The organism is Actinacidiphila oryziradicis (genome assembly GCF_005047355.1).
GTDB lineage: Bacteria > Actinomycetota > Actinomycetes > Streptomycetales > Streptomycetaceae > Actinacidiphila > Actinacidiphila oryziradicis.
The window spans coordinates 227,313-282,796 of record NZ_SUMC01000006.1 but is presented as its reverse complement, the minus strand read 5'-3'; the positions used below and the strand labels follow the sequence as shown (position 1 = coordinate 282,796).

Genomic DNA, 55,484 nt, shown 5'->3' with positions numbered 1-55,484 from the left:
GGCGCCGCTGACCGCGAGGCCGTACTTGGCGGCAAGTTCGGCGGCCGACAGGCCTTCGTCGGCCGAGGGGATGGCTGCCGGTGGGAGGCTCACGGCAACCGCACCGTCGTGCGTTGTCTCGCTCACAGTTGACACTTTCGTCCGATGCTCTTTGTTCGAGCTTGTCAGATGATCGGGGGTCGGCCCAGTCGGGTCAGCCGCCACACCGTACGCCACTTCATTGTGCGGCGTGGACCGCAGGGCGTGGTCCAGCCCTCCCGGAAGCCGCCGAACCAGGCCTTGAGAGCCGGGCGGGAGGGGCGGCGGAGCAGCGTGAGCGCCATCCAGGTGCCGAGGTAGGCAGGAACCAGGGGCCAGGGGAGGTTCCGGCGGGCGAGCCAGACGCGGTTGCGGGCGACCATGCGGTGGTAAACGGCGTGGCGGCTGGGAGCCGTCGCAGGGTGGTGAAGGACCATGTCGGACCGGTAGTCGATCATCCAGCCGCCGTCGAGTGCCCGCCAGGCGAGGTCGGTCTCCTCGTGGGCGTAGAAGAACTCGTCCGGGAGGAGGCCGACCTGCTGGAAGACCGCGGTCCGTACGGCATTGGCACCGCCGAGGAAGGTGGTGACGCGCGAGGAGCGCAGCGGGTCGGAGGCCCGGAGCCGCGGCACATGACGCCGCTGGGTGGTGCCGGTCTCCGGGTCGGCGATCCGGAAGCTGACGATGCCGAGCCGCGGATCGGCGGCGAACGCCTCGCGGAGGAGCTCCCCGGTGTCCTCGTTGGGGAGCAGGCCGTCGTCGTCGAGGAAGAGCAGGACATCCACGTCGGAGCCACCGGGGCCGAAGGCCTCGATGCCGATGTTCCGGCCGCCGGGGATGCCCAGATTCTCGGGCAACTCGACGGTGCGGACGCCGTCGGCGAGCTCGGGCAGCGGGGAGCCGTTGCCAACCACGGCGACCTCGATCCGGGGGCCGCGCTGCTTGGCGACCGAGTCGAGCAGGTCGCGGAGCTCCTCGGGACGGTTGCCCATGGTGATGATCACCGCCCCGAGCCGCAGGCCCTCGGGTCTCTGCCCGGACCCGGCGTTCACCGCAACCTGCTCGATGCCAGGATGCTGACCAGGTGCAGCAGCGTCTGGAGGATCGCGATACCGGCCAGCACCGCGACGCCGAGCCGCGAGAAGAACAGGTCTCCCCTGATCATGTCCACGATCGCGAGGACCAGGACCAGCAGGGAGGCCTCGATCCCGAGGACCAGCCGGTGGAACTTCAGTGCCCCGGCGGCCCTGCGGGCCAGCGCCAGACCGGACGAACGCGGCTCGGACGCCGCCTCCTTGACCGGCGGCAGCCCGGTCTGGTGACGGGCGACGCCGACGAGGTCGGTCTCGGCCTTGATCAGAATGGCGCCGAGGGCGGCGAGGGTTCCGAGGAAGGCCCACAGCCAGTCGATCCGCCCGGGGCCCCACAGGTCGGCGGCGCGCAGGCCGAAGCCGACCAGGACCGCGGCGTCGCACAGGTACGCGCCGACCCGGTCCAGGTACACCCCGCCGAGCGAGAACTGCTTCTTCCAGCGGGCGATCTCGCCGTCGACACAGTCCAGGAGCAGGTAGAGCTGGACCATCAGCACACCGAGCACCGCGCCCGGTATTCCCGGCACCAGCAGGGCCGGGGCGGCGAGGACGCCGAAGACGGTCATCAGGTAGGTCAGCTGGTTGGGCGTGACCCTGGTGTTCACCAGGTGCCGGTCGATGCGCAGCGACAGCTCGCGCATGTAGAGCCGGCCGCCCCAGTGCTCGCCGCTCCGCCGGTCCTTCACGCCGGGGGGGTGAACGACCGGACGCAGTTCAGCTACTGATGGTTTTGGCATAGTCGGCGTAAGCGTCCCTGATCTCGTCGGTGGAGAGTTCCAGATGTTCCAGGATGGTGTAGCGCCCGGGGCGGGTTTGAGGGGCGTACTTGACCGCCTCGATGAACTCGAATTCGGTGAAGCCGATCTCCTCGGGGATGACCGGCAGTCCATGGCGGCGCAGCACCTCGGCGAAGAGTCCGGCGTCCTCGCGCGCGCCGCGCAGGAACATCGCGAAGGCGGCACCGATGCCGACCTGCTCGCCGTGGGCGGCCGCGCGTTTGGGGTGGAGCAGGTCGATGGCGTGGCTGATCTCGTGGCAGGCGCCGGATGCGGGCCGGGTGTCGCCGCTGACGGACATGGCGATACCGGTGAGCACCAGGGCTTCGGAGAGTGTGGTGAGGAAGGCGTCGTCGCCGGTGCCGCCGGGGTGGCGCAGCACGGACTCGCCCGCGGTGCGGGCCATGGCGGCGGCGAGGCCGTCGATCGGCTCGCCGGTCTCGCGGTGGGACAGCTCCCAGTCGGCGATCGCCGAGATGTTGGAGATCGCGTCGCCGATGCCGGACCGTACGAAGCGGACCGGGGCCTCGCGGATCACATTGAGGTCGATGACCAGGCCGATCGGGCCCGGCACACCGTAGGAGCCGCGGCCGTTGTCGTTGTCCAGGGTGGACACCGGCGAGCAGAGGCCGTCGTGCGAGAGGTTGGTCGCGACGGCGACCAACGGCAGCCCGACGCGGGCGGCGGCGTACTTGGCGGCGTCGATGATCTTGCCGCCGCCCAGGCCGACCACGGCGTCGTAGCGCCTGCCCCGTATGGCGTCGGCGAGCTTGACCGCGCCGTCGATGGTGCCGCCGGAGACCTCGTACCAGTCGGCGCCGGGCAGGGCCGGGGTGAGCCGCTCGCGCAGCACCGCGCCGGAGCCGGCGCTGATGGCGATGGCCAGCTTGCCGGAGCTGGAGATCCGCTGGTCGGCCAGCAGGCCTGCCAGGTCGTCCAGCGCTCCCGCACGGATGTCCACGACAACCGGCGAGGGGATGAGCCTCGTCAGTACTGGCACGCGATCTCCCTGGCCCGGTTGAGGTCGTCGTGATTGTCGATCTCTACCCAGTACAGCTCGCCGATGGGGGCGGTGTCGATCCGGAAGCCGCGGTTGACGAGTTCCTGGTAGCCGTCCTCGTAGTAGAGCTGCGGGTCGCGCTCGAAGGTGGTCTTGAGCGCGTCGGCGAGTTCGGCGGCGGCGTCGGCCTCGATCAGGGTCAAACCGATGTACTCGCCACTCGCGGCGGCGGGTTCCATCAATTTGGTGATCCGCCGAACGCCCCTTGACGGCACGGACGGGTCGGTGACGACCTTCATCTCCTCGTCGCCGAGCGTCTTCACCGTGTCCAGAGCGAGGATGATCTTCTGGCCCTGGCCTCGGGCGCCGAGCAGGGTCTTCTCCACGGAGACGGGGTGCACGGTGTCGCCGTTGGCGAGGATCACGCCCTCCTTGAGGACGTCACGGGCGGTCCAGAGGGAGTAGGCGTTGTTCCACTCCTCGGCCTTGTCGTTCTCGACCAGGTGCAGCTTGACGCCGTACTTGCTCTCCAGGGCGGCCTGGCGCTCGTAGACGGCCTCCTTGCGGTAGCCCACGACGATGGCCACGTCGGTCAGGCCTACCTCGGCGAAGTTGCCGAGGGTCAGGTCGAGGACGGTCGTTGTCCCCTCCCCCGCCGGGTCCACCGGCACCAGGGCCTTGGGCAGCGTGTCGGTGTAGGGGCGCAGACGCCTTCCGGCACCGGCTGCCAGCACTAGGCCGATCATGCGGGTTCTCCTGTTTCGTCGTGTACTGCGGGTGCCTGCGAGGACACCCAGAAGCGGATGCTCTCGGAGAGCACCAGCACGGCGAGTGCCACTGCGAGGGCCGTCAGCACGACTGTGAAGCCGGTGCTGCCGACGAACGCGGCCGCGACGGCGGTCACTGCCAGCGCCCTGCCCTCCTGGCCGCCGAGCACACGCACCAGGGTCCGTGGAGGCGCCCCCGTACCGCCACGGATGCGGTACACCGTGTCGTAGTGATGGTAGGCGACAGCGGCCACCAGGCCGAAAGCGGCGGGCAACGCGCCGTTAACTTCGCAGACGGCCGCGAGTGCCAGCACAGTTCCGTATTCCGCTGCCCGGAAGAACGGCGGCACCAGCCAGTCCAGGGCGCCCTTGAGGGGGCTCGCGACGGCGAAGCCGGACGTGACCACATACACGGCGGCGGCCAGGACCGGCCACCAGCTGCCGGCCGGGGCCAGCGCCGAGGTGATGACGAGGGCGGCGGCGCCGAGCAGTGCCACGGCCGGGGCCGCGGCGGCCAGCAGCCGGCGGGACAGGGGGGCCAGCACCCTCGCGACGGCCTCGGCGAGCAGGCCGCTGTCGGTCAGCTCGGCGAGGGCCCCGGCGGAGCGGTCGGTGCGGGTCGCCTTGCGGGTGAGCGTGCGCAGCAGCCGTCCGGCGGTGGTGTAGCAGGCGGCGAGGGCGCAGCCGGTAAGCAGGACGCAGAGGGTGATACGGGGGGTGGTGGCCGCGGTGAACAGGGCCATCAGCGCCCAGCGTTCACCGATCGGCAGCACTATCATCCGCCGCAGCCATATGGTCCAGCCGAGGCGGTCGAGCCTGTCGGAGAGGGCGGCGGCGGGGCTGGTGTTGCCGGTGACGCCCTGCGCGTCCTGAATGGACTCGTTGAAGGAGAAGTCCACGACGTGGCGGCAGATCTGCAGCACCATCGCGCCGAGCGCGAGAGTCCAGACGTCATCGCTGCCGCCCCGGGAGGCGCCGAGGGCCAGGCCCGCGTAGTAGGCGTACTCCTTGGCCCGGTCGAAGGTCGCGTCGAGCCAGGCGCCGAGCGTCGAGTACTGCAGGGAGTACCGGGCGAGCTGGCCGTCGGTGCAGTCGAGGACGAACGAGGCCAGCAGCAGCCCGCCCGCGGCGACGAAGCCGGGCCGGGTGCCGGTGGCCGCGCTCGCGGCGGCGAGCAGCGCGACGAGCAGGGACGCGGTGGTCACCTGATTCGGCGTCAGCCCCCGGCGGGCGCACCAACGGGCGATGTACCGCGAGTAGGGGCTGACGAAGTGGGTGGTGAAGAAGCCGTCCCGGGACTTCACGGCGCTGCAAAGCCGTACGGCTTCGTCGTCGACCGACGCCACGGCGGACTGAGCGGTTGCGCGTTCGGCCTCGTCGGCGGGCACGGTGGCGATCAGCACGCCCAGTTCGGGCCGGTGTACGACGACGCCTTCGGCTTCGAGCAGCGAGGCGAGGGCGTCGGGCAGCGGGGCACCGCCTACGGCGACCGGCCCGGCGGCCGCGGGCACTGTCGGGGCGGTCAGCGCCCTCGCCAGGACGGGCCGCGCCTGGGCCTGGACCGACAGCGCGCCCGCAACCGCGGCGGCGGGGAAGCGGGGGTCGGTCAGCGCCAGCCTCAGGGCGTGGACATGGCCGGTGAAGCGCCGGTCGACGACAGCCACCCGCTCGCCGGCCGGGACGGCGGCGAGCCGGGCGGCGAGGGCGCCGGTGTCAGCGACTGCGGCCGCGGTGTCAGCGGGGTCACCGGCTGTTACCAGGGCGAAGCCGAGGTCACGCAGGTCGCCCTCGATCGGCGACGCCGCGACCGGCGGGCCGGTGAGGATGGCGGTCGACAGACGGACTCACTCCCTGAAAAGCGTGGGGCTGGGGCCGGGGCGCGGCAGGGCAACTGCGTACGGTCGGCACACGGGAGGCACAGGTGCCTGTGGGTTGAACGCAGAGGCTATCCGATACCCGGCGGCATACGTTCACCGCCCGTTTACTTCGTCTTCAGCCCCGCGGTCCCGGCAGAACGTCCGTGCGGCGCGATCATCATGGTCGATTCCGGGTCGCCCGGACAACTGGCGGCCCCCCGCCGATAGGTAGGGTGGCCGCATGACGTGGCTGATCACAGGTGGTACTGGTTTCATCGGGGCGCACGTCGTACGGGCGATGACCCGGGCCGGGGAACGTGTCGTGGTGTACGACGACGGCTCGACCGGTGTCGCCTCACGGATCCCCGGCGCGGTGCCCGTTGTGAGCGGCTCCACTCTCGACCGCGGGACGCTGGACCGTACCCTCGCGGAGCACGGCATCACCGGAGTCGTCCATCTCGCGGCGAGGAAGCAGGTCGGCGAGTCGGTCGAACAGCCGCTGCGGTACTACCGGGAGAACGTCGGCGGTCTGGGGACACTGCTGGAGGCGGTGGCGGCGGCGGGGATCACCCGCTTTGTCTTCTCGTCGTCCGCGGCCGTCTACGGCCTGCCCGACGTGGACCTCGTGACGGAGGACACACCGTGCGCGCCGGTGAGCCCGTACGGGGAGACCAAGCTGGCCGGTGAGTGGCTGGTGCGGGCCACCGGGCAGGCGCACGGCATCGCCACCGCCTGCCTGCGCTATTTCAACGTGGCGGGCGCGGCCGGCCCGGAGCTGTCGGACATCGGGGTCTTCAATATCGTCCCGATGGTCTTCGACCGGCTGACCAGGGGAGAAGCCCCGGCGATCTTCGGCGACGACTATCCGACGCCGGACGGCACCTGCCTCCGCGACTACATCCACGTCGAGGACATCGCCGACGCCCATCTCGCCGTCGCGCGCAAGCTCGCGGACCACGACGGCGCCGGCGATCTGACGGTGAACATCGGCCGCGGCGAGGGGGTCTCGGTGCGCGAGCTGATGCGGCTGATCATCGAGGTCACCGGGTACGGGGACGTGGTTCCCGTCGTCGCGCCGCGCCGCCCGGGCGACCCGGCGCGGGTCGTGGCGGCGGCCGGGCTGATCCGCAAGGAGCTGGGCTGGTCCGCGAACCACTCGGTACGCGACATGGTCGAGTCGGCCTGGGAGGGCTGGCTGCTGCACCACCCCGAGGCCCGCCGGGACAAGGCTGTGTCCGGCCGGTCATGAACGGCCCCTTTCCCGACCGTGCCCGCCACGGAGCCGCCCCGAGCCGTGTCCGGCGGATCGCCGCAGGTCACCCCGCATGACAACGGTCACCGGTACAGGGTTGCCCACAGTGCGTGACCAAGGTTCACTGAGGTCCGGGCCGGCGTCCGTCGGCCTCGATCCGGAAGGGGCCGCGTTCCATGGGGGCAGGGCACTCGCACTCGCACAGCCACGGGCCAGCCCCGCGTGAAGTGACCGGAACGGCCGCGGCCGCGTACCGCGGGCGGCTGCGGACCGCGCTGGGCATCACGCTGCTGGTTCTGGCGACGGAGATCGTCGGCAGCGTCGTCACCGGCTCGCTCGCGCTGCTCGCGGACGCGGGCCACATGGCGACCGACGCGGCCGGTATCGTCATGTCGCTGGTGGCCGTCCACTTCGCCAACCGCCCCCCGAGCGAGCGCCGGACCTTCGGCCTGGCGCGGGCCGAGATCCTCTCCGCCGTCCTGAACGCGGCGCTGCTCTTCGGCGTGGGCGCGTACATCTTCTACGAGGCCGTGCACCGGCTGATCAGCCCGGCCGATGTGGCCGGCGGGACGACGATCGTCTTCGGCCTGATCGGCCTGGCCGCCAACACCGTCTCCCTCACGCTGCTGATGCGGGGGCAGGGGGAGAGCCTGACTGTCCGGGGCGCGTTCCTGGAGGTCATGGCGGACGCCCTGGGCTCACTGGCGGTGGTCGTGGCGGCCCTGGTGATTCTCACCACAGGCTGGCGGCAGGCCGACCCGACGGCGTCCCTGCTGATCGGGCTGATGATCGTCCCGCGTACGTGGAAGCTGCTGCGCGAAGCCGTCGACGTACTGCTCGAGGCCGCGCCGAGGGACGTGGACATGGCCGAGGTCCGGGCGCACATCCTGGCCCTGCCGGAGGTGGAGGGGCTGCACGACCTGCATGTCTGGACGATCACTTCCGGTATGCCGGTATTGTCCGCACATGTAGTGGTAAGTCAGGACGCACTGAATTCGGTCGGACACGAGAAGTTGCTGCACGATCTGCAAGGCTGTCTCGGCGACCACTTCGACGTAGCGCACTGCACCTTCCAGTTGGAGCCCCGCGGGCATGCCGAACACGAGGCCAAGCTCTGCCATTGATTGCCGTTAATGCCACTAATCAAGCCGTGCAGCCGCAGGTCGCGACGGCACGTGAGGCAAACTGAGGGCTTGACTTCGTTGCAGAACACAAAGGATGGCTATGCCAACCAGTCCCGCCTCCGGCCGCCCCGGTACCCCCACGGCGGACCCCTCCTCCAACGGTGCCGCGGCACCGATCATGCTTGAGCTCGTCGACGAGAACGGGGTGACGATCGGCACCGCCGAGAAGCTGTCAGCGCATCTGGCACCGGGACGGCTGCACCGGGCTTTCTCGGTCTTCCTCTTCGACGAGGACGGCAGGCTGCTGCTCCAGCGCCGGGCACTGGGCAAGTACCACTCCCCCGGGGTCTGGTCGAACACCTGCTGCGGCCACCCGTACCCGGCCGAGCCGCCGTTCGTCGCGGCAGCCCGTCGCACCGCTGAGGAACTGGGGGCCCCGCCCGCGGTACTGCAGGAGGGTGGCACGGTCCGCTACAACCATCCCGATCCCGCGTCCGGGCTGGTCGAGCAGGAATACAACCACCTCTTCGTCGGGCTGATCCGGGCCGAGCTGCGTCCGGACCCGGACGAGATCGGCGAGACCGCCTTCGTCACGCCCGTGGATCTTGAGGAGCTGCAGGAGTCCGGCCCGTTCTCGGCCTGGTTCCCGACCGTTCTGGAGGCGGCACTGCCGGCCATCCGCGAATTCAACGGTGACGCCGGCTGGTAACGCTGCTCCGGGGCCTGTCCGGCCGGTCTCCTTGGCGGCACTGGCGGAGACCGGCCGGACAGGCCGGCCCTACCGGGCCGCGGCGCCCGGCAGGGGAAGCGCGGCCCAGATCACCTTGCCGCCGGATTCGGTCTGCTCCACATCGCACACCCCGCCGGCCTGCGCGGTGATCGCCTTCACCAGCAGCAGACCGCGTCCGCCGATCTGCCCGAGATCGGCTTCCAGCGCTTTAGGGCGGTACGGATGGTTGTCCTCGACGGCCACCCGCACCCAGTTGGCGCCGACCGCGACCTCGACGGAGATCTCCGGGGAGAGCAGCGCCGCGTGCCGGACCGAGTTGGTGACCAACTCGGAGACGATCAGCAACAGGCCCTGCACCAGTTCGTCGTCGGCAGGCACCTTGCGGCTGGCCAGCAGTTCCCGTACCGCGTGCCGGGCCTGCGGCACCGAGACGTCCAGCGCGGGGGTGGTGAACCTCCATGCCCCCTCGTACGGGAGCGGGCCGGCCGGAGCCGGAGTCTCAGCGGGCACCGGATCGGACGGGACGCTCCCGCAGACCTCCATGGCGGCATTCACCCTCGTATTTCGTGCGCGATGCTCCCCGCAGCCCCCGCCCGCGCCCGCACCGGGCGAGAGCGGGATCCGCCTCACAGACCGAGTCTCGGTAACCGGGGGACACAGTCGGGCTGCTGACCGTAAGTCCATATATTTCGACAGCTTCTGCTGATTTACGCGCGCTGCAGGCGCTCCGGTGATCGCTTCTGGCCCGGATAAGATCCGGCATATGCCCGCACCGCATAAGCCCGGCCTGCTCCTGGACACGGCCGACGGCACCGCCACGGTCACGATCAACAACCCCGCCAAGCGCAACGCCATGACCGACGGCATGTGGCGGGCGCTGCCCTCGATGCTCGACGGCCTCGCCGCCGACCCCGCGGTGCGGGTGCTGGTGCTCACCGGCGCCGGCGACACCTTCTGCGCCGGCGCCGACATCTCGGCCCTGCGGGACGGCGACCCCCAGGGCGCCGCCGGCACAGCCGAGGAGGCCCTCGCCACCTTCCCCAAGCCCACCCTCGCCGCCATCCGCGGCTTCTGCGTGGGCGGCGGCTGCCAACTCGCCGCCGCCTGTGACCTGCGCTTCACCGCCGAGGGCGCACGCTTCGGGATCACCCCGGCGAAGCTCGGCATCGTCTACCCCGCCTCCTCCACCCGGCGGCTGGTCGGCCTGGTCGGACCCTCGGCCGCCAAATTCCTGCTGTTCTCCGCCGAGTTGATCGGCCACGAGCGAGCGCTCCGGACCGGGCTCGTGGACGAGGTACTGCCTGACGGCGACGCGCTCGACAAACGCGTCGCCGAGTTCGCGGGCGTGCTCGCCTCGCGCTCCCGGCTCACCCAGGCGGCGGCCAAGGAGTTCGCCGCGCCCGACCTCGACCCGGCCCGGGTGGAACACTGGGCGCGGCAGAGCCGCGAGAGCGGCGACCTGGCGGAGGGCGTCGCCGCGTTCCTGGAACGGCGTCAACCCCGGTTCACCTGGATGGGCTGATTCTTCCCGCCGAGTGCGCACCTCTTCTGTTCCATGCTGACCGGTCGGTAACATGTCTGCCATGACGACCTCCGCCCTGGACCCGCGCGCGGCCCGCCACTGCCACAACGTCATCAACCCGCTGCACTCCTCGCTCTACTTCGCGCCGGAGTACGACACCGGGCTCACCGGGCTCGGGCTCGAGCGGGGCTCCATGGTCTACTTCGCCGGGCGGGCGGCGCCGCTCGGTACGGTCGGCGCGGGCACCGTCACCGCGACCTTCTACAACTTCAACCACGAGCTGGTGGCCCGAGCCATCCCCCGCGCCTGGACCATCGCCGCACCGGCCGCCGTCCTCGACGCGCGGCTGAGCGCCGCGGGCGCCGTCCTCACCAGGCTGCTCGGCTCCGACGCCATCGCCTCGAAGGAGCTCGCCGAGACCGCCGAACTCGCCCTGCGGGCCGCCGAAGCCTGCCACCGCGAAGCCCGGCCTCTCTACGCCGCCAACGCCGGCCTGCCCGTCCCCGAGGAGCCCCACCTCGCCTTGTGGCATGCCGCCACACTGCTGCGCGAGCACCGCGGTGACGGCCACCTCGCCGCCCTCGCCGCCGCCGAGCTCAGCGGCCTGGAGGCCCTGGTCACCCACACCGCCACCGGCAAGGCCATGACCGCTCGCGCTTTCCAGCGCACCCGCGGCTGGTCCCCCGACCAGTGGTCCGCCGCCCAGGCCAGGCTCCGCGACCGCGGCCTGCTCGACGCCGACGGCGAACTGACCGCCGCGGGCACCGAACTGCGCCGCGAAATCGAGACCGTCACCGACCGCCTCGACCTGGCCCCGTACGAGCACCTGGGCGCGGCCGGCGTGAAACGTCTCACCGAGCTCGCCACGACCTTCACCCAGGCCGCCCTGGCGGCCGGGGCCTTCCCCGCCCAGGTCTTCGGCAAGGGCTGACCGGCCGGTAAAAGCAACCTTTCGGCCGGCATCGGCGAAGTCCGCCGACTTCGACCTGGAGGCGGGCAGCAAGCTCTTCACCGGGAAGGCTCGGCTGGACACGACGGCGTACTCGACGAACGTCGGGTGACCTCGCGGCTGCCGCCCGGAGCGCGGCGCTCGGCGCGGGCGGCACCGATGCCGGCGACGACGACGAGGGCGGTGCCGGCTGCCTGGACGGCGGTGGGGATCTGGGAGATCAGCACCATGCCGGCCAGCAGGCTGACCGCGGGCTCCATGCCGACGAGGGTGCCGTAGGCGGTGCTGCCGATGCGCTGCAGCGCCTTCATCTCCAGGAGGTAGGGGACGAGCGGCATGAGTACGGCGATCCCGGCGACCGCCGCGATCACGCCCCAACGCGGAGCGGCGACCACCTGCGGTGCCCCGAAAGGGGCGGTGAAGAGGGCGGCAGCGGTCAGCGAGACCGCGAGGCCGTGCTGGGCGGAGAAGCGGCTGCCGATGTGCTGCGTACCGATGACGTACAGCGCCCAGCAGACGCCTGCCGCGAGCCCGAACAGCACTCCGGCAAGGCCGACACCGCCGGTCCAGGGCGAGGTGAGCAGCAGGACCCCGGCCGCGGCGAGGGCCAGCCAGGCCAGTTCGCGGGGCCGCCGGGAGGCGGCGACCGCCACGGCGAGCGGGCCGAGGAACTCCAGCGCGGTGGCGGTGCCGAGCGGGATGCGGGCGGCGGATTCGGAGAAGAGCAGCATCATCCCGCCGCTGGCGGCTCCCAGGAGCAGTGCGGCGGACAGGTCGGCACGCGGGGTGCTCCGCAGGACCGGCCAGAGGGAGCGGCCGGTGAGGGCGAGCAGCAGGAGCGCGGCGAAGCTCACCCGCAGCCAGGTGGTCCCGGCGGCGCCGACGTCGTCGAAGAACCTGGTCGCCAGGGCGCTGCCGGTGTGCAGCACGGTCATCGCGGCGAGGATCAGCACAGCCCCGGGGAGGCGGCGGGAGATGGCATCGGTCGGGGTCACGTGGATCATTGGACCGGGCATCGTCCGTTTCTGTCCACGGGCCATTGGCGGACACATTGTTTACGATCAGTGGATGGACGCACTTCCTGATCTGGGGCGGCTGCGGCTGCTCGTCGAGCTCAGCCGTCTCGGCACGATGGCCGCCGTCGCCGAGCGCACCGGCTACGGCACCTCAGCGGTCTCCAAGCACCTCGCCGTGCTGGAGCAGGAGATCGGCGCACCGCTGCTCGCCCCCGTCGGCCGCCGGGTGCGGCTCACCCCCGCGGGTGAGCGGCTGGTGGAACACGCGGTCGGCATCCTGGCGGCGGTGGAGGAGGCCCGCGCCGAACTGTGCGGCGAGGCCGGGCCGGCCGGGCGGATGCGGCTCGCCGGCTACGCCAGCGCCACTGAGCAGGTCGTCGTACCGGCACTCGTACGACTGCGGACCGAGCACCCGGGCGTCGAGGCGCAGCTGTACGAGCACGAGCCCGAGCAGACACTGCAGCTGCTGCTCGCCGGGGACATCGATCTCGGGGTCATCTACGACTACAGCCTCGTGCCGCGCGAGGTGCCGAGCGGCCTCAGCGTCCGGCACCTTGCCGCTGAGCCGCTCCATCTGGCCCTCCCCGCCGCGTACGGTGCCGGGCAGGGCCCGGCCGCCCTGCCGGACCTGCGGCAGCTGGCGGGGGCGGGTTGGATCACCAACTCCCGGGGCACCGATGACGACGAGCTGGTGCAGCGGGTCTGTGCGCTGGCCGGCTTCACGCCCCGTATCGCCCACCGGGTCGACAGCCTGCACCTGATCAACATGCTGGCCGGTGCCGGCCTCGGAGTCGCGCTGCTGGCCGATTCGGGGGTCGAGCGGCACCGTACGGATGTGGTCTTCCGGCCGCTGGACCCGCTGCTCGGGACGCGGCGCAGTTTCCTGGTGGCCCGGCGCGGCCAGTGGTCATGGCCCCCCATCGCCTGCGCGGCCCGCGCGCTGGCCGAGGCCGCGCAGAACTAGGGCCTGTCCGGCCGATCTCCGTGGGAGAAGGAGCGGCCCGCCGCGCCAGCGGCTGACGTCCGCAGCGGCGCCTGTGATCGCAAGGCGCCGGACTGCCCTCGATGGGGGTCCCCCCTGCTCGAGCGAAGCCGAGAGCTTGGGGTTGGGGGTACCTCCCGGCCGAAGGCTGGGGGAGAGCTACTGGGGCAGTCCGGCAACGCCGCGAGCTCCCCCAGCTACCGCTGGGAGGTGCCCCCAGTGCCAGGGCACGCGACGCCGCGGAGATCGGCCGGACAGGCCCTGGCGGGCGGACGGTCAGCGGAGCGCCCTCGGCGGTTCCCCGGCCCCGGTCAGGGGTTCGGCGGCCCGATTGGACGGCTCCAAAGGCTGGATCGCCGGGTGCCGGCCGAGCAGCACGACACCGATGGTGATCGCCGCCAGCCCCGCCGCCTCCCATGCCAGCGCGCCCGGCGTCACCCGCACCCGGTCGCCGAGGAAGCCCACTCCGCACGCTATGCCGGCCAGCGGCTGGGCGGCGGTCAGCGCCGGCAGCGACATCCGCAGCGGCGCCGTTTCGAACGCGCTCTGTACGAGGACCAGGCCGGTGAGACCGATCCCCAGCACCGCGTACGGCTGCCAGTGCATCGCGAGTGCCGCGATTCCCTCCTCCCCCGCGAGCTGTCCCGAGATACGGGTGAGGGCGTCCTGCAACCCGTACAACAGCCCCGCCGCGAGCGCCAGCAGCGTGGCCTCCCGCGACGGGCTCAGCCGCTTCGCACACCCCACCAGCAGCACCGCGATCCCGGCGACGATGCCCACCACCACCCAGTGCCGCAGCGCCCCGGCTTGGGGGCCGCCACCGGACGGCTGCCCCGCGACGATGAACGTGGTGACCCCTAGAGCCAGCAGCCCGACCCCCGACCACCCCTTCCAGCCGAGTCGCTGGCCGGTGAAGCGGCGCGACAGCGCCATCGCGAAGAGCAGATTCGTCGCGGTGAGCGGCTCGACCAGCGATACCTCGCCCTTGGTCAGCGCCAGCGCGCTGAGCACCATCCCGCTGACCATCAGCGCGATGCCCAGCAGCCATTCCGGCATCCGCATCAGGTCGAGCAGCAACCGGAATGACAGGAAATCCGACAGCGGCGCCCGCTGTGCGGCCCGCTGCTGCAGCACAAAACCGAGTCCCAGGCAGCACGCGGCGCTGATCCCGAGCAGAAACACGACCACGTCGTCATCCTCCCGACCCGACCACCAACCGCAAGCTGCTTTGAGCCGACGATAGCGCGCCCGGACGCAAGACGGCGATCGCCTTGCGCCGACCGGGACCCGGCGCTAGGGCCTGCGGCGTGGCCTGGAGGAAGGAGCGGTATCTGGTGCCTGCGATCGCAGGGCGGAGGAAGGAAGGGCATCCCAGCCGAAGGGGAGGTAGCTGGAGCGACCCGGACAGGCCCTACGCCCTCCGCCCGGCCCGGGTCAGGCGGCTGCCGCCCGGATGCGGCGGAGTTCGGCCACTACGTCGGCGAGGGTCTCGCATTCGGGGGCGGTGATGAACTCCTGCACCGTTGGGCCACCCGTGCCGTCCAAGGTGGCGGCCAGGGCGGTGAGGACGCCGGTGACCTCCCGGGCCTCGCGTTCGCTGGGCCGGGGGGCGCCGTGTTCGATGCGTACGGCGCAGGCGGTGGCGGCGTCGACGATGCGTTCGGCGGCAGCGACGACGGGTACCCAGTCGACGGTGCGGCCGAGTTCGGCGGCTGCGGTATCGGCGGTCGCACGGGCCTCGGCGAGGGCACGGTAGGCGGCGCGGCGCAGGGCCATGCGCTCCCCGCTCCGCTCGCTGGCGGAGACGGTGAGGATGTGGTCGAGGTACCGCTCGGTGCAACGCAGGGCGGTGCCGACCCGCAGGCCGGCCCGGGCGGCCGGGTCGACGAGACGGGGCAGGTGTCCTATGAGGAGGACGATGCCGCAGGCGATGACCGTGTCGGCGAGGCGGTTCCCGGCGGCCTGGGTGTCACCGCCGACGGAGACGAAGGAGAGCACCAGCACGGTGACGACGGCAGTCTGCAGGGCGAAGTGCCGGGTCGCGACGGGCACCAGCGCCCCGCCGGCCGCGGCGGCGACGGCGGGCCACCAGCCGCCGCCGAACGCGGCAGCGAGCCCGGCGAAGACGAGCACGCCGACCGCCGTACCGACGAAACGATTCACCACCCGGGAGAAGAGCGGCCCCATGTCGGGCTTGACGAGGAAGGCGGCGGTCGCCGGCAGCCAGTACCAGTGGTTGGCCCGGAGGGCGAGCGCCACGGACGCGCTGGCAGCGACGCAGAGGGCGACCCGGAGGGCGTATTCGCGCCCGGCGGCGCCGAGGACGCGCCAGCGGACCCGGGAGCGTGCGGGAGCGGATGGCAGGTCGGCCGCGGAGTGCTCCGGCGTGGTGCGGGCGAAGACCACGGCGGCGTCCAAGAGGGCGCGGTCGAAGGCGGCGCGGGCCGCCGTGCTGGCCCCGGGCGCGGGGAGGGGCCCGGCGGGGGAATGAGTGCGGATGGCCGTGGCCAGGCGGCGGGGGCCGTCGGAAACGCGGGGCGGGAGCGGGCGGGCCTCCCAGAGGAGGGCTACGGCGGCTTCGCACAGGGCGGTGGCGGCGGCGTACCGTTCGATGAGGAGGCGGTCACCGGGGGTGAGGAGGCGCCGGAAGAGGCGGTGCAGCCGCATGGCCTCTTCCGCGCGGTCGAGGGCGGCGGTGAGACGGCGGCGGGCGGGTACGGCGCCGGGGGTGCCTACGGCGGCCAAGGCATCGGCCAGGGCGTCGAAGACGGTGGCGAGGGTTGCACGGCCGCCGTCGAGCGTCCCCGGCGGGCGCAGAACGAGTCGGAGCAACAGCAGCCAGCCGGCGCCGCCGAGAAAGCAGAGGGCCTTGAACCAGGCCGGCCCCGGCAGCGGCATACCCATGCCGATGATGACGGCGACCAGCAACTGCATCCCGGCGGTGGAGCACACCGGCCCCACGACACTCACCGCGCCGGACACCAGCCCCACCACGAAGATCACCGGTATCGCCCACCACCCGGCGGCGACCGTGGCGGCCGTGCCGCCGAGGAGTACACCGGCGGTCCCGGCGAGCGCCGGCAGGCCGATGTGCACGATGCCGTTACGACGCGTCCCCGGCCGGTCGTTGACCCCGGCCAGCATCGCGCCGAGCGCGGCCAGCACACCGGCCGCCGGGTGCCCGGTACCGATCCCCACGCCGAGCAGCGGGCCCGCGGCGAGCGCACCGCGCGCCACCGCCGCCCAGGGCACCGGCAGTCGCTGCCAACGCAGCGGGTGCGCGAGCCAGGCGGGCAGCGGACGGCGGCGGAAGTCGCGGGGCATGGGCCTCTCCGTGTCGCGGGTGCGGAGCGGACGGGGCCTACGGGGCGACATCGGCCAGAGGCACGCCTTCAATGGTACGGGGCACGCGTTGCCGCCCGGTGACGATCTCCGTACGGCACTGCCATGCTGGGCCCATGACTGACCGGAGCGTCATCGGACCACCGCCAACCACGCCCACAGGAGTGCGGCTCGAGACGCTCGCACTCGGCCAGTACGCACGTGGCGGCACCCGCGAGGTGCTGCGTGAGGTGTCGCTCCACATCGCCCCGGGCCAGGTCACCGCGATCGCCGGCAGCAGCGGCGCGGGCAAGACCACGCTCCTCGAAACCCTGGCCGGGATCCGCCGCCCCGCCTCGGGCCGGGTCCTGCACGAGGGGGCGGACCCGGCCGCGCTGCGTTCGGCACTGGGCTTCGTCCCGCAGGACGACATCATCCACCGCGAACTGGCGCTCGCCCGCACCCTGGAGTACGCGGCCCGGCTGCGGCTGCCCGCCAACACGTCCTCCGGCGAGATCACGGCAACCGTAACGCGGGCACTGGAGACCCTGGGCCTCACCGAGCGCGCCCGGCAACGGTCGGCTCGCTCAGCGGCGGCGAACGCAAACGCGCCAGCATCGCCGTGGAACTCCTCACCCGCCCCCGGGTCCTGTTCCTCGACGAACCGACCTCCGGTCTGGACCCGGCAACCGGCGCCGGACTCATGGCGGCCCTGCGGCAGTTGGCCGAACGGGGCACGACCATCGTCCTCCACGGGCGGCGCAGCCGGGCCAGCGCTTCCCGGCGGGCGATGAGGCAGCCGATGCCGGTGGGGTAGCCGAAGACTTTGTACCAGCTGATGGCGGTGAAGTCGGGGCGCACCCGGCTGAGATCGAGCCGGTTGGCGGGGGCGTAGGCCGCGGCGTCGAGCAGCACATCGTAGCCGTGTGCGTGGGCGGCGGCGATCCACTCCAACGGGTGCTGCACGCCAGTGAAATTGCTCTGCGCGGGGAAGGCAAGCAGGCCCCGGTGGCGTCCGCCGAGAACGCCGCGCCCGCCGAGCGCCGCGTAAAGCGCGCTGTCGGCCACCCGCAGTCCGGGGCCTTCCAAGGGTACGTAAACGGCGCGGGCGCCGCGCGAGCGGGCGTATTCCCGGAGGCCGTTGACCGAGTTGTGGTTGTCGATGGGCAGTACGAGGCGGGTGCGGCGGCTGAACGGGTAGGCCTCGCCGACCAGGCGTAAGGCGCCGGTGGCGTTCGCCGTGAAGATGGCGGCGTACTCGGCCGGGTCCGCGTTGAAGTGCCGCAGTACGGCGGCGCGGGCGCGGGCGACCAGGGCCTCGGAGGCGGCCGAAGTCGGGTTCTCCGAATGCGGGTTGCCGTAGCAGTCGGCGGTTATCCGGTGCGCCTGGGCGTGCACCTGGGACCGGGCGGGCAGCCCGGCGCCGGTGTGGTCGAGGTAGATGTGATGGTTCTCGTCGAGGTAGCCGTACTCGGTGGCGCGAAGTTCCGCGAAGGACCGCAAGTCGAACATGTAGTCACAATAAGGCCATCGGAATGCTCAGTAGCGAGTAATCCGGGTCGCCCCCGAGGTCGTACCGATGGCGATGTACGGAGCCGAGTCGGGGTCGGCCCACTGCAGGATCCGGCGCATCGCCGACGCGGGGACGGAGACACAACCGGCGGTCGCGTCTTGGCCGTTGACGTGCAGGAAGATCCCGGCACCACGCTTCTTGACCGGTTTGTTATAGTTGAAGCCGATCACAAGTGCCCAGCGATACTGCTCGGGGTAGCCGATCAGGTGCTCGGACTCCTTGGCCGCGCAGTCCTTCGGGAGGCTGTTGACCCAGCGGTTGTACGAGGTGGAGGCGTTGTCCTCACACCACCAGGACTTCTCGGTGACCTCCCGGTACGCGACCCCGGTCCCGGCCGGCGCCCGGTCGGCGCCGAAGGCGAACGGCAGGTCGTACAGCCCGGTGGGCGTGGTCGAGGTGCTCTGCTTGCGGGTGCGGCCCTCGGTCAGGCCGTTGGCGCCGAAGCGGGCCTCGGCGGAGCCGATCCGGGACCAGGTGCCGCCCGCGTTCTCCCACCAGATGACCTCGCCGGTGGTCGAATCCTTGCCGGGCGCCTCGGCGGTGATCAGCTGGTCGCCGCCGCCGGTGTCGGCCATCCGGGCCGGGAGCGGCTCGCTCACGGCCGGGGCCGCGCCGGCCGTACTGGCGGTCACGGCCAGTACGGCGGCGCAGACAACGGCGGGGCGGATGCCGCTCAACGCGGAAGGTTCGCCTCGATGGCGGCGACGACCTCGTCCGCCTCAGGCTCGGTACGCGGACGGAAGCGGCCCACGACCTGCCCGGATCCGTCAAGCAAGAACTTCTCGAAGTTCCACTGGACGTCGCCGGCTTCCCCCGCCGCGTCGGTGGTCGCGGTCAGCTCGGCGTAGAGCGGGTGCCGGTCCTCGCCGTTGACGTCGGTCTTCTCGAAGAGCGGGAAGCTCACCCCGTACGTCGCGGAGCAGAAGGTGGCGATCTCCTCGGCCGTGCCCGGCTCCTGGCCCGCGAACTGGTTGCTCGGGAAGCCCAGCACGCTGAAACCACGGTCGGCGTAACGCTTCTGCAGGCGCTCAAGGCCCTCGTACTGCGGGGTAAGACCGCATTTGGAGGCAACGTTCACAATGAGCAGGGCGCTGTCGCGGTAGTCGGCGAGGGAGGCGGGCTCGCCGGTCAGGGTGCGCAGCGGAATGTCGTAGAGACTCACGGGCAAACTCCTCGGTACCAGGACGCGGACGGACCGCATGTCGTCCGTCTCAACCCTGCGGACAGGCCCGATCTTCCCACGGCCGACCCCGGATCCAGGTGTCCGGCGCGGCGTCAGCCTTCCAGCGGGCGCGTCACCGTTCCGTGACCTGCCCGGAGTCGAGTTCGATCCGCCGCGTGGTGTGCACCGCGTCCAGCATCCGGCGGTCGTGGGTGACCAGCAGCAGCGTGCCGTTGTAGGAGCCGAGGGCGGACTCCAACTGCTCGATGGCGGGCAGGTCGAGATGGTTGGTCGGCTCGTCGAGTACGAGGAGGTTCACCCCGCGTGCCTGGAGCAGCGCCAGCGCGGCGCGGGTCCGCTCGCCCGGTGAGAGGGTGGCGGCGGGGCGCAGCACATGGGCGGCCTTGAGCCCGAATTTCGCGAGCATGGTTCGAACCTCCGCGGGCGGGAGCTCCGGTACTTCGGCGCCGAAGGCGTCGAGGAGTGCCTCACCGCCGTAGAAGAGCAGGCGCGCCTGGTCGACTTCCCCCACCACGACTCCGGGGCCCAGGGCGGCGCCTCCCGCGTCCAGTGGGGTGCGGCCGAGGAGGGCGCCCAGGAGTGTCGTCTTGCCGGAGCCGTTGGCGCCGGTGATGGCGACCCGGTCGGCCCAGTCGATCTGGAGGTCCACGGGGCCGAGGGTGAAGCCGTCGCGGCGGACCTCGGCGGCGCGCAGGGTGGCCACGACGGCGCCGGAGCGGGGTGCGGCGGCGATCTCCATCCGCAGCTCCCACTCCTTGCGGGGCTCGTCGACGACGTCGAGGCGCTCGATCATCCGCTCGGTCTGGCGGGCCTTGGCGGCCTGCTTCTCGCTGGACTCGGCGCGGAGCTTGCGGCCGATCTTGTCGTTGTCGGTGGCTTTGCGGCGGGCGTTCCTGACGCCCTTCTCCATCCAGCTGCGCTGGGTGCGGCCGCGGGCTTCGAGGGCGGCCTTGGTGTCGGCGTACTCGTCGTACTCCTCACGGGCGTGCCGGCGGGCGGTCTCGCGTTCCTCCAGATAGCCCGCGTATCCGCCGCCGTAGGTGTTGACCTGCTGCTGGGAGAGGTCGAGCTCGACGACGCGGGTGACGGTGCGGGCGAGGAACTCGCGGTCGTGGCTGACGACGACGGTGCCGGCCCGCAGCCCGGCGACGAAGGCCTCCAGCCGCTCCAGGCCGTCGAGGTCGAGGTCATTGGTCGGTTCGTCCAGCAGGAAGATGTCGTAGCGGCTGAGCAGCAGGGACGCGAGTCCGGCGCGGGCGGCCTGGCCGCCGGAGAGCGAGGTCATCGGCTGGTCGAGGCCGATGCTGAGGCCCAGCGAGGCGGCGACCTCCTCGGCCCGTTCCTCCAGGTCGGCGCCGCCGAGCGCGAGCCAGTGCTCCAGGCCCTCGGCGTAGGCGTCGTCGGCGCCCGGGGTCTCGTCCATCAGCGCCTGAGTCGCGGCGTCGAGCGCGCTCTGCGCGGCCTCCACGCCGGTTCGCCGGGCGAGGAAGGCCCGTACGGTCTCGCCCTCGCGGCGCTCCGGCTCCTGTGGCAGATGGCCCACGGAGGCGGTGGGCGGGCTCAGCCGCAGGGTGCCCTCCTCGGGTGCGTCGAGGCCCGCGAGCATCCGCAGCAGGGTCGACTTGCCGGCGCCGTTGGCGCCCACGAGCCCGATGACATCCCCCGGGGCGACGACGAGGTCAAGGCCGGAGAAGAGAACACGGTCCCCGTGACCTGCGGCAAGATTTTTGGCAACAAGAGTGGCACTCATCAGGGAGCCGATCATATCGGCCCACGTACGGCCCCCGACATCCCCCGACCTGAGGAGAGGTTCACCATGGCCAGCAGGAAAGCCCTGGTCCGACGCCCCAGCCCGCGCCTCGCGGAGGGCCTGGTCACGCACATCGACCGCAGGCCGGTCGACGCCGCTCTGGCCCTCGGGCAGTGGGAGGCCTACGTCGGCGCTCTGCGCGCCCACGGGTGGGAGACGATCGAGGTGGCCCCCGCCGAGGACTGTCCGGACGGCGTCTTCATCGAGGACACCATGGTCGTTTACCGCAATGTCGCCCTCATCGCCCGTCCCGGTGCCGGTTCCCGCAGGCCGGAGATCCCGGCCGCCGAGGAGGCCGTCGCCGCTCTGTGCCTCTCCGTCAACCGGGTCCGCGAGCCCGGCACTCTGGAGGGCGGCGACGTCCTGAAGATCGGCGACACCCTCTATGTCGGCCGCGGCGGCCGCACCAACACGGCGGGTATCCGCCAGCTGCGGGCCGCCTTCGAGCCGCTCGGCGCCCGTGTCGTCGCCGCCCCGGTGACCAAGGTCCTGCATCTCAAGAGCGCTGTCACCGCCCTCCCCAACGGCACCGTCATCGGCTGTACGCCGCTCGTCGACGATGTGTCGCTCTTCCCGCACTTCCTGCCCGTGCCGGAGGAGTCCGGGGCGCATGTGGTGCTGCTGGGCGGCGGCAAACTGCTGATGGCCGCGAGCGCGCCCAGGAGCGCCGAGCTCATCGCCTCTTTGGGCTACGAGCTGGTCCTGGTCGACATCAGTGAGTTCGAGAAGCTGGAGGGGTGCGTCACCTGCCTGTCGGTGCGGCTGCGCGACCTGTACGTCTGACAGTCTGTGGGAGCGTCCTCGACGAGGACAGTTGCCATTCCGACACCTATTAACTTACGGTGGCGTAAGTTACGTGCCCGTAGGTGGCGTCTATCTCTATCCCCCCAGGAGCCCAGCGTGACCGTTGCCCCCCCGTCCCAGTCCCAGCGCACCGGATCGGACGCATGGAGCGACACAAAGCTGCTGTATGCCCTGGAAGAGGTCGTCGAGCGCGAGCTCAACAGGCATCTGAAGGCCGCGAAGGAGTGGATGCCGCACGAGTACGTGCCGTGGAGCGACGGCCGTAACTTCGACGGCATCATGGGCGGCGAGGCATGGTCGCCGGAGCAGTCGAAGGTCAGCGACATCGGCCGGATAGCTCTGGTCGTCAATCTGCTGACCGAGGACAATCTGCCGAGCTACCACCACGAGATCGCGACGCTCTTCGGCCGCGACGGCGCCTGGGGCACCTGGGTGCACCGCTGGACCGCCGAGGAGGGCCGGCACGCCATCGCCATGCGGGACTATCTGCTGACCACCCGCGCCGTGGACCCGGTGGAGCTGGAGCGGTTCCGTATGCAGCACATGTCGGAGGGCTTCGAGTCCGACAACGCGCACAGCATGCTGCACACCGTGGCCTACGTCGCCTTCCAGGAGCTGGCCACCCGCGTCTCGCACCGCAACACGGGCCACGAGTCCGGCGACCCGGCCTGCGACCGCATGCTGGCCCGGATCGCCACCGACGAGAACCTGCACATGGTCTTCTACCGCAACCTGCTGGGGGCGGCGCTGGAGCTCGCACCCAACCAGGCCATGGGGGCTGTCCGCGATGTCGTGGTCGGCTTCCGGATGCCTGGGCACGGCATGCCCGGCTTCGAGCGAGCGGCGGCCCGGATCGCGATCGGCGGCATCTACAATCTGCGGATCCACCACGACGACGTGCTGCTGCCGGTGCTGCGGCACCTGAAGGTGCTCGAGGTCTCCGGCCTCGGCCCCGACGGGCTGAAGGCGCAGGAGGAGCTCGGCTTCTTCATGGGCGAGCTCGACGCGCAGGCGTGCAAGTTCGACGAGCGGCGTGCGGCCCTGCTGGCCCGGCGGGCAGCGCGGGCCTGACCCGCTGCGGTACGCACCTTCGAGATGTCCCCGGGGGCGAGCGGCTCATCGGGCTTCTACCCGCCCGACGAGGTGATCGCGGCCCAGACCAGCCGCAACCGGGAGGCGGTGCTGCGGCTCCTGGAGACGGCGGACTGCATGGACCGGGTCATCGGCAAGGAGCAGACGTACTGCTGACGCCATGACGGCATGACGGCATGACGGCATGACGGCATTACGGCATGACGCTGCGGCGGCCCCGGTGGCCGCCGCAGCACCGCCCGTGGTGGCCTAGCCGGCCGCCCCGAGATCGCGGATGTACCGCCGCTCCGTCGCGCACGGCTGATAGCCGCAGCCGGCCAGACTCCCGCCCTTGTCCGCCACCAGGAACCGGTACCGCCGCGCGGCGGGCGCGCCCGCGACCTGCCAGGCCACGCCTTCGGGCGTCGTCACCATGTACGGCACCGCCGCGCGTACGATCCCGGCGACGGCCGCGGCATCCTCGGGACGGAAATCACGCACGTTGAATGTCATGGGCGCGGACATTACGCGGCGGCCGGCCGGGCCGCCTCTCAATTAGGGCCGGACAGGCCCTAAGGTCGCAGCGTGGACAGCACTACCGCCCTGCGGCACCATCTGGCGGGCCTGAGCGCCGAGCAGTTGGCGCGCGTCCTGGAACAGCGGCCGGCCATGGGGCGCTGAGAAGGCCGCGTTCGCTGATGGAGCTGGCGACGTCCCTGGTCAACGAGTTGACCGCCGTGGAGGCCCTGCTGCGGGTGACTCAGCCGGAACTGCAGCTCCTGCGCGCCGCCGTCTTGCTGTCCGAGCGGCAGGAAGGGCTGACCCAGGCCGAAGGGGAACGCCTTGCCCCAGCAGCGCACCGCCGCCAACCACGCCGCCGGCCAACGCCCCGCCGCCGGTTCGGACGACGCCGTCACGCTGGCCCGGAAGCTGCTCGGGTCCCCTGAGGCGGGCCGGCGGCCAGGTCCGTACTTCGCAGGTCGCTGATTCCGATGCCCTCCGGCCCCGATCGCCGCCCATCCCTGACCGCCAACGATCAGATATGAGACCGCGAGCGGCTGAGTTCGCTCGATGTCAACCGATAGCGATCAGTCGAGCTTCACGAACGAGTGACCTGCGAAGTGCGGGGCCAGGTTCCGTGCGCCCCGAGCCGGAGGCGGAGGCGGAGGCGGAGTCGGAGGCGGAGAGTCAGCCGAGTTTCGCCGGGACGGCGCCCTCGTGGGCGAGCAGGATCTCCTTACGGTCAAGGCCGCCCGCGTAGCCGGTCAGCGAGCCGTTGGCGCCGATGACCCGGTGGCAGGGGCGGAGCAGCAACAGCGGGTTGGCGCCGATGGCCGTGCCCAGTGCACGGACTGCGGCCCGGGGGACGCCGATCTGCTCGGCGAGCTTGCCGTAGGTGGTCGTGGTGCCGTACGGAATGGTGTCCAGGGCGGCCCAGACGCGTTCCTGGAAGTCCGTGCCGCGGGTGGTGTACTCCAGATCGAAGTCGCGCCGTTCACCGGCGAAGTACGCCCGGATCTGCGCGATGATCTCGGTGAACGCCACCGGGTCGTGCCGCCAGCCGGGCGCGACGATGGCGGCGCCTTTCTGGCCGGGCATGGAGAGCGAGGCCAGGGCCACGCCGCCCTTCGCGGTGGCGGACTCCTCGCCCACGAGCAGAAGCTCGCCGAGCGGGCTGTCGATCGTCGTGTGGACCATCATCGGTCGTCATTCCTTTCCTTGATACTGCTGCTGATACCGCTCGTGCTCTTGGCGTTCCACAGGTGGTGCGTCGCGTAGGTGCGCCAGGGCCGCCAGCCCCCGGCGTCCGCCGTCGAGGCCCCGATCCTCTCCAGACCGGCCCGGACCGCGGCGTCGCCGGTGAGGAGAACGTCGGGGTCGCCCAGGGCGCGCATCCGGATGTAGCCGGCGGTCCAGGGCCCGATTCCGCGCAGGCTCAGCAGATCCTCCTCGGCCTGGTCGCGGTCGGCGCCCGGGTCGAGCCGGACCGTGCCGTCGGCGAGCGCCGCGCTGATCGTACGGAGCGCGACGCGGCGCGAGTCCGGCATCCGCAGGTCCGCCAGCGGGGCCTCGGCCAGCTCGCCGGTCTGCGGGAACACATGGGTCAGTCCGCCGCTGGGCGCGGGCAGCTGTTCGCCGTACGCGGCCACCAGCGCGTTGCCCAGTTTCTGCCCCGCCGCCACCGAGACCTGCTGCCCGAGCACCGCCCGTACGGCCAGCTCGTGCTCGTCGGCCGCGCCGGGCGCCCGCAACCCCGGGCGCCGCTCGACCAGGGCGCTGAGCAGGGGATCCGCGCCGAGTCGCTCGGCGACGGCGTAGGGGTCGGCGTCCAGGTCGAACAGGCGCCGCACGCGCTGGGTGGCGGTGGTCAGGTCCCGCAGCTCGCTCAGATGCAGCCGGCACTCCAGCCAGCCGCCCTCGCCGGTCCGCTCGCGGATCTCCGCGATGCCGGTGCCGTGCGGCAGCCGCAGCGTGCGGCGGTAGGTGCGGCCACCGGGCTCGCCGGTGAGCTCCTCGATGCCCGCGATGGCGCGCCGCCCGAGGTAGTCGAAGAGCTCGGTGCTCGCGTACGGGCCCCGGTAGGCGAGCCGCAACGGCACCCCGCCCGGCCCGCCGTCACGGGCTGTGCGGCCCTGGCGGGCGGCGCGCAGTTCACTGGGCGTGCCGGCGTAGATGGTTCGGATGGTGTCATTGAACTGCCTTACGCTCGCGAACCCGGCCGCGAAGGCGATTTCCGCCGACTGCAATTGCGTGGTCCGCAAGAGCACTCGCGCCGTATGCGCCCGCTGCGCCCGGGCCAGCGCCACCGGTCCCGCGCCCAGCTCCGCGTTGAGTTGCCGCTGCACCTGCCGGGCGCTGTATCCCAGCCGTGCGGCGAGCCCCGCCACCCCCTCGCGGTCCACGACACCGTCGCCGATCAGCCGCATCGCGCGGCCGACCACATCGGCCCGGGCGTTCCACTCCGCCGAGCCCGGCACCGCGTCCGGCCGGCAGCGGCGGCAGGCGCGGAACCCCGAGCCCTGGGCGGCCGCCGCCGTCGGGTAGAAGCGGACGTTCTTACGTTTGGGGGTGACCGCGGGACAGCTCGGCCGGCAGTAGATCCCGGTCGTGGCGACGGCGAAGAAGAACTCGCCGTCGAACCGCCCGTCCCTGCTGCACACCGCCTCGTATCTGCTCTCCTCGTTCATCACGTCACCCAGCGTGCGGCATCCGGCGGCCTGGCGCTGGCGGAAATCGGACGTGACGTTTTCGGCCGGACAGGGCCTAAGGGCGGCGCCCGAGCAGGGCCACCAGCCGGTCCTGGGGGGAGGCGGAGTCCGGCACCGGTACCGGCGGGGCGAAGACACCGAACCCCTGCCAGCTGCCGACGGCGGGCGCGACGTTCTCGTGGACCGCCATGACCAGTTCCTCGTCCAGCGGCTGGTCGTCGCCGGTGCCGCGCCCGAGGTCCCAGGCGTGCACCGTGAGGTCGGTGATCATCTGCCAGGCGTAGTCGGCGGCCGGTGTGAGCCCGCTGCTGGTGTGCACATCGCTCTCCAGCGCGCCGGGCCGGTGGAACGCGGGGCGGGACCCGGCGGCGGCCCGCTCCCAGGCCCGTACGGGATGGTCGCCGAGCACATCCCCGTCGTAACGGTCGCCGACCTCGGCGAGGGTCGCACCGCGCAGCAGCCAGGGCGCCCAGAGGTGCTCACTGGTGAGGTGGTTGACGAGGTCGCGCACCGTCCAGCCGGTGCAGGGGGTTGGCGCCGTCCACTGGTTGTGCGCCACGTGGTGTACGCGCCGGTCGAACTCGCCGAGTGCTTTGTCGAACGCGTCGAGCAATTCCATGGGCCCAGTAGATCACTGTCCGTCGTCCGCGGAACCGCCGCGCCGGTGGGTGAACGCGAAACTGCTCATCAATCCGATCGTACGATCGTGCACTCACGTATTCATACCTATGTGCGCGGGAAAGGCTTTTCGCTGCCTATCCGGTTCACGACGCTCTTGCGGGCGCTCAACAGGAAATCCCCACCTGCCGCGGTCGATCCCCCGTACGGGGCGCGGAACAGGGCGCGCACGAGCTCCCGTGCGACCTGTCGCGAGGTGTGAAACCCCCGCCACCATGAACAGTCGGCCTTCACACCGCCACATCCGCGTCCCACTCCTCACCCGTACGGGGGCACCATGAGAATCGGCATCCGCCGCCGCTCCGAGCAGAAGCCGGAGCCGGCCTCGGAGAGCGAGGAACTGCTCTTCGGCGGCCGGCTCCGCTACGACACCGGCTGGTCCCAGCACGAGAAGGCGTTTCTCGACCTCTCGCTCGTCGGCATGGCCCGCAAGCTGCCCAGCCTGGTCGGCGGCACCATCCGGCTCGCCTGGCGGGCTGACCGCGGGGCCCTCATCACGGTAGGGGTCTGCGAGATCGGCCAGGGCATCGCCCAGGCCGTCGGCCTGGTGGTGACCAACCGCATCCTGCAGGCGCTCTTCGCCGCCGGCAGCACCGAGGAGCGACTGCGCGCGGCCCTGCCGTCACTGGTCGTCGCCGCCACCGTGGCGGTCCTCAACGCCGTCCTCGCCTCGGGCTCCACCGCCGGAACCGGCCGGCTGGAGCCCAAGGTGGAACGCGTGGCGACCGAGCAGTATCTCGACCGCGCGGCCCGGGTCGAGCTCTCCGCGATCGAGGACGCGCAGTTCCACCGGCTGCTCGATTCCGCCCAGTTCGGGTCGCAGTCCGCGCGCCGGATGATCGGCGCCTGTGTGGCGGCCCTCAATGGCATCTTCGCCTTCGCCGCCGCCGCCGGCGTACTCACCGTCCTCCACCCGGTGCTCCTCCCCCTCCTCGCCCTGATCGCCCTTCCCCGCAGCTGGGGCGCCCTACGGGTCTCCCGGCGCCGCTACGCCTCGCTCCAGATGTGGATCGAGCACGCCCGCGCCGGACGGCTGATCGGGTCGCTCCTCACCGAGAACTCCGCCGCCCAGGAGGTACGGGTCCATGGCGTCGGTCCGTTCCTCCTCGGACACTTCCGCACCATGTCGGAGGCCTCCGAGGCCGAACAGACCCGCCTCGCCGACGACAAGGCCGGCACCGAACTCTTCGCCGCCGCCCTCACCGGCGCCGCGTCCCTGGCCACGTACGCGGCGCTCGCCGGGCTGCTGCTCACCGGCCGTATGCAGTTCGCCGTCGCCGGCACCGCCGTGTTCGCCATCCGCACCGGATCGGCCAGCCTCGCCGCTCTGGTGATGCACGTGAACCAGCTCTACGAGGAAGCCCTGTTCGTCGCCGACCTGGAGAAGCTCATCGCAGAGGCCGACCGGCGCGCCATACCCACCGGAGGTCTCGACCTCCCCTCCCAGCCCAAGGAGATCCGCTTCGAGAACGTCACCTTCACCTACCCCGGCCGCGACATCCCCGCCCTGGACGACGTGACGCTGTCGATTCCAGCCGGCGCGGTCGTCGCCCTCGTCGGCGAGAACGGCAGCGGCAAATCCACCCTCGCCAAGCTCCTCGCCGGGCTGTACCACCCCGACTCCGGCCGCATCGCCTGGGACGGCATCGACTCCGCCGCCGCCGACCGGGACCAGCTCTTCTCCCGGATCGCCCTCGTCACCCAGGACTTCCAACGCTGGCCCTTCACCGCCCGCACCAACATCACCGTCGGCCAGCCCGGCGCCCCCACCACCAACGGCCGTCTCCAGCAGGCCGCCGACTACTCCGGGGCCGACTCCGTCATCGACGCCCTCCCGAACGGCCTGCGCACCCTCCTGGCCCGCCAGTTCCAGGGCGGCGTCGAGCTCTCCGGCGGTCAGTGGCAGCGCTTCGGCATCGCCCGGGCCCGCTACCGCGCCGCCCCCGTCCTCATCTGCGACGAACCCACCAGCGCTCTCGACCCGCGCGCCGAGCTGGAGACCTTCGACAAGATCCGCGGCCTGGCCGCCCACGGCCAGACCGTCATCCTCGTCACCCACCGACTCAGCAGCGTCCGCGACGCCGACGTCATCTACGTCCTCCACCACGGCCGCCTCGTCGAACACGGCTCCCACGAGGAGCTCCTCGCCCGCCCCGGGGGCCGCTACCAGGAGCTTTTCCAGATGCAGGCCGCCCGCTACCAGGCCTCGCCGGTGTCGTACGAGCCGCAGTAGCGGGTGTCAGCCCGGCAGCCCGCTCCTGGGGGCCCGCTTCAGCTTGCCGAGACCCTCCGACAGCCTCCCCACCGACCGGCGCAACGACTTCGCTTCCTTGTCCCCCGGCTCACCCGCCGGCAGATTCTCCGCCAGCGCCCCCAACTGCCCGGCCAGCCGCTCCACACTCCGGGCGAACTGCTCCCATGTCGCCTCCCGTTGACCGCCGGGTGAACCGCCCGGGCCTGGCCGCTTGTCGGCGGGCCCGGACGCGGGGGCGGGGGCAGGAGTGCGGGCGGGTACGGCCCGGGATGCGTTGGGTGCCATGAACGTCGCGTGCGGCACGCTTTTACGAGAAGTAGCCACGACCGCATTCTCTACAGCACCGACCGCTCCCGTAGCCCAAAACCCGCCGAATCCATCCGTACGGGGCATGCTCCGTACGAATCGTGCCCGAAGAGCGGCTGACCGGGCCTTCCGGGCAGGCAGCCGCTACCCGGTGACCTCACGCGCCCACGGCGGCGGCAGCCGCGCGCCGCCGAGGACGGGCAGGCCGGCCGCCGCCAGCCGCGTACGCCACCTCACGGCCCGTCAGCCGTCCTGCCTGAGGCCGATGGTTGAGTAGGTGAGGGGATTGCGGACCACCAGCCGCGGGTCGGCGGCCAGCAGCGCCAGCTCGTCCAGCTGGGCGGCGCTCATCCCGGCGGCGAGGAAGTCGCCCCGGGCCTGGGCGATATTCACAGCTATCAGCAGCGCCCCCGCGGTGCCGCCCGGCCAGGATCGCGCGTACACGACGGTGTCGACCCCGGCCAGGCCTTCGGCGAGCATGACGGAGTGCACCCGGCCGGCCCAGGTGGGGTCATTGCCGTGGGCCGGCAGCACCCGCTCCACCAGCGCGTTGTGGTAGGTGTCGACCAGCGCCGCCGCCTCGGGCGTGGGCGCCGCCAGCACGCTCTTGCGGAATGTGGTCTCGAAGTCCTCGACGACCAGCGCTCCGCCGGGAGTAAGAGCGGCGGCGAGGCGGCGTAGGATCTCACGGCGCTGCGGGAGGTGCAGGAGCACCAGGCGGGCGTGGATGACGTCCCAGGGCCCCTCGGGGACCGGTTCGGAGGCGAGATCGTGCCGGAGTACCTCGAAGCCCGCACCGGGCTTGAGGTAGCGGGTGTTGATGTCGGCCGCCAGCACCCGGCCGTACGGGCCGGTGGCGCCGGCGAGCCAGCGGGCGATGCTGCCGCCGCCGGCGCCGATCTCCAGGCAGGCCCGGCCGGTGAGGTCGCCGAGCCCGGACAGCCGGGAGACGGTCAGCTCGTCGAGGACCTCGGCGAGGTGATCGTGCCGGGCGGCGGCCTCCGGGTCGTTGTTGTCGAAGGCGTACGACGGTTCCTCGGCCGAAGCGGTCACCGGGTCTCCTCAGGTTGCGGAACTTGTGGGCATGAGCCCGAAGTCGACAATGTCCTCCGGCGTCATGCCCGGTCCGATGACCCCGGCGCTCCGCAGCTCGGCGATGGCCCGGCTCACCCGGGCCCTGCGCCGGAGGTGCCGTCTCCGCCGCATCCCGCGACACCCACGAGCAGCACGGCGCCCGGTAATGTCATCGGCGCGCGGGCATTCCTGATCGTGCGGATCACAAGGCCTCCCTGCGAGGGAACTTGGAGCATATTGCCGTGCGGGGCCGGCCGGACAGACCATTTTTACGCCTACCTGCCAGCGGCGAATCCTTGGAGCCGGGAAATGATCCAGTTGCGCGCCGTGTCACGGACATTCTCCAGTGCCAGAGCCGCTGTCGAAGCGCTCCGCGATATCGAACTTCACGCGTCGGAGGGTGAATTCGTGGCCGTCGTAGGACGTTCCGGCTGCGGCAAATCCACCCTCCTGCGCCTGATCGCCGGGCTGCTGCCACCGTCGTCGGGCGAGGTGCTGATCGACGCTGCGCCGGCCATTCCGGCCGGTAGCTGCGCCGATGCGAACAGCAAGGCCCAAGTCTGGCCTACGACGCCACCGGCCTGCCCGACGCACTGGCCGTCGACCACGAGACCGGCGTGATCTCCGGCACCCCGACCAGGACCGGCGACTTCACCCCCACCGTGACGGTGAGCGCCGGAGCCGGAGCCGAGGCCGAGACCGGCTTCGCCTGGAGCGTTATCGCCTCCGGCGGCGACTTCTTCGTCAACCCGGGCGACGTGCCGATCCCCGACGGGGTGATCCGGTCGAGTCTCCGCTCGTCGTGACCGGCCGTGCCGGCAACGCCCCCGGCCTTCTGGCCGGCGTCCCCGGGGCACGACGCCCATGCCGGGCGAAGGAATGGTGAGGCCGCCGCCACGGGCTTTCCCGGCGGCGGCGGCCTCGGCTACAGGGGCGGGGGCCTCAGCAGGTGCCCTCGTCCTGCCAGACACCCCACACGCCGGTGGTGCCGGGCTCCTCGCCCTGCGTCCACCACTTGGCCTTCCACTTGTGGCCGTTGTGCGCGACCTCGTTGCCCGCCGTGTAGATGGCGGTGCTGGTCCATTCCGCGACGGTGCACGCGGAGGTGGGCGTAGGCGTGGGGGTCGGGGTGGTGGTGGGCGGGGTGGCACCCGCGAACTTCACGGAGTACTTGCTGAAGTCGTAGGCGGACTGCGTAACGCTGCTGCAAGTGCCCGAGGTGGTGCCGTTGTTGTCGGCCGGGGTGCACTGGCGGTCACGGTTGACGGACCAGAAGGTGAACCGGGCCATGCCATGGCTGGTGGCGTAGTCCAGGACGGTCTGGAAGTCGGCCTGGTAGAAGTACTCGCCGCTGTCGCTGCGGCCGTTCATGCCGGAGAAGCCCTCATGGGCGTAGGCGGTCGCGGCGCTCCAGCCGAAGGTGGACTGGAGGATGGTGTTGAAGTTGGTCAGCGCGCTGGTCTGCGACGAGGCGCCGCTGAAGCCGCCGTCGAAGGGCATGATGGAGTAGTTGTTCGGAGTGAAGCCCTGTGATTTGGCTTCGTTCAGCATCTGCGTCCCGAACCAGCCGGTGCCGGCAGCGGTGCCGGCCGTAGTCACCGAGATGTAGATCCCGGGGTTGTTCGCCTGGAGGATCTTCGCGGCGCCGATCTCGTTGTGGATGGCGGCGGTGTTCTCGTACTCCGGCTCTTCGAGGTCGAAGTCCATCGCCTTGAGGCTGTACTTGCTGATGACCTGCTGGTACGCGGCGGCGGTCGCCTCGGGCGTACCGCAGGTCTGGCCCAGCTTGGTGCCGCCGTAGCCGCCGACCGATGCGGAGACGTCGCCGCCCTTGGCCCGTATCGCGGCGATTGTCGAGGCGACCGCCGTGTCGGAGGAGACCGGGGCCGTGCCGCCCCAGGTCGGCGAACAGCCGCCGCCGCTCGGCGCCAGGATGAAAGCGAGCTGGAAGGCTTTGAGCCCGGTGGCGTCCATGACGGCACCTGCGTCGGGCGGGTTGTTGTCCAGCGGCATCAGGTAGGGCGCCGCGGCATACCAGTTGCTGCTGAGCGCGGCCGGGCTGACGGTGGCGGCGTGACCGGCGGTGGCGACTGCGGTCAGCGCGGCCACGGCGAGCGATGCCGCCGCCGCGGCGGCGGCGAGGGGCTTGAGCTTACGGAGTTGCAAGGGTGCCTCCGGGGGGATGAGGGCTGGCTGCGCCCACGCGGAGATGGTCCAGACCAATCTCCGCCCCAGGATGCCGCTTCTGACGCAACCACGTCAACGGATTGGACTGGACCATTCCGGCCGAACGCGGTGGGTTCTACGCTGGCCCTGTGACCAGCCCTGATCAGGTGAGCCCCGAGCCGTCCGGAGCGAAAGCCACGGCCTCCCCGCGGCCCCAGTCGCTGATGCTCAGCTTCTTCGGCATCCACGCCCTGGGACAGGGCACCGCCCTCGCCACCGGCAGCTTGATCGACATCTTCGCGCGGGCCGGGATCACCGAGGACGCCGTACGGTCCACCCTCACCCGGATGGTCAACCGCGGCCTGCTCGAGCGCCACCGGCAGGGCCGCAAAATGTACTTCGGGCTCACCCCGCGCGCCGCCGCGGTACTCCAGGACGGCCACGACCGGATCTGGCGAACCGGCGCCGTCAACCGCGACTGGGACGGCACCTGGACTCTGGTGGGCTTCTCCCTCCCCGAGGCATGGGGCCGTGAGCGCCACGACCTGCGCTCCCGCCTGGTGTGGGGCGGCTTCGGGGCGCTGCAGAACGGCCTTTGGGTGGCCCCCGGCACCGTGGACGTACTCGCCCTGGTCGAGGGACTGGGGCTGGACGCCCACCTCAAAGTCTTCCGCGGCGCCGCGGCCGGCGAACCCACCGACGCCCGCACGGTACTGGAAACAGCCTTCGACATCGACGACATATCCGAGGGGTACCACGCCTTCCTGGAGCACTGGAGCCACCCCGTCCCGGCCAACGGCGCCATCGACGACCTGGCCCGCCAGCTCCTCCTGCACACCGACTGGCTCGGCCTCGTACGCCGCGACCCCCACCTCCCCGCCGAGCACCTGCCGGCCGACTGGCCGGCGGCCCGCGCCGAGGAGCTTTTCCAGTCCCTGGCCCACCGCTACGCGGGGCCGGCCCGCCGCGAGGCCGCCCGGCTGCTCGACACCATTGCGGTCCCGGAGGCGGGCGCCGCCCGCTAGGGAGTGTCCGGTCCGGCCAACGGCCGGAGACGGCCCTACGGCCTCGTTCATGCGGTCCTCACAGGCTTCCGCAACAACCTTGGGCATTCTATTGACGGCCGTCGAAAATCAGCCTTACATTCGTCGCGCCCGTCCCCCGCGCCCGTGCCCGCACCTCGACCGCACCAGGGAAGCCCCCGTGCCCACTGAGACAAGCCCCTCCAAGGGCCACCCCGAAGGCCATGTCCACGACCTCGCCGGCAAACTGCCCGTGGGCACGCTGATCGCAGGCTGCCTCGCCGTCTGCCTCGCCCAGATAGCCCTCGCCATCCCCGCCACCCTCAACGGCCTCTTCCAGCAGGACCTCCACCCGATCGGTTCCCAGCTCACCTGGATCTCGGACGCCTTCCTGCTGCCCGTGACCGTGCTGGAGCTGACCTTCGGCGTGCTGGGTGACCTCTTCGGACGCAAGCGCCTGCTCGTCGGCGGATCGGCCCTCATCGTCCTCGGCGAGGCCGTCGCCGCCGCCAGCAGCGGCGTGCACCAGCTTTGGATCGGCCAGGTCATAGCCGGCCTCGGCGCCGCCGCGCTGTTCCCGACCTCCCTCGCCGTCATCGCCGCCGGTACCCACACCGCCCGCGACCGTGCCCGTACGATCACGATCTGGGCCGCCGCCCTCTCCAGCGGCGGCTTCATCGCCCCGGTCCTCGGCGGCGTCACCGGCAACTACGGCTCATGGCGCTGGTCGTTCATCGTCGTGGCCGCACTCGGCGCCGTAAGCGCATCGGTCAGCCGGCTGCTGGCGCGCGACTCCAGCGCCCCCGAGGGCCGTTCCCTCGACCTCGGCGGCCAGATCACCATCGGCGTCGGTATGTTCGCCCTGCTCTACGCGGTCATCCAGGGCCCCGCCGACGGCTGGTCCGCCCCTGCCGTCGTCACCGCGTTCGTCGTCGCGGCCGTCTTCATCGCCCTGTTCGTCGTTGCCGAGACCCGTGCCCGCTCACCCCTGCTGCGGCTCGACCTCTTCGCCAACCGCGCCTTCGCCGTCGCCTCGATCGTCGCCGTGGTCGGCATGTTCAGCTTCCTCGGCACCGCCTACGCCACCAGCATCCGGCTCGGGCCGATCCAGCATCAGAGCCCGCTGCGCTCCTCCGTCGCCTTCATCATGCTCAACGGCTTCAACCTGCTCCTCATGCCGCTGATCTCGCGGCTCCTGGAACGCGTCAGCTCCCGCTGGATCCTCACCGCCGGCCTGGCCCTGATCGCCGCGGGTGACCTGCTCGCCGCCCGTCTGCCCGTCAGCGACCTCACTCTCACCGCCCTCATCCTCCCCCTGGGCCTCGTCGGCATCGGCTTCGCGCTCACCGTCTCCTCCATCACCGCCACGGCCGTCAACACCGTTCCCGTCCGCTACGCCGGCATGGCCAGCGCCTCCACCAGCCTCCTGCGCGACTTCGGCTTCACCCTCGGCCCCGCCGTCATCGGCGCCATCGCCCTCAGCAACGCCGCCTCCCACTTCACCACCAGCCTCGCCTCCTCCTCCCTCAGCCCTGCGGCCAAGGCGGCGGCCACCGCGGTGGTCAAGGAAGGCGGCCCCCTCGCCGTCAACTCCGTACCGGCCGCCTCCCCGCCGGGCGCCGCCCACTCCATCGCCCTGGACGCCCTCGGCAACGGCTACTCCCTCGGCTACGTCATCTGCGGTATCGCCGCCCTCGCCTCCTGCCTCCTGACCCTCGCCGCTCTGCGGGGCCGCGGTCCCGACACGGTCGCGAGCGAGAACGCACCGGCGCAGGCACGAGGACGGAGCTTTGTCAGCCGACGGGGGCCAGCGTGAGATACGCCAGCCCGAGAACCCCGCGATAGCCGCTCAGCCAGGTGGCCCGGTGCCTGTCCACGCGCTCGCGGGTCTCGGCGGCCACAGGCTGGTCGCCATTGACCGATAGCCATTCCTCCAGGTCGGACTGGTACCCGGACTCGAATTCCTCCCACTCGTCGTTGTTCGCCGTCTCGATCCAAACCGGCCGGAATCCGGCGTCGATGGAAATATCCACGAGTCCGGCAAGATCGTGGTATTCGCCGGCGGAAGCGTCCGGCCACATGGCCGCGAGTTCGGCGACGTTGGGAGTGCGCTGCCAGAAGCCCTCGCCGAGAAGGACCCGTCCACCGGGAGTGACCAGGCTGCGGAGCGCCCGGAGCGCGGCGGCGGTGTGGTGGGGTGGCGCGGCATCGCTGAGGGCATGGCTGGCGCCGAGGCACAGGACGAGGTCGGCAGGCCCACGGGTGGTCCCCGAGGCAGACTCCTCGACGAACTCAGCGCGGTCGGCGAGCCCGCGTGCCTCGGCGTTGCCACGGCCCCGGGCCAGGTCGTCAACATTTACGTCTATGCCCAGGCCGGTGGCCCCGGGCGCGGCGTCGAGGACGCGGAGCATCAACTCGCCCCAGCCGCAGCCGATGTCGATGACAGTGGCCGGACTCGTCCGGGTGAGCCGCTGGGTAAGACGCGCGGCCCGCGCCTCGGAGAGGGGCCCGTGGAAGGTGAGGGCGGTGAGCCGCGGCGGGAGATCGATGTCAGACATACGGCGGAACGCTACGTCCCGCACCTACGCGGAGCGACTGGTTTGTTTGTCCGGGCGATGTCGTGCAAGCGTGCGTCCGCATGAATGACCGAGGAAATGCGGCGTTGTCACAGGCAGTCCGGCTGCGCGAGCAAGGAGAGACCTCACAGGCCCGCGAGCAGCTCTTGACCCTGGCGGACCGCTACCCGGAAGACCCGGAGATCGCCCATCACACCGCATGGGTACACGATGTGCTGGGGCTGGAGGTGGCGGCTGTCCCGCTCTACGAACGGGCCCTGAGCGGCTCCAGCCTCTCGGAAGAGGACCGCTGCGGGGCTTTCCTGGGCCTGGGTGTCCGCGGCGCGCAGCGGGATCACCTTCCCCAGGACGGCCTTGGTTCCGACGAAACGGAACTTGCCGACCGAGGGGGCGAAGTCCGTCAGCGGCAGGATCTTCTCCCCGTTCGGACCGCCCACGTTCGGACCGCGGCCGGTCAGGCCGTAGTACTCGTTGGACGAGCCCGGGCCGCTGAAACCCGCGGCGGGTGTGTAGCTGAACGAGCCGTCCTGGTTCAGCTCCAGCGAGCCGTGCGCGGGCGCCGTGTGCGAGACCAGCGTGACGGGGCGCCCGCCGTCGTTACGAAGGACCCCCTGGCCGGAGACGGTCAGCTTCTGGCCGGCCTTCGTGTGGAAGGCGTCGCTGCGCGCGTCCAGCCGGTCGCCGCCGGTGCGGCCGGGCATCCCGGCGTTTGCCGTCCCGCCGCCCAGCAGGGACAGCACGAGTGCCGTGGCCGCCGCGGTGGCGGTGCCCAGAGGGTTCGATTCTCCTCGGTCTGCGCGTCCCGCGACGCGTGCTGGGCGCGAGTCCGATCAGCACGAATGGACGGATGTCGAGTTCGGCACAAAGGGACGCTGAACACCCGGGGCACAACGGGCGACCGGCCGTACCATGCACGCTTTTGCGGGTCCCGCGTCGAATAACGAAAGCCGCCGGAACTCTGACGAACCGGTCTACGTCCTACATGTCGTGATGATGAAACGTGCGCAGCAGAGCCCGCACCGGCCAAGGGTCGGTATACGTTGACGCCCTCTGCGCCGCCCCAGCCCCATGGGGCGCCCGCCGCGGCGTCCATAACCGCGACATCCGGTCGCGCCGCGCACCGACGGCCGGCCCGGCACCGTTGGCTGCGGCGGGTGGCGAAGACCCTGTTGGCAGTCGGAGTCGTGACACTGGCCGCAGGTGTCGCCCTGGCGGCACTGACACCAGGCGTGGGCGACGCCGAGCAACGAGCGGCCGCTATCGACAGCACCCATCATGTCGCCGGCCCCACCACCGCCGTGCCCACGCGATTCGCCACCGCACTCATCGCCACCGAGGACTCCCGTTTCTACTCCAATCCCGGCATCGATGTCCTCAGCCTGGGGCGTAGCGCGGTGGCGGCGCTCACAGGCAGCGTCGACCAGGGCGGGGCGACACTTGAGCAGCAGCTGGCCAAACAGCTCTACTACGGCGGCCTGGACGGCGGCGTCACGGCCAAGGCCGGACAGGTGACGCTGGCGGTCAAGCTCGACACCGGCTACAGCAAACAGCAGGTTCTGCAGATGTACGCCGCAGTGGTGTACTTCGGGAACGGCTACTACGGCCTGGACGCGGCCAGCCACGGCTACTTCGGGGTGTCGCCGAGCCACTTGACCTGGGGCCAGGCGGCACTGCTGGCCGGGCTCGTACAAGCTCCGTCGGCCTACGACCCGGTCAACCACCGATCGCTCGCGACCTCGCGTCAAAGGCATGTGCTGGACCGGTTGGTTGCCACCGGCCAACTCAGTTCGGCCGAGGCCGCCACTGCTGCCGCAGCACCACTGCACCTCGTCGCCGGTAACACCGGGTCCTAGATTCCGGGCGGGGCCTGGCTCTGTTCCTTCAGCGTAGGATTTGATTCCACCTTTAGTTCAAGCATTCTCCTGGCCCCTTCCGTCCTGATGATCTCGCTTCGGACGACAGTTTCCAGATCACGGAAGAACAGATCCCTGTCGTCATTCAGGAGGACATAGTCGTACATCCAGGCCCACTGAGTTGATCAGTGCGGATACGCAACCGCTGGGCGGCCTCGCCCTGCTGGCCGCGGAGGACCAGCCGGTGCCGCAGCTCATCCTCGGAGGTGGTGGTCACAAAGATCCCGATCACCCGGCGCTTGGACGCGGTCCGCACCCGGACGAAACCGCTGGGGTCGAGTTCGGTGAGCAGCGGATCGGTGTCGGTGACCTCCAGCAGGGAGCTCGGGGAGCCGTAGTAGCTCGCCGCATACGTACGCGTGTACTCGAAAATCGTGCCTTCACTGTGAAGCCTGAAGAATTCGTCTTCCGGTACGAAGTGGTAATCGACCCCCGGAATTTCATGTTCGCGTGGCAGCCGTGTCGTGTATGTCGGAATGCGCCGCAGGAGGGATCGTTCGGTGAGAAATCGCAATGCCGTACCTTTTCCGGCCCCACTGGGGCCGGAAACTACGAACATGAGCGGTCGCGCATCCAGATGCGTCATCGCTGATTGCTCCCTCGCTTTCCGCCGAACGATCCCCAAGCCTGGCAGGTGCCCAAAGGATGGCACAGGGTTCCGCGCGACGCGCGACTACGGCGTGATGGTGACAGTGCCGTGGTCCGAGAGGTTGGTGGGATTCACCTGGCTGACCGTGGTGGCCGGGGTCGTGCTGCCGGGCATCACGATGTTGCTCAGCGCGACCCCGCTGATGGGGGCGCCGGGCAGCCGGCACATAGACGGCCTAGAGCTTGTCAGGGCCACCTCATGGACCGTTGCCGGAGACGCCGACCGTGGCACTCAGTGCGGACGGCTCAGTGGGCCAAGGCGCCGTACTTTGAGGGTGTTGTCCGTGCGGGTGGTCTGCTGACCGTCGGGGCCGGTCTGGCTCCGCTGGTGCTCTTCGCTGAGCAGCACCTCCCACTGCTCATCCGGGAGGTCAAGGGATTCGAGGACCTCTTCCGGCGTGGGAAAGTGCACATCGGGATGGGGGCTGTGCTCCCAGGAGGGGTAGCCCGCGTGCCCCTCGACCAGGAGCACCCCGCCGGGCGCGACGGCCGAGGCAGCGGTCCGCAGGATCTTCTCCCGGGGCATATCACCGGGGGAGTACAGGAACTGGGCGGAGACGAGATCGAAACTGCCGACCGGGAAGGACGCTCCGAGGTCGTGCCGTTGAAAGTCGATGCGGTCGGCGACTTCTGCCGCCGCCGCGTGCTGGGCCGCACGGTCGAGGGCGATCTGGGAGATGTCGGTGGCGGTGACACGCCACCCTTGCCGTGCGAGCCAGATCGCGTCGGCCCCCTCGCCGCATCCCAGATCCAGGGCCCTGCCCGGCTCCAGGCCGGTCACTTCACGGACCAGGACGATGTTGGGGTTCCCGCTCCAGATCCGGTCGCTCTCGCTGTAACGGCTGTCCCAGAGCTGCTCGTTCGAGGTGTTGTCATCAGTCATCAGCATGTCCCCCTTCGTAGCTTCCTGTCCCGTTTGCGTACTCGCGCGAAGCACCTCCGCCCACGGGAGATACTCCCCCGGCACCTCATCGCCTGCCAAACTTCCTTGCCGAGACGGCAAAAACAGGGGGCACCCGGACGGATATTATTCCTCTGCGTGACTTTCCGATTACAGACACCGCCACCAGCCCGCCGAGGAGCTCGCCATGCCCGTACCAACACCTGAGCAGGAGGCGGCCGTCGAGGCCTTCCAGGCAGGGGGCCATCTGGTCCTGCAGGCCGGTGCTGGAACCGGAAAGACGACCACGCTCTCCTTGCTTGCGGCGGCGACGCCACGGCGGGGCCGGTACATCGCGTTCAACAAGTCGATCGCCACCGACGCATCAGGGAAGTTCCCGGGCAATGTGGCGTGCCGAACGGCGCACTCACTCGCCTACGGTGCGGTCGGGCGCCTCTACTCTGCGCGCATGAACGCGCCTCGCATCGCCGGCTGGAAAACGGGCATGGCCCTGGGCGTCAACATGACCGTCCGGATCGGCGGGCGCAATGTGAGCAACAAGGCTCTCTCCTATACCGTGCTGCGGACCGTGACCCGCTTCTGCCAGTCGGCGGACCGGACGATCAGCCATCACCACGTACCGCGGTTGCGCGGCATCGAGGCCGAGGAAACGCACGCTCAGCTCGTGGACATCGTGCTGCCGTACGCACAAAAGGCGTGGGCAGACCTCCAGCACCCCGAAGAGGGCGTCGTACGGTTCGACCACGACCACTACCTCAAGATCTGGGCGCTGAGCGAACCGAGAATCGCGGCTGACTTCCTGCTCCTGGACGAGGCCCAGGACACCAACCCGGTGGTCGAGCAGGTCTTCAACGCCCAACGGGACCACGCCCAACTGGTGATGGTCGGGGACTCCGCCCAGGCGATCTACGGATGGCGCGGTGCCCGCGATGTCATGACCGGCTTCGACGGCACCCAGCTCAGCCTCTCGCGGTCCTTCCGCTTCGGCCCCGCCCTCGCCGCCGAGGCCAACCGCTGGCTCTCCATCGTCGACGCGCCGATCCGGCTGGACGGCACCCCCACGATCGACACCCAGGTCGGGATCGGGACGGTGCCGGCCCCGCAAGCCATCCTGTGCCGGTCCAACGTCGGCGCGATGGTCGAGGTGATGAGGCTGCTGGAAGCGGGGCGCCGGGTATCGCTCGTCGGAGGCGGAAGCGCGCTGAGCGCCCTGGCCGGGGCTGCCCAGGACCTCAAGTCGGGCAAGCGCACGACCCACCCGGAGCTGATCCTGTTCGATTCATGGGGCGAGCTCCAGGAATACGCCGAATACGACCCGGCCGGCCGTGATCTGCTCCCCCTCGTCGAGCTCATCGACGAGCACGGCGCCGACATCATCCTTGACGCCGTGGCCCGGCTCTCCGACGAGCAACGGGCCGACGTGGCCGTCTCCACAGCGCACAAGGCCAAGGGCCGCGAGTGGGACTCGGTACGTATCGCCGACGACTTCACCGGGCCGGAGGACAAGGACGAAGAGGACGAGAACGGTGACCCGATCGCCGGTGACATCGATGACGCCGAGGCCCGCCTCGCCTACGTCGCGGTCACCCGTGCCCGCCACCACATCGACATCGGCGGCCTCTCCTGGATCAACCATCACCCAGCCGGCGACCCTGACCGGGCACTCCCCCGGCAGCGCGCCGCCCAACCGACCGGCTGGGACACCCTGGGGGCGGCCCCCGTCAAGTGATCGCGGCGGGATCCGGGGACGCCACAGGGAAGGCGAGTAGTCCTCACAGCTGACGCTCAAGCCCCTGGACTATCGTGCGGGCCTGCCCGAGCGGCAGCCGTCAACACGGCTACCCCGTAGGCCATTTGACGTGACATCACATTTTTTGGTCGACAACCGGAGACCGGCTCACGTTCGAAGGCCCGCGAATCCCCCCACCGAGAGGCCAGAACCGATGAACCGAAGCTCCATCACAAGATTCGGCACCGCGCTGCCCGCCGCCGCGACACTGGCCGCCCTGGCCCTCGGAGCCGCCCCCGGCGCCTCCGCCGATCCAAGCGACGGTCACACCTCCGGCGACCGTTCCCCCTCGGACAGCTCGTGCGGCACCTCCGCAACCTCCAGCGGCCGCTATTCCCAGGGCAAAGGCACCGTCTCCCGGAGCAATGCGGCCTACAGCACCACCACTCCCGACGCCAACACCGTCCTGATCAGCGGCGGCACCTTCAACCTGGACACCGCCTCGGTCACCAAGAGCGGCGACACCTCGGACGACGTAAACAGCGGCCTGTACGGCCAGAACGCGGCGATACTGACCGAATACGGCGCCAAAACCAACCTGACCGCCACCGATATCACCACCGACGGCCGGGGCGCCAACGGACTCGTATCCACCAACGACGGCACGGCCGTCACCATGACCGGCTGCGGCATCACCACTTCCGGAGCGCTGTCCCACGCCGCCTACGTGGCCAACGGTGCCGCCCTCTCAGTGCACGACGTCACGCTGTCCACCTCCGGGGAGCAGTCAGCCGCCGCTGCGACGGGCTGGGCCGACGGCACCCTGACCATGACCGGCGGCTCCGCCACCGCCACCGGCCCCGGCTCTGCCGGCCTCTACTCCACTGCCAAGGTCACCGCGAGCGATGCCGTCATCACCTCCGGCGCCGACTACGGTGCCGTCGTCGACGGCGACAACTCCCTCACCCTCAACAACGACACCACCTCGGGTCACTCCGGCGGCGTCCAGGCGTGGAGCAGCGGCGGCAAGGTTCCCGGCACCGCCAGGATCACGGTGAACGGCGGCTCCCTCGACGCGACGGACAGCGACGATTTCTCCGTCGAAGGCGCCAACGCGGACATCACCGTCCAAGGCGGCGCCACCCTCACCGCGAGCGGCTGTCTGCTCAACGCGGCCGACGGCAGCACCGCCGCCCTCACCGCCTCCGGCGAGACCCTCAGCGGCGACGTCCGCACGGACAGCACCAGCACCGCCGCGGTGACCCTGGCCGACAGCTCCAGCCTGTCCGGCACCCTCGGCGAGTCCTCCCTGACCCTGGACGAGACCAGCAACTGGAACGTCACCGGGAACTCGGTGCTGACCTCGTTTTCTCCGACACCGCGGGCATACCCGGCACCACCATCGCGAACATCACCGGAAACGGCTACACGGTCACCTACGACTCGTCCCTGCCGGCCAACACCGCGCTCGACGGCAGGACATACGACCTCCAGGGCGGCGGCACCCTCGAACCCGCGTCCTGACCCCGGCACCCGCCCCGGCCGGGATCCGCACGCGCCCCGGCCGGGTCCGGCATCCGATCTCCCAGGTCAGAATGGACCGGCCGCACCGAACCCAGCACTCCGGCGGCCACCCGTGCCCCTCTCCTACGGTGGCTCGGAGCAGTACCGTGGCCGGCTCGTCGGGGGATGCCTCAGCTCCGCAGGTGCCCCAGCACGGATCGCACCGCGCGGTCCACGGCGTGGCGCGCCTGGTCGGTGTGGTCGACCGTCTCGAACCCGTGGTGGCCGAGCGGTATGTCGATCACCTCGATATCGGCTTCGCAGTCCTTGGCGGCGGTCAGGAATTCCTCGACCGTCGCCGCGATCGCCGCGCTCTCCAGCCCCACCCGGGTCAACACGATCGGCAATCGCCCCGCGGCACGTACCGCAGCCGCAGGGCGGAATCGGGAATCGGCGAGCCGCCAGTTCGGCAGCGGCGCGAGGATGGGATAGGTCGCCGCCACACACCGCAACCATGGCGGAGGCGCCGTGAGCCACTCTGCCGACAACAGCCCGCCACTGGAGAAGTACCACAGCGCGACGCGTTCCCCGTCGACGCGCGGATCAGCTCGTACGAACTCGACCGCTTCGGCGACATCCTCGGCGGCACGCCCGTAGTCGGCGAGATCGTGGAGCCGGTGATCCAGCGTCACACCGACCGCCCCCAGACTCGCCACGTACTGGCCGTAGCCGACAAAGGTCCGCCAGTCCCGCGGCGTCGGTCGCATGTCGGGGGGAATCGGGCCGCCATGGACGAACACCACCGCCGGCCGGGGGTGTTCGGCGTCAGGCAGGTCATCAGGCAGATAGAGATCGACCCGTCCCACCCGCTCGCGACGCCGCTCTGGTATATCCATGAGGAAAGGCCGAAGATGTGCGGGCTGCTCGCTCACCGCCCCGGTCACTCGGTGCCCTTCTCCTGCGGCGGCTCGGAGCAGTACCCCGGCCAGCTCGTCGGGGCAGGAGAGCATCGGCCAGTGCCCGGTGTCGAGTTCGAAGAAGCTCACCCGGCGGTCGGTGAGCGCCTTGAGGCGGGGGTCCCCCAATCCCGCCTGAGCCTCGACCATGGCGATGCTCGACCCGTTGGCGGTGCACAGGACGCCGGTCGTCGGCAGCTCGCAGACCGCACCCGACAGCCGGAGCGGCCGGGTGAGCGTGCCCAGCGGCTGCGGCGTGGCGCTTCGGGCCAGCTGTGCCAGCGCGTCTGCGGGGATGCCGGCGATGCTGCCCCAGCGCTGCCACTCGTCGAGCGGCGGCGGGGGGAACCGCCAGTCGTCCTCGGCCGGCTCAGCCTGCTCGGCCTCCTCGGCCCGGTGCGGCCGCCGGTCGCGGACCGCCTGGTCGGGCATCAGTTTGAGGGCCGAGTCGCCGTCCTGTGGCAGGCCTGTGTCCAGGGAGACAATCCGGGCGATCCGCTCCGGGCGCCGGTCGGCGGCGCCGAGCACCGGGTAGATGCCGTAGCAGTGACCGACCATCACCACGTCCGGCGCGTCCACCTGGTCGATCTGCCGCACCAGATCCTGGATATGCGTCTCCAGGTCCGTGTCAGGGCCAGCCAGATGGAGGCGGTCACCCATGCCGGTGAGCGTCACCGGATACACCTCGGCCCCCGATTCCCGCAGCCGAGTGGCTGCCTCCCGCCATATCCAGCCGCCGGTGTAGGTGCCCGACACCAAGATGAATGCCGTCATGAACGTCTCCCCGCATGCCTTGGTCCGCGGGGCCGTCCGCACCGGCCGTCCGCGCTCGCCGGTACTGTAGGAACTCCCCCTGAGGGAGGTTCAAGCCGTGCCCCCTGAAAGCATGTGGACCATCGGAGAGCTCGCCGAGCACGCGGGCGTCACCGTCAAGACCGTCCGCTTCTACTCGGACCGCGGTCTGCTGCCCGAAACCGCCCGCAGCGTCGGCGGCCACCGCCGGTACGGTCCCGAGGCGCTCGAACGGCTCCGTATGATCCGCTCCCTGCGCACCCTCGACCTGCCGGTCCCGGCAGTAGGCCGGATCCTCGACCAGGAGGACGCGCTGGAGGACGTCATCGCGGGGCAGCTGCGGGAGATCGGCTCGCGGCTGGCCGCCCTGCGCTGGCGGGAGGCCGCCCTCCAGCTGCTCCAGGACTGCGCCCCCGAGGAACGAGCCGAGCGGCTGCGTCTGATCGGTGCCGTGTCCGCCCCGCCCAGCACAGCCGCGCTGGCGCGCTTCTGGCGGCGCTGGCTGCCCCCGCGGCTCCCGGCCCGGCTGGTCTCCGCGATCGTCGAACAGGCGGTTCCGCAGCTCCCCGAAGGACCGACCCCGGCCCAGGTGCTGGCCTTCGCCCGGCTGCATGCCCTCGTCTCCGCCCCCTGCCCCGGCACCGGTCACGGCCAGCCCGCGGCACACCGGCCCAACGGGGGCCGCCCGGCCGTGCTCTACGACGGTCTCCGCGAGGCGTACGCACTGGCATCGCCGGAACTGCGGGCACAGCGGCCACCGCGTGAGGGCGAGGCACTCGACTGCTTCGTCTCCGCCTATGCCGGCTCACGCGGCACGCGCGACACTCCCGCCTTCCGCCACCAGCTCAGCGGTGTGCTCGCTGCGGATCCCCGTATCGACCGCTACTGGCAACTCACCGCCGAACTGTCCGGCCCGTCGGAACCGACCGCCGGTGCCGCCCACGACTGGCTCCTCGCCGCCCTGGACACCCAGAGCGCGGCCGGCCGCCTGAACACGACGCCGAAGGACTGCAGGTAGTAGGGGCGTTCATCGAGCGCATCGTGACGTTCCTCGACTCCCTGATGAACGCGCCCGGCTCCGTCCACTCAATGGGGCGCATCCGGTAGACCGGCCCGCCATCCGCCGGCCGCGCCGCGGTCGTGCAGGCGATCCGGATCCGGCGGCCGCGAAGGTGGGTGATTGCGGCAACGTCGTCGAACCGCGGGTCGCCACCGCGCCCGGCTGTCCCTCTTGAAAAGCATGGGCAGCACACGCGACAACGCCGAAACCGGCTTCATCCGCAGCTTCGACGGAGCCGTGGACCGCTTCCACTCGACCGTGATCGCACCCCTGGAACCGCGCCCCACCCGCGGCCGCGGCCGATCGGAGTCACCGATCCGCGCGCGCACGGCGGCGACCGGGCCGACTGGAGGGGCTGACCGCCTCGGAGCAAGCCAGGCTTCCCGGGATCGAACGCTGGCACCGGGAGCTGTCCGGCTACGCAGCCGTGCAGAGCACCCGGCCGCAGACCCTGGCCTACGGCCTGGCCGACTCCCCGTCCGGCCAGCTGGCGTGGAACCTCGACTGGTTCGCGGCGCACGGCGACAAGCCGGACGTGCTCGACCGCGACGCCGTCCTGACGAATGTGTCGATCTACTGGTTCACCAACACCGCCGGGTCGGCCGGCCGGCTCTACAAGGAAGCCGCGTCGGCGTGGGCCGCGCCGCCGGAGAACTCCGGGGTGCCCACCGGCGTGGCGGTGTTCGCAGGCGACGGGGCGATCCGCCGGCTGGCCGAGCCGGTTCATTCGATCGTGCACTGGTCGGAGTTCGACACGGGAGGGCACTTCGCGGCGATGGAGGTGCCGGAACTGCTGGTCGGCGACGTGCGGGCGTTCTTCCGCACGCTCCGCTGACGCCCATGACGCAGCCGGGGCACCGGCCGGCCGGACTGCCTGCGGCGGTCGCCGTGGTGGAGTCGGCACGGCCGATTACTCGCCGGTCACGCCCAGGACCTTCATCGGGACGCCGCGGCGGGCTCATCCCTGACCCTGTCCCCCAGCATCGCTGGACTGGACTGCCGTCACGTGCTCGTGCTTGGCGGTTGTCGCCGCGGTCAGCCATTCGTTGGCCAACTGGTTCATGGCGAGCTGTTGTTGGGCGGTCAGTGCGGTCGCGGCCAGGCGCTTGCGGATCGTGATGACGTGGGTGGGGATGCGGAGGCGCAGGGCGCATTCGCCGTCGGCTGTCGCGACGGCGATCTCCCGCCGTCGTAGGGCGGCCGTGGCGCCCTGTTTGCGGTAGGCGGCTTTGAGTTGGTCCTGCGCGTCGGCCGGGAGGGCGTAGTGGTAGCCGGCGGCGGTCATGCAGGTGCTCCATTTTCGCATCAGAGCCGAGAAGCCGGGGTCGTGCTGGACGCGGGTGTCAAGGGTAGCGCTGAGGTTCTGCGGAACGGATCTCAGTTGGGCGTAGGTCACCATGCTGCCGTAGAGCCTTTTGCGGGCGGCGGGTTCGCAGCCTCTGATCGAGAGGGTCAGGGTGGTGCCGGGCATCCGGATGTCGCGCAGGTCGGAGGTGGTGCCGCGCAAGGCGCGCATGAATGCTGTCGCCTGCTTTTCGGGGAGTCGCCGGATGTATTGGTCGTTCGTCTTTTTCGCCGCTTTCGTGGCCGCGCTCGACGTTGATTCATGGGACGCGCTGGAGGCGTATTGGGCGTACAACCCGTATCCCTGGACGCCTCGTTGGGAGAGGTCCACACCGAGGTCCGGCGGCGCCGAGGTGTCGACCACGTAGGGAAATCGTAGGGCCTGCATGCAGGAATGGATGAGTTCGGACTCAGCGAGGGAAAGGGCCTTCTCATTACTGGTGTAGGAACCTGATCTGGTCAGCAGGTCGAGTGCGGCCGGGGTGATGCCGGAGGCGGAGGTGGATTGGGACGCGGCACGGCTCGAGCAGCCGGCCAGGGCGAGCACGCCGGTGACGGCGCAGGCGAGGAGGGCGCGGCTTGCGGAGGTACGTGGCCGTGGGCGGAAGGCAAGGGACATGGGCTGGTACTCCGTCGAACGGGACGCCCCTGGGGCCGGGGCCGCCGGAGCGGCCGCCCCCGGTCCCAGGGGGTCATCACGGGCCGGTGAGGAACCCGGATGCGGTCAGGGCGCTTGCCAGGAGTTGGCCGAGACCAGGTTGTTGAAGGTGGAGTTGAAGTCCCCGCCCGTTCCGCGGTAGACGATGCCCACGGATCCCGAGTAGCCCGCGTCGGTCCACACCAGGGCGTTGTCGTTCACACCGTCGTTGTAGTCGGACGAGGCACAGTCGTTCCACGTCCCGCTGGGGCAGGAACTGTGCGAGAAAGCAGTCCAGTTGGAATTCGTACCGGACAGCTTCCCAGGCCCGTCGGAGTAGCCCGTACCGTTCCAGAAGCAGAAATACGTTGCCGAGCAACCGGACGGCACGGCGGCCGGCTTGACGACCGCGGCGGACAGATACGACGAGGCGGATGCGGAACTGTTCTTGTTCGCGGGTACGGGTGAGCTGGCGGAGGCTGTGCCGGCCAGCGAACCGAGCAGCAGGAAGGCTCCTGCCAGCGCGGTCAGTGATCTCTTCACGATGATGTCCCCCTTGGGATCAGTGAATTGGCGGAAAAGCGCCCCAACCAATGCAAGGCAAGGGCGGTTGACCGCATGACACGTTGCCATGGGAGCTCGGGCCCGGCCATGATGTGTCAGCAGACCTTCAATGCCGAGGTCCCACGGGGGGAATGGCATGCTCCGAATTCATTTCACTGATGCGGACCTGGCCCGGATCAGGTTGGCGGCGGAGCCGGATCCGCTCTGGGAGACCGCCCTGAGCTTGCACCGCTTCCAGATCCGGCGCGGCCAGTGGGCCTACACCGACTGGCACCGCGAAACCGGTGAACGGCTGCGGGAGCAAGGGCTCTGGCAGGTTGTGCGGACCGTGCTGCTGCCGCTGTTCCCCAGGGCCGCGTACTTCCCGGACTTCCTCAACCCGGCCGCCGCCGCGGAGGGGCTCGAAGCGGGGCTCGAAGCCATCGTGGCCACCCCAGGGCACCGGGTGATGCACGAAGTGGGCATTCTGGACAGGGTCGTCGGGGCACCGGCCTGGGCGGCGGGGCTGGGCGACATGGATCGCCGCAGGGAGCTGGCCGGGATGATCCGGTCCTACTACCACGCCGCGGTCGCGCCGTACGGCGAGCAGGTGGCCGCCCATCTCGACGCCGAACGGTCCTACCGGGGAAGGTCGTTGATCAGCGGCGGCGCGGAGCACATGCTCGCCGGGTTCAGCCCGCTGATGCGCTGGGACCCGCCCGTCCTGCACGTGACGTACCCGGTCGAACGCGACCTCCGTCTCGACGGGCGCGGCCTGCTGCTGATCCCCTCGTACTTCTGCTGGCGGACCCCGGTCGCGCTCGCCGATCCGGAGCTACCGCCGGTCCTGGTGTATCCCCTGCGCCACAAGCGGCCGAGCGCCGGGGACGGCGTGTACGGCACAGAACCGCTGGGCGCGCTGCTCGGCCACACGTGTGCCGCCATCCTGAGCGCCACGGCGGCCGGCGCCACGACCGGTGAACTTGCCCGTGCCGCGGGGGTGTCCGCGTCCTGCGCCAGCCACCACACCGGGGTGTTGCGCAAGGCGGGCCTGATCAGCAGCAACCGCCACGCCACGTGCATGCTGCACACCCTCACCCCTCTCGGCGCCTCGGTCCTGCGCGGGCCGTCCGAAGGCGGGTCGGTGCCGCAGGGGAGCCGACAGGCGCCTCGCCCGCCTTCGGCGAGCCGCTAGCCGCACGCCGCCGACGGCACGACAGCGGCATCCGCAGGACGTCGCACTCGCCGTCCGTGATCACCAGGATCGGTGCCGCCGACGGGAAGTCCTCGGCCCGTTGGAGGAGGTCGATGCCGGGCTGCAGCGCAGTCCCGCCGCGCCCCCGGACCCTTACCCGCTAACAGGCGCGGTCAAGGCCGCAGCGGTGACCGCACTCGGCGGCCGGCGGCCCTTCGTCAGCGACGAATTCGACCTCGCCGCTCAGGCCGGCGCGCCCGAACTCACCGAAGAATACGCGGCGCTGAACTACGGAACCCGTCGGGCCTTCGAACTGGGCGCCCCGGAATCCGTCGAGGGCGAGGACTCCCCGCTGCCCGGCGGCACCTGGGGCGTACGCACCTATCGAACGGCCGACGGCCTGCCGGTGCGCGTCGCAGCCGTACCCTCCAGCGCCCGGAGAAGCGCCGCGCGGACACCTCCGACACCTACGCCTTCTAGCGCAGCACGCCGCCGCCCTGCGGATGCTGGGCTTGCCGTACGGGGGTCGAAATCGACACCGTCGGCAACGACCCGGGCTCGGTACCGGGCGCGGTGGCACAGTCGTTCAGCGCCAAGTACCTGCTGGAGGTGTGCTCACTGCGCACACTCCTCGCGGCGCACCACTGAATCGGCCGATCAGGCATACGCGGCAAGCGCTCGTCCAGCGTCCATACTGTCGCCGTCACTCCGGACGTACGGGCCAGATACCGGTCGCGCTCGATGAGGATGTTCGGGTCGCCGCAGGCGAGGCGGTTGCACGCATGCTCCACGAGGGTGCTGCCCGTGCTGCCGCCGTCGATCAAGGTGTTGAGGTGGGCCGCGTTCCACTCCACCTCGTTGAGCGCCCACGGTGCCTTGCCCTCCACCACCGTGCGCAGGACCCCGGCGAACCGATCGGCGCACGTCCGTCGGTGCCGACCGTCCGATATCTGGGCGATGTGGTTGCCGGTCTCGATGACGGCGGTCACCGGCAGCAGCAAGTCACAGTCGCGGGCCTCGCGCTTGCGTTGCAGCTCTGCGATCACCTTGTCCCGGTTCTGGCACTTGCCCGGAATCTCCAGGAGATTGCAGAGGATCGACGTGTCGACGAATTCCACCCTGCGCGCCACACTTCACCCGATCCCGAGCAGTCGGTCGAACTCCGTATAGTCACGATCACGGTGCTCTTGTCCCTGCAGTCGTCCCTGGGTGACCACGTCGCCCAACGGTCCGGCAGCCATGGCCGCCGGATAGCCATCCAGTTCGGTAAGCCTGGTGAGACGGCTCGTGCCCGACTCGCGGTCCCTCGAGCACACCACGACCCCTTCGTGGTCCCGGCTGTCCAGGGCGGAGAGCAACGCCGGGCTGTGGGTGGTGATCAGCACCTGAGTGCGGTTCTCCTCGCTGGCCTGCCGGACGAGTTGCAGCACTTCAGACGCTTGGGAGGGATGCAGCCCGTTCTCCAGTTCTTCAATCACCAGCATGAGAGAGTTCTCGGACTGCTGGCCCGAACTGGAAAGTCCCAGATCGAGCCCGCTCCCGCCAGTGAGGAGCGACGTGGCGATGGCGAGAAAACGCAGCATCCCGTCACTCATCTCGCGGGCCGGCGTCAGCCCGTACTCCCCCTCGTTCAGCGCCAGCATGACGTCACCGAGTTCGGAGCGGGTCACCGCTAGCGTTTCGATCTGATGGTCGGCAAGGCCGCGAAGCAACTCCACAAGCCGCCGGAACAACGGCGTGTCGCTCTTTTCGATGCGGCCGATGGCCCCGGAGAGGTTCTCCGCCGTCCGCCGGATGTGCACGTCCCGGGACGGCACGTATTGGCGCATCAGATGCGGCACCGGATCGAGATGGAAGACGGCGGAGAGGGCGGAGAGCATGGTTTCCGCACCCCAGATGGTGTCCCGCTCCCCATCGGTTTCGCCAATGATGCGCAGCGGAAGCTGCGAAGTGAGCAGTCGAGAACTGCGGAACGGCCCGCTCGGATTTCGTCCGCGCTTGCCGTTGTGCCAGGCAGCGTGGATGTCGCCAAGATCAGGGCTCGGCTCGCTGCTAACCAGCAGGGGCTTGTGCCCACTGCTGGTCGGGCCTTCGAGCCGTTCCTCGACGATCTGCACTTCCGGTTCGACCTGGATGGTCACATCGAGATGGATCGGACCGTACTCCGTGCTCACCGTGCAGCCGAGAGCGAAGCTGCCGGCTCCGTGCGGAACGCACCCCGCCAACCCGCCGCGCACCGGTCCTGCGGCGCTGCGCCGGCTTTCCAAAGCCTCGGTGATGTCCTCGCCCCGAGACAGCCGGGACAGCACTTCCAGCCCGTCCAGCGCATTGGATTTGCCGCTGCTGTTGCGACCGATCAGCACGGTCAGCGGGGCAAGCCTGAGCACCTCGCCGCGGAAACTCTTGAACGCGGTCAGGCGGACCTCTTCGATGGCCTGTGCAGTCACACTGGACAAGTTACCGCAGGGCACCGGCGCGCTGGCGGTGTGAGAAGGGCCGTTCGCGAAGCGGTCCTCAAGGAGAAGCACGAGGCAGCACGTTCCCTCACCCGCGACGACCTGCCGCGCGTTCCGTGGCTGTACGACAGCGAGCAGCGAGGCACGGAAGCTTCACGGATATGCTGGCTGTCCAGGACCGGACCGCGGCACAGCGTGCCGCCATCCACGCTGAACGCATTGAGCGGGTCAGCGCCCACCTCGTGGGCGCGGTCGAAAACCTCGCCTATGCCTCCTTCCGAGATGAGGTGTTCGCGCGGGAGACCCTGGCGGAGGTCCAGCGCGCGTACGGACTGTGGCGCAGGTGCGTCGAGGAACGGCGCAAGGACCTGGGACGGTAGGGGCCACGGCCGGATCGGTGCGCCGGACGAGGCCGAGCAGGGCGGGCTCAGGCGATCTCGACCGGCTCCACGCCGTCCTCCGCCCGGAACTGGGTGCGGTACAGCTCCGTGTATCTGCCGTCCGTCGCGAGAAGTTCGGCGTGCGTACCGCGTTCCACGATCCGTCCGTCCTCGACGACGAGGATCAGGTCGGCGGCGCGCACCGTGGAGAGGCGGTGGGCGATGACCACGGCGGTCCGGCCCTCCAGGGCTTCGGTGAGGGCCTCCTGGACCTCGGCCTCGGAGGTGTTGTCCAGATGGGCGGTGGCCTCATCGAGAATGACGACACGCTGCCCGGCCAGGAGCAGCCGGGCAATGGTCATACGCTGCCGCTCACCGCCCGACAGCCGGTATCCGCGCTCCCCCACGACAGTATCGAGGCCGTCGGGAAGCTCGGCCACCAGGGCCTCGAGGCGTGCGCGGCGCAGTACGTCCCACAGTTCGCTCTCGTCGGCCTCAGGCCTGGCGAGCGATAGGTTGGCGCGGATCGTGTCGTGGAAGAGGTGGCCGTCCTGGGTGACCATGCCGACCGTGGCACGGATGGAGACGGCCGACAGGTCGCGTACGTCGATGCCGCCGACGCGTACGGCGCCCTCGTCCACGTCGTACAGGCGGGGCAGGAGCTGGGCGATGGTCGACTTGCCGGCTCCTGACGAGCCCACGAGCGCCACCGTACTGCCTGCCTCGGCGCGGAAGGAGATTCCGCGCAGGACTTCATCGCCCAGGCGGGTGTCGAGGCTCGCGACCTCCTCGAGCGAGGCGAGCGACACCTTCTCGGCGGACGGGTAGGCGAAGCGGACGTTGTCGAACTCGACGACGACGGGCCCTTCCGGGACCTCGCGGGCGTCCGGCTTGTCGGCGATGAGAGGTTCCAGGTCGAGGACTTCGAAGACCCGCTCGAAGCTGACGAGGGCGCTCATGACCTCGACTCGGGCGCCCGCCAGAGCCGTCAAAGGGGCGTAGAGGCGGGTGAGGAGCAGGGCGAGCGCGACGACCGAGCCAGCTTCGAGGGTGCCGTTGAGCGCGTAGTGGCCGCCGAGTCCGTAGACGAGTGCCAGGGCGAGGGCGGCGACCAGGGTGAGAGCCGTGATGAACCCCGACTGCGCCATGGCGGTACGCACGCCGATGTCCCGTACGCGGCGGGCACGGTCGGCGAAGTCGGCCGACTCGTCGGCGGGCCGGCCGAAGAGCTTCACCAGGGTGGCGCCGGGGGCGGAGAACCGCTCGGTCATCTGCGTACCCATAGCGGCGTTGTAGGTGGCGGCCTCCCGTTGGAGGCCGGCCATGCGGGTGCCTATCCGCCGCGCCGGCACCACGAAGACGGGCAGCAGGACGAGGGCGAGCAGGGTGATCTGCCAGGACAGGGTGAGCATGACCGCGAGGGTCAGCAGCAGGGTGACGATATTGCCGACGACTCCGGACAGGGTGTTGCTGAAGGCCCGCTGGGCGCCGATCACGTCGTTGTTGAGCCGGCTGACGAGAGCCCCCGTGCGTGTGCGGGTGAAGAAGGCGACGGGCATGCGCTGGACGTGATCGAAGACAGCGGTGCGCAGGTCGAGGATGAGGCCCTCGCCGAGGTTCGCGGACAGCCAGCGGTTCAGCAGTCCGAGTCCGGCCTCGGCGAAGGCGATCAGGGCGATGAGCACGGCCAGGGTGGTGACCCGGCCTGAATGGTTGCCGGAGACGATGGCATCGACGACCTGCCCGGCGAGGATCGGCGTCGCGACGGCGAGCAGCGCGGTCGCCACGCTGAGCAGCACGAACTGGGTGATGCGGCGGCGGTGCGGCCGCGCGAATGCTCCGACACGGCGCAGTGTGTCGCGGGCCAGGGGGCGGCGGTCCTGCGTGGCGTTCATGACGCTGTGCAGCTGGGTCCAGGCCGTGCTTTCCATGCTCATGTACGGACCGTAGGACCTCAACCGGGCTTGAGGTCAAGAAAACAGCATGACGGAACGACAAACCGGGCCTGCGGCCCGTGAAACGGGCGATATTCAGCGGCGCCATGTGCTGCCGGCGGGTACCTTCACGTCATGCTGGCCCGGTCCGGTGCCGCGTCCGCTTCGTCGAGCGAAGTGCGCCATGACGTGGTTGCGCGTGTCAGCATCCGGCCTGGCGCTGTACCCACATCGAGGTAAGTGCGGGCGGCACGCCCGACCGGGCTGGGGCGCCGACCGGTCGCGGTGGGCGCCCCTTCGTGCCTCACCTGGCCGGCTCCACCTCCTCCACTGCGACGACGGGCGCGGTGGTGTCTCGCACGCGGAGGGTGAAGCCCGGCAGCGCGATGAGGAAGGCGACGGCGGCCAGTGCGGCCGCACCGGCGAGGCCGATCTGTGCCGCGGCGGCGAAGTCGTGGTGCGAGGCGACGAGTTCGCTGAAGTACAGGGAGCTGCACAGGGCAACCCCGAGCGTAGTGCCGATCTTCATGCCGGTCTGGTACACCCCGGCCGCGGTGCTGCCCTCCCTGCGGGGTACTCGGTGCAGGGCGAGCGTCTGGTTGGCGGCGATGACACAGCCGGTGCCGCAACCGGCCACCAGCAGCGGCACGGCCAGGACCAGTCCCATGTTGGCGCCGGAGGACGTGCCCACCACCAGCGCCGTGGCGGCGAGCCCGACGGCGGTGGCGGCGGTGCCGCCGATCACCAGCCGGTGGCCGACGCGGTGCACGACACGGCCGCTGATGATCCCGCAGACCACCGAACCGATGGTGAAGACCACGGTGCACTGGGATGCCTGCATCGCCGTGTAGTGCAGTCCCGTCTGGAGGAATTGGGAGAGGACGATGAAGATGCCCGTGAACCCGCCGTACAGGGCCGCGGCGACCAGCAGGGCGACCCAGTAGTCGCGCACGCGGAACAGGCTCAGATCGACCAGCGGCTGCCTGCCGCGGCCCGGGAGACTGCGCTCGCGGAGGACGAAGACGACCAGCAGTGCGATGCCGGCCAACAGCAGCCACCACGAGCGGTTTGCCCAGCCGCCGCTCTGCAGCAGGGGCAGCATGATCGCCGTGACGGCGAGTCCGAGCAGGAGGGTGCCGGCCAGGTCGAGGCTGCTGCGCCGCTCGCTGCGCCGCCCCGCGGGCAGGATGCGCACGCCGAGGAAGAGGGCGAGCACGTCCAGCGGTATGAACAGGTAGAAGATCCAGCGCCAGCCGTCGGCCGTGCCGAAGGAATGGAGGATGACGCCGCCGAGCAGCGGGCCGATGGTCGTGGACAGGGCCACCGTGGCGCCGTAGTAGCCGAATACCCGGCCGCGTTCGCG

54 protein-coding genes and 4 pseudogenes (2 of these 58 cut by a window edge) are annotated in these 55,484 nt (G+C 70.6%); 22 read left to right on the top strand and 36 right to left on the bottom strand.

Going from position 1 to position 55,484, the window contains the following annotated elements; genetic code table 11:
- The 6 genes in view from FCI23_RS09540 to FCI23_RS09515 are tightly spaced (at most 38 nt apart) and all read right to left on the bottom strand, a layout consistent with a single transcriptional unit that may run on beyond the window.
- Positions 1 to 126, bottom strand: partial view of an ABC transporter permease gene (locus tag FCI23_RS09540; protein ID WP_136723020.1) — the 5' portion only. 810 nt of this gene lie to the left of the window's left edge; only the first 126 of its 936 coding nucleotides appear in the window; its start codon is at positions 124 to 126; the stop codon falls past the left edge of the window.
- A gap of 38 nt (positions 127 to 164) precedes the next feature.
- The gene (locus FCI23_RS09535; RefSeq protein ID WP_136723052.1) at positions 165 to 1,037 is read right to left on the bottom strand and encodes a glycosyltransferase family 2 protein; all 873 of its coding nucleotides are present in this window, start codon (positions 1,035 to 1,037) and stop codon (positions 165 to 167) included.
- Between the two features lie 29 nt (positions 1,038 to 1,066).
- Complete coding sequence (locus FCI23_RS09530) at positions 1,067 to 1,846, bottom strand: CDP-alcohol phosphatidyltransferase family protein (RefSeq protein WP_136723019.1); 780 nt, start codon at positions 1,844 to 1,846, stop codon at positions 1,067 to 1,069.
- A complete protein-coding gene (locus FCI23_RS09525; protein ID WP_136723018.1) occupies positions 1,824 to 2,885 on the bottom strand; it encodes an iron-containing alcohol dehydrogenase family protein in 1,062 nt (353 codons plus the stop codon). Before FCI23_RS09525 ends, FCI23_RS09530 begins: the two co-directional genes overlap by 23 nt.
- Positions 2,873 to 3,631, bottom strand: a complete 759-nt coding sequence (locus tag FCI23_RS09520) for a phosphocholine cytidylyltransferase family protein (protein WP_136723017.1) — start codon at positions 3,629 to 3,631, stop codon at positions 2,873 to 2,875. The genes FCI23_RS09525 and FCI23_RS09520 overlap by 13 nt, the downstream gene beginning before the upstream one ends.
- Positions 3,628 to 5,490 (bottom strand): DUF5941 domain-containing protein, encoded by a 1,863-nt coding sequence (locus FCI23_RS09515; RefSeq protein ID WP_136723016.1) that lies wholly within the window; start codon positions 5,488 to 5,490, stop codon positions 3,628 to 3,630. Before FCI23_RS09515 ends, FCI23_RS09520 begins: the two co-directional genes overlap by 4 nt.
- A 259-nt stretch (positions 5,491 to 5,749) precedes the next feature.
- Here FCI23_RS09515 and galE point away from each other — a divergent pair, with 259 nt between their 5' ends.
- The 3 genes from galE to idi all read left to right on the top strand — a co-directional run bounded on the left by galE (position 5,750) and on the right by idi (position 8,593).
- Entirely contained in the window at positions 5,750 to 6,757 is a 1,008-nt protein-coding gene (galE, locus tag FCI23_RS09510) for a UDP-glucose 4-epimerase GalE (protein ID WP_136723015.1), read from the top strand.
- Positions 6,758 to 6,936: 179 nt separating this feature from the next.
- A complete protein-coding gene (locus FCI23_RS09505) occupies positions 6,937 to 7,884 on the top strand; it encodes a cation diffusion facilitator family transporter (protein ID WP_136723014.1) in 948 nt (315 codons plus the stop codon).
- A gap of 100 nt (positions 7,885 to 7,984) precedes the next feature.
- The gene (idi, locus tag FCI23_RS09500) at positions 7,985 to 8,593 is read left to right on the top strand and encodes an isopentenyl-diphosphate Delta-isomerase (RefSeq protein WP_136723013.1); all 609 of its coding nucleotides are present in this window, start codon (positions 7,985 to 7,987) and stop codon (positions 8,591 to 8,593) included.
- A 69-nt stretch (positions 8,594 to 8,662) separates the two neighbouring features.
- Here idi and FCI23_RS09495 read toward each other — a convergent pair whose 3' ends face one another.
- A complete protein-coding gene (locus tag FCI23_RS09495) occupies positions 8,663 to 9,157 on the bottom strand; it encodes an ATP-binding protein (RefSeq protein ID WP_136723051.1) in 495 nt (164 codons plus the stop codon).
- Between the two features lie 220 nt (positions 9,158 to 9,377).
- On the opposite strand from FCI23_RS09495, the gene FCI23_RS09490 reads away from it, so the two are divergent.
- Both FCI23_RS09490 and FCI23_RS09485 read left to right on the top strand, forming a co-directional pair.
- The gene (locus tag FCI23_RS09490; RefSeq protein ID WP_136723012.1) at positions 9,378 to 10,136 is read left to right on the top strand and encodes an enoyl-CoA hydratase/isomerase family protein; all 759 of its coding nucleotides are present in this window, start codon (positions 9,378 to 9,380) and stop codon (positions 10,134 to 10,136) included.
- Positions 10,137 to 10,197: 61 nt separating this feature from the next.
- On the top strand, positions 10,198 to 11,067 hold the full coding sequence (locus FCI23_RS09485) for an SCO6745 family protein (RefSeq protein ID WP_136723011.1): 870 nt from the start codon (positions 10,198 to 10,200) through the stop codon (positions 11,065 to 11,067).
- Between the two features lie 77 nt (positions 11,068 to 11,144).
- On the opposite strand, the gene FCI23_RS09480 is transcribed toward FCI23_RS09485, so the two are convergent.
- Complete coding sequence (locus FCI23_RS09480; RefSeq protein ID WP_246143584.1) at positions 11,145 to 12,080, bottom strand: EamA family transporter; 936 nt, start codon at positions 12,078 to 12,080, stop codon at positions 11,145 to 11,147.
- A gap of 73 nt (positions 12,081 to 12,153) precedes the next feature.
- Here FCI23_RS09480 and FCI23_RS09475 point away from each other — a divergent pair, with 73 nt between their 5' ends.
- Positions 12,154 to 13,065 carry a LysR family transcriptional regulator gene (locus FCI23_RS09475; RefSeq protein WP_136723010.1) on the top strand — a complete coding sequence of 304 codons (912 nt, stop codon included), beginning with the start codon at positions 12,154 to 12,156 and terminating at the stop codon, positions 13,063 to 13,065.
- A 294-nt stretch (positions 13,066 to 13,359) separates the two neighbouring features.
- On the opposite strand, the gene FCI23_RS09470 is transcribed toward FCI23_RS09475, so the two are convergent.
- A complete protein-coding gene (locus FCI23_RS09470; RefSeq protein ID WP_169316737.1) occupies positions 13,360 to 14,271 on the bottom strand; it encodes a DMT family transporter in 912 nt (303 codons plus the stop codon).
- A 246-nt stretch (positions 14,272 to 14,517) separates the two neighbouring features.
- On the bottom strand, positions 14,518 to 16,407 hold the full coding sequence (locus FCI23_RS09465) for an FUSC family protein (protein WP_136723009.1): 1,890 nt from the start codon (positions 16,405 to 16,407) through the stop codon (positions 14,518 to 14,520).
- A gap of 71 nt (positions 16,408 to 16,478) precedes the next feature.
- On the opposite strand from FCI23_RS09465, the pseudogene FCI23_RS09460 reads away from it, so the two are divergent.
- Positions 16,479 to 17,221: pseudogene (locus FCI23_RS09460) on the top strand (ATP-binding cassette domain-containing protein).
- Here the strand turns inward: FCI23_RS09460 and FCI23_RS09455 are convergent.
- The 4 genes and pseudogenes from FCI23_RS09455 to FCI23_RS09440 all read right to left on the bottom strand — a co-directional run.
- Positions 17,155 to 17,916 (bottom strand): annotated as a pseudogene (locus FCI23_RS09455) (aminotransferase class V-fold PLP-dependent enzyme); the annotation flags it as partial. The pseudogenes FCI23_RS09460 and FCI23_RS09455 sit on opposite strands and share 67 nt — an antisense overlap.
- Before the next feature lie 27 nt (positions 17,917 to 17,943).
- Positions 17,944 to 18,645 carry a L,D-transpeptidase family protein gene (locus FCI23_RS09450; protein ID WP_136723049.1) on the bottom strand — a complete coding sequence of 234 codons (702 nt, stop codon included), beginning with the start codon at positions 18,643 to 18,645 and terminating at the stop codon, positions 17,944 to 17,946.
- Between the two features lie 5 nt (positions 18,646 to 18,650).
- Positions 18,651 to 19,139 carry a glutathione peroxidase gene (locus tag FCI23_RS09445; protein WP_136723008.1) on the bottom strand — a complete coding sequence of 163 codons (489 nt, stop codon included), beginning with the start codon at positions 19,137 to 19,139 and terminating at the stop codon, positions 18,651 to 18,653.
- Between the two features lie 133 nt (positions 19,140 to 19,272).
- Complete coding sequence (locus FCI23_RS09440; RefSeq protein ID WP_136723007.1) at positions 19,273 to 20,910, bottom strand: ABC-F family ATP-binding cassette domain-containing protein; 1,638 nt, start codon at positions 20,908 to 20,910, stop codon at positions 19,273 to 19,275.
- Positions 20,911 to 20,976: 66 nt separating this feature from the next.
- Between FCI23_RS09440 and ddaH the strand changes: the two genes are divergently transcribed.
- From ddaH to FCI23_RS09425, 3 genes and pseudogenes are all read left to right on the top strand, one after another.
- Positions 20,977 to 21,753 (top strand): dimethylargininase, encoded by a 777-nt coding sequence (gene ddaH / locus FCI23_RS09435; protein ID WP_136723006.1) that lies wholly within the window; start codon positions 20,977 to 20,979, stop codon positions 21,751 to 21,753.
- Between the two features lie 117 nt (positions 21,754 to 21,870).
- Positions 21,871 to 22,845 carry an acyl-ACP desaturase gene (locus FCI23_RS09430; RefSeq protein ID WP_136723005.1) on the top strand — a complete coding sequence of 325 codons (975 nt, stop codon included), beginning with the start codon at positions 21,871 to 21,873 and terminating at the stop codon, positions 22,843 to 22,845.
- A 15-nt stretch (positions 22,846 to 22,860) separates the two neighbouring features.
- Positions 22,861 to 23,022, top strand: a pseudogene (locus FCI23_RS09425) (zinc carboxypeptidase); the annotation flags it as partial.
- Between the two features lie 93 nt (positions 23,023 to 23,115).
- On the opposite strand, the gene FCI23_RS09420 reads toward FCI23_RS09425, so the two are convergent.
- On the bottom strand, positions 23,116 to 23,358 hold the full coding sequence (locus FCI23_RS09420) for a GNAT family N-acetyltransferase (RefSeq protein WP_136723004.1): 243 nt from the start codon (positions 23,356 to 23,358) through the stop codon (positions 23,116 to 23,118).
- 330 nt (positions 23,359 to 23,688) lie between these two features.
- Between FCI23_RS09420 and FCI23_RS56270 the strand changes: the two genes are divergently transcribed.
- Positions 23,689 to 23,832, top strand: a complete 144-nt coding sequence (locus FCI23_RS56270) for a hypothetical protein (RefSeq protein WP_169316735.1) — start codon at positions 23,689 to 23,691, stop codon at positions 23,830 to 23,832.
- Between the two features lie 201 nt (positions 23,833 to 24,033).
- On the opposite strand, the gene FCI23_RS09415 is transcribed toward FCI23_RS56270, so the two are convergent.
- The 3 genes from FCI23_RS09415 to FCI23_RS09405 all read right to left on the bottom strand — a co-directional run bounded on the left by FCI23_RS09415 (position 24,034) and on the right by FCI23_RS09405 (position 26,673).
- On the bottom strand, positions 24,034 to 24,546 hold the full coding sequence (locus FCI23_RS09415) for a methylated-DNA--[protein]-cysteine S-methyltransferase (RefSeq protein ID WP_136723003.1): 513 nt from the start codon (positions 24,544 to 24,546) through the stop codon (positions 24,034 to 24,036).
- Positions 24,543 to 26,033 (bottom strand): AlkA N-terminal domain-containing protein, encoded by a 1,491-nt coding sequence (locus FCI23_RS09410; RefSeq protein WP_136723048.1) that lies wholly within the window; start codon positions 26,031 to 26,033, stop codon positions 24,543 to 24,545. Before FCI23_RS09410 ends, FCI23_RS09415 begins: the two co-directional genes overlap by 4 nt.
- A 76-nt stretch (positions 26,034 to 26,109) precedes the next feature.
- Positions 26,110 to 26,673, bottom strand: coding sequence for a TIGR03086 family metal-binding protein (locus FCI23_RS09405; RefSeq protein ID WP_136723002.1), 564 nt, complete (start codon positions 26,671 to 26,673; stop codon positions 26,110 to 26,112).
- A gap of 336 nt (positions 26,674 to 27,009) precedes the next feature.
- Here FCI23_RS09405 and FCI23_RS09400 point away from each other — a divergent pair, with 336 nt between their 5' ends.
- On the top strand, positions 27,010 to 28,965 hold the full coding sequence (locus FCI23_RS09400) for an ABC transporter ATP-binding protein (protein WP_136723001.1): 1,956 nt from the start codon (positions 27,010 to 27,012) through the stop codon (positions 28,963 to 28,965).
- 6 nt (positions 28,966 to 28,971) lie between these two features.
- Here FCI23_RS09400 and FCI23_RS09395 read toward each other — a convergent pair whose 3' ends face one another.
- Together FCI23_RS09395 and FCI23_RS09390 are read right to left on the bottom strand one after the other, a co-directional pair.
- Positions 28,972 to 29,271, bottom strand: a complete 300-nt coding sequence (locus tag FCI23_RS09395) for a hypothetical protein (RefSeq protein WP_136723000.1) — start codon at positions 29,269 to 29,271, stop codon at positions 28,972 to 28,974.
- A 264-nt stretch (positions 29,272 to 29,535) separates the two neighbouring features.
- Positions 29,536 to 30,345: a class I SAM-dependent methyltransferase gene (locus tag FCI23_RS09390; RefSeq protein ID WP_136722999.1), complete on the bottom strand. Its 810-nt coding sequence runs from the start codon at positions 30,343 to 30,345 to the stop codon at positions 29,536 to 29,538.
- A gap of 330 nt (positions 30,346 to 30,675) precedes the next feature.
- Here FCI23_RS09390 and FCI23_RS63030 point away from each other — a divergent pair, with 330 nt between their 5' ends.
- Both FCI23_RS63030 and FCI23_RS09380 read left to right on the top strand, forming a co-directional pair.
- On the top strand, positions 30,676 to 30,987 hold the full coding sequence (locus FCI23_RS63030) for an ATP-binding cassette domain-containing protein (protein WP_136722998.1): 312 nt from the start codon (positions 30,676 to 30,678) through the stop codon (positions 30,985 to 30,987).
- Entirely contained in the window at positions 30,897 to 31,172 is a 276-nt protein-coding gene (locus FCI23_RS09380) for an Ig domain-containing protein (RefSeq protein WP_136722997.1), read from the top strand. The genes FCI23_RS63030 and FCI23_RS09380 overlap by 91 nt, the downstream gene beginning before the upstream one ends.
- A gap of 136 nt (positions 31,173 to 31,308) precedes the next feature.
- Here the strand turns inward: FCI23_RS09380 and FCI23_RS09375 are convergent, their stop codons facing one another.
- Entirely contained in the window at positions 31,309 to 32,532 is a 1,224-nt protein-coding gene (locus FCI23_RS09375; protein WP_136722996.1) for a carbohydrate-binding protein, read from the bottom strand.
- Positions 32,533 to 32,681: 149 nt separating this feature from the next.
- Here FCI23_RS09375 and FCI23_RS09370 point away from each other — a divergent pair, with 149 nt between their 5' ends.
- On the top strand, positions 32,682 to 33,557 hold the full coding sequence (locus tag FCI23_RS09370) for a PaaX family transcriptional regulator (RefSeq protein WP_246143582.1): 876 nt from the start codon (positions 32,682 to 32,684) through the stop codon (positions 33,555 to 33,557).
- A 178-nt stretch (positions 33,558 to 33,735) separates the two neighbouring features.
- Positions 33,736 to 35,370, top strand: a complete 1,635-nt coding sequence (locus tag FCI23_RS09365) for an MFS transporter (protein WP_246143581.1) — start codon at positions 33,736 to 33,738, stop codon at positions 35,368 to 35,370.
- Here FCI23_RS09365 and FCI23_RS09360 read toward each other — a convergent pair.
- Together FCI23_RS09360 and FCI23_RS63645 are read right to left on the bottom strand one after the other, a co-directional pair.
- Positions 35,348 to 36,112 (bottom strand): SAM-dependent methyltransferase, encoded by a 765-nt coding sequence (locus tag FCI23_RS09360; RefSeq protein WP_136722994.1) that lies wholly within the window; start codon positions 36,110 to 36,112, stop codon positions 35,348 to 35,350. The two genes, FCI23_RS09365 and FCI23_RS09360, sit on opposite strands and share 23 nt — an antisense overlap.
- Positions 36,113 to 36,255: 143 nt before the next feature.
- On the bottom strand, positions 36,256 to 36,870 hold the full coding sequence (locus tag FCI23_RS63645) for an Ig-like domain-containing protein (RefSeq protein WP_136722993.1): 615 nt from the start codon (positions 36,868 to 36,870) through the stop codon (positions 36,256 to 36,258).
- A gap of 414 nt (positions 36,871 to 37,284) precedes the next feature.
- Between FCI23_RS63645 and FCI23_RS09350 the strand changes: the two genes are divergently transcribed.
- Positions 37,285 to 37,983 carry a biosynthetic peptidoglycan transglycosylase gene (locus FCI23_RS09350; RefSeq protein ID WP_169316734.1) on the top strand — a complete coding sequence of 233 codons (699 nt, stop codon included), beginning with the start codon at positions 37,285 to 37,287 and terminating at the stop codon, positions 37,981 to 37,983.
- 145 nt (positions 37,984 to 38,128) lie between these two features.
- Here the strand turns inward: FCI23_RS09350 and FCI23_RS09345 are convergent, their stop codons facing one another.
- From FCI23_RS09345 to FCI23_RS09340, 3 genes are all read right to left on the bottom strand, one after another.
- Positions 38,129 to 38,629 (bottom strand): guanylate kinase, encoded by a 501-nt coding sequence (locus tag FCI23_RS09345; protein ID WP_136722991.1) that lies wholly within the window; start codon positions 38,627 to 38,629, stop codon positions 38,129 to 38,131.
- 87 nt (positions 38,630 to 38,716) lie between these two features.
- Entirely contained in the window at positions 38,717 to 38,860 is a 144-nt protein-coding gene (locus FCI23_RS56260) for a hypothetical protein (RefSeq protein WP_169316719.1), read from the bottom strand.
- Positions 38,861 to 38,923: 63 nt separating this feature from the next.
- Positions 38,924 to 39,574, bottom strand: a complete 651-nt coding sequence (locus tag FCI23_RS09340) for a class I SAM-dependent methyltransferase (protein ID WP_136723046.1) — start codon at positions 39,572 to 39,574, stop codon at positions 38,924 to 38,926.
- Positions 39,575 to 39,779: 205 nt separating this feature from the next.
- On the opposite strand from FCI23_RS09340, the gene FCI23_RS09335 reads away from it, so the two are divergent.
- A complete protein-coding gene (locus tag FCI23_RS09335) occupies positions 39,780 to 41,321 on the top strand; it encodes a UvrD-helicase domain-containing protein (protein WP_136722990.1) in 1,542 nt (513 codons plus the stop codon).
- Between the two features lie 432 nt (positions 41,322 to 41,753).
- Here FCI23_RS09335 and FCI23_RS09330 read toward each other — a convergent pair whose 3' ends face one another.
- From FCI23_RS09330 to FCI23_RS09320, 3 genes are all read right to left on the bottom strand, one after another.
- Complete coding sequence (locus FCI23_RS09330) at positions 41,754 to 42,014, bottom strand: hypothetical protein (RefSeq protein ID WP_136722989.1); 261 nt, start codon at positions 42,012 to 42,014, stop codon at positions 41,754 to 41,756.
- Positions 42,015 to 42,311: 297 nt separating this feature from the next.
- Complete coding sequence (locus tag FCI23_RS09325) at positions 42,312 to 42,665, bottom strand: hypothetical protein (protein ID WP_136722988.1); 354 nt, start codon at positions 42,663 to 42,665, stop codon at positions 42,312 to 42,314.
- 350 nt (positions 42,666 to 43,015) lie between these two features.
- Positions 43,016 to 44,554 (bottom strand): alpha/beta hydrolase, encoded by a 1,539-nt coding sequence (locus FCI23_RS09320; protein ID WP_136722987.1) that lies wholly within the window; start codon positions 44,552 to 44,554, stop codon positions 43,016 to 43,018.
- Positions 44,555 to 44,666: 112 nt separating this feature from the next.
- Here FCI23_RS09320 and FCI23_RS09315 point away from each other — a divergent pair, with 112 nt between their 5' ends.
- A complete protein-coding gene (locus FCI23_RS09315; protein WP_136723045.1) occupies positions 44,667 to 45,590 on the top strand; it encodes a helix-turn-helix domain-containing protein in 924 nt (307 codons plus the stop codon).
- Positions 45,591 to 46,059: 469 nt separating this feature from the next.
- Positions 46,060 to 46,467, top strand: coding sequence for a hypothetical protein (locus FCI23_RS09305; RefSeq protein WP_211265256.1), 408 nt, complete (start codon positions 46,060 to 46,062; stop codon positions 46,465 to 46,467).
- A gap of 123 nt (positions 46,468 to 46,590) precedes the next feature.
- Here the strand turns inward: FCI23_RS09305 and FCI23_RS09300 are convergent, their stop codons facing one another.
- Together FCI23_RS09300 and FCI23_RS09295 are read right to left on the bottom strand one after the other, a co-directional pair.
- Complete coding sequence (locus FCI23_RS09300) at positions 46,591 to 47,595, bottom strand: hypothetical protein (RefSeq protein WP_136722986.1); 1,005 nt, start codon at positions 47,593 to 47,595, stop codon at positions 46,591 to 46,593.
- 105 nt (positions 47,596 to 47,700) lie between these two features.
- Complete coding sequence (locus FCI23_RS09295; RefSeq protein ID WP_169316732.1) at positions 47,701 to 48,156, bottom strand: peptidase inhibitor family I36 protein; 456 nt, start codon at positions 48,154 to 48,156, stop codon at positions 47,701 to 47,703.
- Between the two features lie 157 nt (positions 48,157 to 48,313).
- On the opposite strand from FCI23_RS09295, the gene FCI23_RS09290 reads away from it, so the two are divergent.
- Entirely contained in the window at positions 48,314 to 49,351 is a 1,038-nt protein-coding gene (locus tag FCI23_RS09290; protein ID WP_136722984.1) for an ArsR/SmtB family transcription factor, read from the top strand.
- Here the strand turns inward: FCI23_RS09290 and FCI23_RS63640 are convergent.
- The 3 genes and pseudogenes from FCI23_RS63640 to FCI23_RS09280 form a co-directional block, all read right to left on the bottom strand.
- A pseudogene (locus FCI23_RS63640) lies at positions 49,251 to 49,511 on the bottom strand (hypothetical protein); the annotation flags it as partial. The gene FCI23_RS09290 and the pseudogene FCI23_RS63640 sit on opposite strands and share 101 nt — an antisense overlap.
- Before the next feature lie 316 nt (positions 49,512 to 49,827).
- A complete protein-coding gene (locus FCI23_RS09285) occupies positions 49,828 to 50,481 on the bottom strand; it encodes a hypothetical protein (protein WP_246143579.1) in 654 nt (217 codons plus the stop codon).
- Positions 50,482 to 50,484: 3 nt separating this feature from the next.
- Positions 50,485 to 51,798 (bottom strand): AAA family ATPase, encoded by a 1,314-nt coding sequence (locus FCI23_RS09280; protein ID WP_136722983.1) that lies wholly within the window; start codon positions 51,796 to 51,798, stop codon positions 50,485 to 50,487.
- A 170-nt stretch (positions 51,799 to 51,968) separates the two neighbouring features.
- Here FCI23_RS09280 and FCI23_RS09275 point away from each other — a divergent pair, with 170 nt between their 5' ends.
- Positions 51,969 to 52,187, top strand: a complete 219-nt coding sequence (locus FCI23_RS09275) for a hypothetical protein (protein ID WP_136722982.1) — start codon at positions 51,969 to 51,971, stop codon at positions 52,185 to 52,187.
- A gap of 47 nt (positions 52,188 to 52,234) precedes the next feature.
- Here the strand turns inward: FCI23_RS09275 and FCI23_RS09270 are convergent, their stop codons facing one another.
- Positions 52,235 to 54,118, bottom strand: coding sequence for an ABC transporter ATP-binding protein (locus tag FCI23_RS09270; protein WP_211265263.1), 1,884 nt, complete (start codon positions 54,116 to 54,118; stop codon positions 52,235 to 52,237).
- A 307-nt stretch (positions 54,119 to 54,425) separates the two neighbouring features.
- Positions 54,426 to 55,484, bottom strand: the 3' portion of a protein-coding gene (locus FCI23_RS09265) for an MFS transporter (protein WP_136722980.1). It continues 474 nt past the right edge of the window; only the last 1,059 of its 1,533 coding nucleotides appear in the window; its start codon lies beyond the right edge, outside the window; its stop codon occupies positions 54,426 to 54,428.

Coding starts and splice junctions, on each gene's coding strand:
- FCI23_RS09275 (WP_136722982.1), top strand. CDS start 51,969: ATGCTGGCTGTCCAGGACCGGACCGCGGCACAGCGTGCCGCCATCCAC.
- FCI23_RS09440 (WP_136723007.1), bottom strand. CDS start 20,910: ATGAGTGCCACTCTTGTTGCCAAAAATCTTGCCGCAGGTCACGGGGAC.
- FCI23_RS09410 (WP_136723048.1), bottom strand. CDS start 26,033: ATGAACGAGGAGAGCAGATACGAGGCGGTGTGCAGCAGGGACGGGCGG.
- FCI23_RS09360 (WP_136722994.1), bottom strand. CDS start 36,112: ATGTCTGACATCGATCTCCCGCCGCGGCTCACCGCCCTCACCTTCCAC.
- FCI23_RS09495 (WP_136723051.1), bottom strand. CDS start 9,157: ATGGAGGTCTGCGGGAGCGTCCCGTCCGATCCGGTGCCCGCTGAGACT.
- FCI23_RS09300 (WP_136722986.1), bottom strand. CDS start 47,595: ATGTCCCTTGCCTTCCGCCCACGGCCACGTACCTCCGCAAGCCGCGCC.
- FCI23_RS09415 (WP_136723003.1), bottom strand. CDS start 24,546: ATGATGGTCCACACGACGATCGACAGCCCGCTCGGCGAGCTTCTGCTC.
- FCI23_RS09420 (WP_136723004.1), bottom strand. CDS start 23,358: ATGACATTCAACGTGCGTGATTTCCGTCCCGAGGATGCCGCGGCCGTC.
- FCI23_RS09520 (WP_136723017.1), bottom strand. CDS start 3,631: ATGATCGGCCTAGTGCTGGCAGCCGGTGCCGGAAGGCGTCTGCGCCCC.
- FCI23_RS63030 (WP_136722998.1), top strand. CDS start 30,676: ATGATCCAGTTGCGCGCCGTGTCACGGACATTCTCCAGTGCCAGAGCC.
- FCI23_RS09400 (WP_136723001.1), top strand. CDS start 27,010: ATGAGAATCGGCATCCGCCGCCGCTCCGAGCAGAAGCCGGAGCCGGCC.
- FCI23_RS09290 (WP_136722984.1), top strand. CDS start 48,314: ATGCTCCGAATTCATTTCACTGATGCGGACCTGGCCCGGATCAGGTTG.
- FCI23_RS09330 (WP_136722989.1), bottom strand. CDS start 42,014: ATGCCGCAGCCGGTCATGGTGACGGCCGTGCCGTCGTTGGTGGATACG.
- FCI23_RS09490 (WP_136723012.1), top strand. CDS start 9,378: ATGCCCGCACCGCATAAGCCCGGCCTGCTCCTGGACACGGCCGACGGC.
- FCI23_RS56260 (WP_169316719.1), bottom strand. CDS start 38,860: ATGTGCCGGCTGCCCGGCGCCCCCATCAGCGGGGTCGCGCTGAGCAAC.
- FCI23_RS09395 (WP_136723000.1), bottom strand. CDS start 29,271: ATGGCACCCAACGCATCCCGGGCCGTACCCGCCCGCACTCCTGCCCCC.
- FCI23_RS09485 (WP_136723011.1), top strand. CDS start 10,198: ATGACGACCTCCGCCCTGGACCCGCGCGCGGCCCGCCACTGCCACAAC.
- FCI23_RS09320 (WP_136722987.1), bottom strand. CDS start 44,554: ATGACGGCATTCATCTTGGTGTCGGGCACCTACACCGGCGGCTGGATA.
- FCI23_RS09505 (WP_136723014.1), top strand. CDS start 6,937: ATGGGGGCAGGGCACTCGCACTCGCACAGCCACGGGCCAGCCCCGCGT.
- idi (WP_136723013.1), top strand. CDS start 7,985: ATGCCAACCAGTCCCGCCTCCGGCCGCCCCGGTACCCCCACGGCGGAC.
- FCI23_RS09315 (WP_136723045.1), top strand. CDS start 44,667: ATGTGGACCATCGGAGAGCTCGCCGAGCACGCGGGCGTCACCGTCAAG.
- galE (WP_136723015.1), top strand. CDS start 5,750: ATGACGTGGCTGATCACAGGTGGTACTGGTTTCATCGGGGCGCACGTC.
- ddaH (WP_136723006.1), top strand. CDS start 20,977: ATGGCCAGCAGGAAAGCCCTGGTCCGACGCCCCAGCCCGCGCCTCGCG.
- FCI23_RS09340 (WP_136723046.1), bottom strand. CDS start 39,574: ATGACTGATGACAACACCTCGAACGAGCAGCTCTGGGACAGCCGTTAC.
- FCI23_RS09405 (WP_136723002.1), bottom strand. CDS start 26,673: ATGGAATTGCTCGACGCGTTCGACAAAGCACTCGGCGAGTTCGACCGG.
- FCI23_RS09335 (WP_136722990.1), top strand. CDS start 39,780: ATGCCCGTACCAACACCTGAGCAGGAGGCGGCCGTCGAGGCCTTCCAG.
- FCI23_RS09270 (WP_211265263.1), bottom strand. CDS start 54,118: ATGGAAAGCACGGCCTGGACCCAGCTGCACAGCGTCATGAACGCCACG.
- FCI23_RS09530 (WP_136723019.1), bottom strand. CDS start 1,846: ATGCCAAAACCATCAGTAGCTGAACTGCGTCCGGTCGTTCACCCCCCC.
- FCI23_RS09345 (WP_136722991.1), bottom strand. CDS start 38,629: ATGACGCATCTGGATGCGCGACCGCTCATGTTCGTAGTTTCCGGCCCC.
- FCI23_RS09475 (WP_136723010.1), top strand. CDS start 12,154: ATGGACGCACTTCCTGATCTGGGGCGGCTGCGGCTGCTCGTCGAGCTC.
- FCI23_RS09465 (WP_136723009.1), bottom strand. CDS start 16,407: ATGCCCCGCGACTTCCGCCGCCGTCCGCTGCCCGCCTGGCTCGCGCAC.